We start from the raw sequence: 55376 nt of genomic DNA on the forward strand, positions 1-55376 counted from the left end.
GTATTTTCCAGCATGCGGCGAATCGGCACGATCAGCACGATAAGCACGGCGGCGCAGATCAGCAACGCGACTGAGCAGCGGGCGAACAGATTCGGCAGCATATCCAGTTGGTCGGCCTTGACGTGACCGCCGATCAGACCGGCCGCCAGGTTGCCCAACGCACTGGCGCAGAACCACAGCCCCATCATCTGACCGCGCATTCTCTCCGGCGCCAGCAGCGTCATGGTGGCCAGCCCGATCGGGCTCAGGCACAGCTCACCCAGCGTCAGCATCAGGATACTGCCCACCAGCCACATCGGCGATACGCCGGCGCCGCCGTTGCTCAGCACATTCTGCGCGGCCAGCATCATCAGGCCAAAACCGCCGGCGGCGCACAGGATGCCGATCACGAACTTGGTGATGCTGCTCGGACGCACGTTATTGCGCGCCAGCGCAGGCCAGGCCCAGCTGAAGACCGGTGCCAGCAGGATGATGAACAGGGCGTTGATCGACTGGAACCATACCGCCGGGATCTCGAAGTCGCCGATCATGCGATTGGTGTAATCGTTGGCGAACAGGTTAAACGAGGTCGGTTTCTGTTCAAACGCTGACCAGAAGAACGCGGCGGAGATCAGCAGGATGAAGCACACCAGCAGGCGTGCGCGCTCTTTGCGGCTCAGGCCGGCAAAGGCGAACAGATAGATGAAGTACAACGTGACCGACGCGGCGATCACGTACACCAGCACGCTGGCCACCTCGACCGGATTGATGACGATAGTGCCTTGGGCGATCAGCACGATGACCGCCACCAGGATGGCCGCCAACGCCAGCAACCAGGCGCCGACGCCTTTTTTCTTCGCGACCGGGCTGTTCCAGGTGGAGTCCAGGCCCACTTCGCGGTCATAGCGTTTCATCGCCGGGACGGCGAACACCCGGAAGATCACCAACGCCACCAGCATCCCGATACCGCCGATGCCGAAGCCCCAGTGCCAGCCGTGTGACTTGATCAGCCAGCCGGAGATCAGCGGGGCGATGAACGAACCGATGTTGATGCCCATGTAGAACAGCGAGAAACCGCCGTCGCGACGCGCATCGCCTTTCTTGTACAGCGTACCGACCATCACCGAGATACAGGTCTTGAACAGGCCGGAACCGAGCACGATGAACATCAGACCGATGAAGAACAGGTTGGTGCCCATCACTGCGGACAGCGCGATCGACAGGTGGCCGAGCGCGATCAGAATCGAACCGTACCAGACGGCCTTGCGTTGGCCGAGCCAGTTGTCCGCCAACCAGCCGCCCGGCAGCGCCGCCAGGTACATGCTGCCGGCGAAGATGCCGACGATCGCCGACGCGTTCTCGCGCGCCAGGCCCAGGCCGCCGTCGTACACCGTGGCGGCCATAAACAGGATCAGCAGCGGACGGATGCCGTAGAACGAGAAGCGCTCCCACATTTCGGTGAAGAACAGAGAACCCAGCGGATAGGGATGGCCGAAGAAGGTCCGGCTTTCTGACTTATTGACAGAGGATTGCATAACGATTTCCCAATAAAAGGCGCTGCAAGGCTGCAGCCCGTACTGTGGTATGTATGTGTATTTAATGAAGGCGATCCGCCCAATGCGGATTACCCGACAAAACCGCGGCTGCAACGCTGATAAACCGTGGAAAGCGTGCTGACCTTTTCTTCACTTGGCCGATGGTTCACATCTGGCGTGATATTATTTAACCATTTGATAACTGGTCGTTGGTTTTGTCTAGTACCTGTATCCCATTTTTTAGACGAAAAGTCGACAAGCATCTCCTTTTCTGGTTTTTCTGTTGGTTGTGACAGGAATATGATTGACAGCGGGTTTTATGCGCTGAAAGTTAATTATTTGTTGATAAACAAGATGTTGTATTAAGAAAGTTCTGAGTTAGGTGAAAATTCACCGGCGGCGAGAAAGCATTATTAAAAATAGGGGAAACGCGCCGTTGATCCGGCCAATGGCGAAAGCTGGCGATAAATGCAGCTATTGCTCTTCCTGCAGCGTATCTTCCCGCATATAGCCCGGCCGTCGTCGCAGACACCACCAGGAATAGCCGGCGTTGAACAGCACCACCAGCGCGGTGACGCCGAAGACCGCGCGAAAACCGTAACCGGCGGAGACTGCGGCGCCGAGCAGCGGGCCGCTGACGTTGCCGACGTCGCGGAACGACTGGTTATAGCTGAAAATACGGCCGGCCACCTGATTGGTGCAGTTATAAATCAACAGCGTCTGTACCGCTGGCAGCAACGCGCCGTCGGCCGCCCCCAGCAGAAAACGCAGCACCCCGAGTTGCCACGGTGTTTGCACGAACGCCATCGGGATCAGCAGCAGCACCGAAACGATCAGCATGAACACCAGTATGCGTTCCGGGCCGATGCGATCGCCCAGCTTGCCCAGCCGCGGGGCGCTCATCAATGCCGCGACACCGGGCACCGAGGCGATCAGCCCGCTGATAAACGCCAGATTGTGGGTGGCGCCGGCCAAATCGCGCACATACAGCGTCAGGATCGGCGCGATCGAGCCGGTGGCGATCTGGATGATCATGGTGGTGACGAACAGGCTGAGCACCAGCTTCGGGTTTTTCAGCGAAGCGAACACCTGTTTTGCGTGCAGCATGTCGCGCTTTTGCACCGGGGTGAATTGTTCTTTGACATACAGCAGCGTCAGCACGAAGCAGGCGAACAGCACCGCGGCGGTGATATAAAACACCGGGCGCAGGCCGTATAAATCGGCCAGCAGCCCCCCGATCAGCGGGCCGACCAGCGCACCGCCGACGCCGCCGGTGGACAGGGTGCCGAGCGCCCAGCCGCTGCGGTTGCGCGGCACCTGGGTGGCGATCAGCGCGTTGGCGTTGGGAATGAACCCGCCGAGCAGCCCCAGCACCGCACGCAGCGCGAGAAACTGCCAGACCGTTTGCGCCATGCCCATCAGCGCCATGACGATCGCCATACCGAGCGCCGAACGCAGCAGCATCAGTTTGCGGCCGCGTCGATCGGCCAGGGCGCCCCAGAACGGCGCGGCGATAGCGGAAAACAGGAAGGTGATGCTGAACAGCAGACCGGACCACATGTTGAGCGCCTGATGGCCGGTAACGCCCAGCGTCTCTACGTACAGCGGCAGAAACGGCATCACCAGGCTGAAGGCGGCGCCGGTGAGAAAACATCCCAGCCAGGCGACGAAAAGATTGCGTTTCCAGTTAACGGGTTCTGCTGCCGAAGCCATAAATGTCCACTGCCGAAAGGTGACGCGTTTTGCCGGTGGCGAGATGATGGGGCAAAACGTGAAAGTTAGCGTGGTAAGTATGCGCCGCAGGCGCGGCGACGGCAAACGAGGGGACGCAGATAGGGCAAAAAATGAAATAAAGTTTTAAAAATGGCGTTTAAACCTTATTCCGCGCTTGGCGCGCGGAATTTACAGCGTTTTATAGTCCGGCCAGCGCCTCGAAACCGGCAGCGGTGGTGGTGGCGCTAAAGTCGGTGACCTCGTAGTGGGCCACGGCGTTGAACGGATCTTCGGCCAGGATGGCGTCCAGCCGAGCACGCTCAATGCCTTTGGCCAGGATCACGCCGCCGGTGCGGGGATTCTTGCGGCCGGAGGCGACGAAGGTGCCGTCCTGAAAATATTTCTTAAGCCAGGCGATATGGCCTTCAAGGTGGCTGTCGACGTCGGCGATCGGGCGATGGTAGGTCAGGCTGACAATGTACATGGCGGCTCCAAGGGTGGCGGCAAAAGCATTACCATCCCACCCTCGCCGGCGATTCTCAAGGGGCGCGCAATAAAAAACCCGCCGGCGGCGGGTTTGCGTGATCAGTACAGCGAAGGCTCGCCTTCCGGGCGGGTCTTGAAGCGGCGGTGCAGCCACATGTATTGGTCCGGCGCCATCAGGATCTCTTTTTCCACCACTTTATTCATAAAGGCGGCGGCGTCGAGTTCGTTGTCCAGCGGGAAGTCTTCCACCGCCGGCTGCATGATCAGCTCATAGCCTTTGCCGTCCGGCAGGCGACGCGGGGTGAACGGAATGATCGCCGGTTTGCCCATCCGCACCAGCACGTAGCTGCCGGTGGTGGTGGCGGCTTTATCCACCGCGAACAGCGGCACGAAAACGCTGCTGCGCGGGCCGTAGTCGTGATCCGGCGCATACCAGATGATATCGCCCTGTTTCAGGGCGCGGATCATGCCTTTGACGTCTTTACGATCCAACATCGATTTGTTGGAACGCATCCGGCCCCAGGTTTGCAGCCAGTCCATCAGCTTGTTGTCGTGCGGGCGGTAAACGCCGATGCCCGGGTTGTGAATGCCGAAGATGCGCGCGCCCAGCTCCAGCGTCAAAAAGTGCAGGCCAATCAGCAACACGCCCTGATGGTTGTCGCGCGCTTTTTGAATGTGCTCCAGGCCGCTGACCTTGAACCAGCGCTCGATGCGCCAGTTCGGCCAGAACCACGCCATGCCGGTTTCAAATAACCCCATGCCGACCGATTCGAAATTCTTTACCACCAGCGCATCGCGTTCAGCCTGCGGCATGTCGGGAAAACAGAGTTCGAGGTTACGTTGGGCGATAACGACGCGTCGCTTGAGAAAGCGCATGGAAAATCGCCCGATCGAGGTGCCGAGCCAGTAGATGACGGGATAAGGCAGCAACACCAGCAGATACAGCAAGCCGATGCCTACCCAGGTCAGCCAGTAGCGCGGGTGCAGTAAGGAGCGATTGAAAGTAGGAACTTGAGTCATGGGTTCTCTGTTTTAATACGGTTGTTTAAGTGTAATGACAGAGTCATAGCATGGTCTGACGGCCGGGTGGGCTCGGTCGCTAGGTTCGTTTCTGCCGATTGTTTGCGACTATTGTGGCATTTTTCTGACGATCCGGGAAAACACAACGCATTAAAATCCCCTTTTGGGCGTTAAATATGCATCGAATGCCGAATTTTTCCACAATGTTTCCTGCCAAAAGCCCATGGCGATATCATTATCAGGAAGGTCAATACGGTGGCATCCGGGATGAGTGCGCGATGCAGGTATGCGCACGCGAGCGCCAGGGCTGCGCGGCGGCGGTTTTTCGGGTATGATGTGCGCCGCGCGCGGGCCGGCTGGCTGCGCGCGGTAATCAGTCACCTCCCGAAAGACAGGAAAGTACACCATGCCAGTGTTACATAACCGAATTTCTAATGAGGAACTGAAGGCGCGCATGCTGGCGGAAACCGAGCCGCGCACCACAGTTTCTTTTTACAAATACTTTTCCATCGACGATCCCAAGGCGTTTCGCGACAGCCTGTACGTTCAGTTCGAAAAACTGAAGGTGTTCGGCCGCATCTACGTGGCGAAAGAGGGCATCAACGCGCAGATCAGCGTGCCACAGCATAACTTCGACGCGTTCAAAGCCGCGCTGTTCGCCTCGCACCCGGCGTTGGATCAGGTCCGCCTGAATATCGCGCTGGAAGACGACGGCAAATCCTTCTGGGTGCTGCGCCTCAAGGTACGCGAGCGCATCGTGGCTGACGGCATCGATGACGAGAGCTTCGATCCGAGCAACGTCGGTGAGTATCTGCAGGCCGATCGCGTCAATCAGATGATCGACGATCCGAATACGGTATTCGTCGATATGCGCAACCACTATGAGTACGAAGTCGGCCATTTCGAAAACGCCATCGAGGTGCCGTCGGATACCTTCCGCGATCAGCTGCCGATGGCGGTGGAGATGTTGCAGGACAGCAAAGACAAGAATATCGTCATGTACTGCACCGGCGGCATTCGCTGTGAAAAAGCCAGCGCCTATATGCTGCACAACGGCTTTAAAAACATCTATCACGTGGAAGGCGGGATTATCGAGTACACCCGCAAAGCGAAAGAACAGGGGTTGCCGCTGAAGTTTATCGGCAAAAACTTCGTGTTCGATGAGCGTATGGGTGAGCGCATCTCCGACGATGTGATCGCCAACTGCCACCAGTGCGGCGCGCCGTGCGATACCCATACCAACTGCAAGAACGACGGCTGCCATCTGCTGTTCATTCAGTGCCCGAGCTGCGCCGCCAAGTTTGAAGGATGCTGCAGCGAGATTTGCCGCGAAGAGCTGAAGCTGCCGCGCGAAGAGCAACGCGCGCGCCGCGCCGGCCGCGAAAACGGCGTCAAGATTTTCAATAAATCGAAAGGATTGTTGCAGACCACGATGCACATTCCGGCACCGGAAGAAGAAGGCCCAGCCCGCTGAGCCTGAGGAACCGACAAGCCCGGCCGCCAAGCCGGGCTTTTTTTTATTTCTCGCGCACGCCTTCTACGGAGATGATCAGCTCAACGTCTTGCGACGCCGGGCCAAGATCGGTGGTGATGCCGAAATCTTTCAGCTTGATCTTGCCGTTGGCTTCAAAACCGGCGCGGTAGCCGCCCCACGGATCGTTGCCCTGGCCAATCAGTTTGGCATCGAGCGTAACCGGTTTGGTGACGCCGTTCAGCGTCAGGTTGCCGACCACCGCGTAACCGTCGCCGCTTTTCTTCACTTCGGTGGATTCAAACTTGGCTTGCTTGTTCTTCTCCACGTTGAGGAACTCGGCGCTGCGCAGGTGCTTGTCGCGCTCGGCGTGGTTGGTGTCGACGCTGGCGGTATTGATGGTCACGTTGACCTTGTCCTTGGACGGATCTTTCTCGTCGAAAGTGAAGCCGCCGTCGAAGTCTTTAAAGCTGCCGTACAGCCAGCTGTAGCCCAGGTGCTGGATGCGGAATTCGATAAAGGCGTGTTGGCCTTGTTTGTCGATCTTGTAGTCTGCCGCCAGTGCGGAACCGGCGCTCAGCAGCAGGGCGCCTGCGGTCAGGCCCAATACGGTCTTTTTCAACATAGCAATCTCCATAAATCCAAAGGTTAATCGGCGCTGCTACCCAGCATCCGTTTCAAAGTGACATCACGATCGATAAAGTGATGTTTAAGCGCGGCCAGCCCGTGCAGTACCGAGAGCACTACCACGGCCCAGGCCAGGTAAAGGTGTATGGCGCCGGCGGTGTCGGCCTGTTCCGCCATGCCGGTCACGGTGGCGGGCACGTTGAACCAGCCGAACACGCTGATCGGTTGGCCGTCTGCGGTGGAGATCAGATAGCCGCTGATCAGAATGCCGAACAACACGGCGTACAGCGCCAGATGCGCGAGGATGGCGCTGACGCGAGTGAGGCGGCCATAGCTGGCCAGCGGTTTGGGCGGCGGTGAGACAAAGCGCCAGACCACGCGGATCACCATCACGATGAACAGCAGCGTGCCGATGCTTTTGTGGATCTCCGGCGCCTGATGGTACCAGACGTCGTAATAGCCCAGCGTGACCATCCACAGGCCGAGTGCGAACATGCCGTACACCGTCAGCGCCACCAGCCAGTGGATCAACACTGACACATGGCCGAAACGATCGGCGGTATTTTTCCAGAGCATCCTGTTTCCTTCGATTACCGATTGGCTGGCTGCAATAATTAAACTTTAGGAAACATAAAATCAATAATAAATTTAACTATGTTACTACTTTGAAATATTAGTCAGTGAATTTGTTCGAGATGTTCGGAGTTAATCAGATAAATCGTTGGAGATAATATTATTTCGCTCACGAGAGTTTCATGCTAATCATTGAAAAATGGGGCTATTATCTATTAATGTCAGCTTTTGTCATTTTACGTAAACCCCTCGTGAGTTGCCCGGCGAGATTATTTGTTGGCAAAGGTTATGCCTATTTATTGCGGCGCAGGGCAGGGCGGAAAGATTAACTTTGTCGAACGGTTGCGCTAAATCCCCTGCGGTGCAGCGGCGGATTTTGCTACCATTAGCGCCAAGAGCCGGCGCCCTGGCGCCGGTTAACCCAGTGAAATAACAAGGAAACGTCATGGGCCGAACCCGTGTGACCGACAGCAGCCTGCGACTGGCCGTCCTGCTGGCGATGTTGGTGATCATTTTGGCCGGGGTGAAAGCCGCCGCCGACATTGTGGTGCCGTTTTTGCTGGCGGTATTTCTCGCCATGGTGCTGAATCCGCTGGTGGCGATGCTGGAGCGTAAACGGGTGCCGCGTATCGTCGGGGTGACGCTGCTGGTGACGGCGGTGATCGTGGTCGTGATGCTGTTTATCGGCATGCTGGGGGCTTCGCTGAACGAGTTCGCCCGTTCGCTGCCGCAGTACCGCGGCATGATGATCGAGAAGCTGCGCGAGCTGCAGCATTACGCCGGCCGTTTCAATATCAGCCTTTCCAGCGAAGCGATGCTGCAGTATGTCGATCCCAGCGCGGCGATGAATCTGGTCACCCGCATGCTGGGGCACCTGTCTGGCGCGATGACCAACGTCTTCCTGCTGCTGATGACCGTGGTGTTTATGCTGTTCGAAGTGCAGTTGCTGCCTTACAAGCTGCAGCAGGCGCTGGATAAACCGAACGAGGGGCTCGCCGCGATGCGGCGGGCGCTGGATGGCGTGACGCGCTATCTGGTGATTAAAACCATCATCAGCCTGGCCACGGGGGTAATCGTCTGGATCTTCCTGGCGGCGGTCGGCGTGCGTTTTGCCTTTATCTGGGGGCTGCTGGCATTTCTGCTTAACTACATTCCCAACATTGGCTCGGTATTGGCCGCCATTCCGCCGCTGATTCAGGCGCTGTTGTTCAACGGATTAGGAGATGCGCTGGTGGTGGCGGGCGGCTTTATCGCTGTCAACATGGTGATCGGCAATATCCTCGAGCCGCGCGTGATGGGGCGCGGGCTGGGGCTGTCGACGCTGGTGGTGTTCCTGTCGCTGATCTTTTGGGGCTGGCTGCTTGGCCCGGTGGGCATGTTGCTGTCGGTGCCGCTGACGATCGTGGCGCGCATCGCGCTGGAGACTACCGAGGGCGGCTATCGGCTGGCGGTTATCCTGGGGGACGGCCGCCCGCCGCGCCAGCCTCCGGCGGCGCCGGAGTGAGGTAATTTCTTGTGGCCACGTTGAGCCGTGCGTTATTAATGAATTTTGAATAAGCCATCCAACGGTGGCTTAACGCTTCTACTGCTAATGCATACTGTGAACATTGGCCATTCAGTAAATACTACAGCCACTTAGACCACCTTACATAGGCGACACAAACGACAATGGCCCAGATGAGGGTGAGATAAAAACCAGTCTTTGGAAACACTGAAACGAGAATAACCCCGCCGACAATAATGAGTACGATAGGGATTAGGTAAGCGAACGAGTTACCCAGCCATTCAATCAACCACTTCATTTTGTGAGGATCTTGTTCATCAGGAAAATGATTTCCTCTTCATTATTAGATCCTGAATTAGTTAGGTAGATGATTTTTTTCATTTCTGGCTCGATCATAAAGTACAGCAATTCTAGGTTTTCTTTGTAGAGAGCAGAGTAATAGTTAGGATCTGAAAATTGAAGTTTTCTTGCAGAAATGGCGGCTGTTTGCATTTTTCCATAGAAACTTAAAACGCTTACGGCAACTAAACTACTTTTATTGATGATGTTAATATGTGATTCTTTGAAGTCGTGGGATTCAGTAATTAGTTTTGCGATCGTATACGCAACTGACAATTTAGAAAACTTTTCTGATGCATGGTTAGCAAGTTTTTCAGTGATAGCTTGCATAATTTTATGCTGACCTGGGGCACTGATCCTACTAAGCTTAATATTAAAATAGATTTCCACCATATCCAGTACTACGTCTTTTCGCTGGTACACCTGCCGAATTGATAACAACATGCGGGTATCTTCTTGCCTCAACTGCTTACATACGTCTTTGTAGTCATCAAACAGACAGGAACCATACCAACTTGCTCGCTCGGCACCAGACCTAAAACTCTGTACAGTACTGGTAGTGTCTTTCTTGAGTTGTCCAAGGGACCTCTCAATACTTAGGGCAATGGCTCGGTCTGCCTGCATCTTTAACTTGAGATAGGACATGCGTTATCATTTCCTTTGATGTAGAATCCATTAGGCGATTATATATTGAACAGTAAATAATGCAAGGATGACCAATGAAGAGAGTAATTGCATATATCGTATTGACTCTGATCTACTTTGTCGTACTGGCTGAAGTGGTTTTCAGGCGTCTATCAGAGGATACGTACTTAAAGGTGGCGAAGATCTCAAACCCACTAGGTTTAATGAGCTCATCGTTTGACTCTCTAATTGTTATGCTCATTTTATTATCGATCGTTATTTCTTGGGTAACGATGCGTCTTATCTCAAAGTGTAGAGATTGATAGCTTAATAATGTCCGGCGCCCTAATAAAAGGGTATCTCAGGACTAATGAATTAGTATTACCGGAAAAATTACCTTTTCCTCCATTGCATTTTATTTATTGGGAACCCCGTTGAATAATAGTTCATCCACCGCAATCGTCTCCGATGTCGTCGGCGTAAGGAATATTTTGCAATTCACGCCGGGCTGGGCGGCGTGGTGCAGCGCCGCTGCGTACTGACGCAAAGGATAAATCGCGGCGGGCGGGCGCAGCGCCAGCTGGCCGCGTCGCAGCAGCAGGAATAACTGATAAAACGCCGTCTGCCATTGCGCCGGCGCTGCCTGTGCGTTCCATTTGCGCAAGTGGAACAGCGAAGCGCGCAGCTTTAACTCGTCCACCACGCGCCGCCAGTCTACCTGGCGGCCGCTCAGCAGGCCCAGCGCCACAAAATCGCCGCCGGTGCGAACCGCCCGCGCCAACTGCAATCCGTCTTCTCCGCCAATGCAGTCGATGGCCGCACGGGCGCCAAAATTCGTCATTTCCGCCAGCTGCGGCGCTTCGATAACGCGCCAGGTGCCGGCGGCCAGCAACGCCTGGCGATGAGCGGCGTTGCGCGCCACGACCGCCAGACGAATGCCGCGCAGCGCCGTCAGCTGCGCCAGCAGCAGGCTGACAGCGGAGCCGCCGCCGTTGAGCAGCAGTACGTCGCCGGCGCTGAGCGGCAGCCATTGGGTCAACAGCACCCAGCAGGTGAGCGGGTTGATATAGATTTGCGCTGCGCAGGCGTCGTCGATGTCGTCCGGCACCCAGACCACCCGATCTTCAGGCAGCGTGACGAACGTTTGCCAACTGCCGTTACCCGCTACCGCCAGCGCGCGTCGGCCCGTTGAATGCCCATTCTGCGGATTGACGACGACGCCCACGCCTTCATATCCCGGCACCTGAGGAAGGGCGATGCGGTGCGCGTATTGGCCGTGGATCGGGATCAGATCGGAAGGGTTGATCGGGGCATAGCGCATCTGCAATAACCGCTGTCCGGGGCGCAGCAACGGTCTGCTCGTCTGCTGCAATTCCAGCACCTGGGCGGGATCGCCGAAGCGGTTGAAGCTCAATCGGGGAAATAACGGCGGCATGGCTTACATGACGAAAAAGAAATAGACATCCAACGCCAGCAGCACCAGCCACAGACAAAGGTACAGCACCAGATGCTCACGCACATTGTTGACGATAGCCGCCAGTATTCGGTTTAACATTTCAGCCGCCTGAAGAGAAGGACCCTTGATTATAGTCCTTTTCTCGGCGTCATTTATAGCGCGCCGCGCGTGAGTGGCGGGAAAGTGGCGATAAAAAAAGCCTGCGTTATCGCAGGCTTGAGGTTACACGGCCAACAGCGCCAGCGGCGTTGAATTCGCCGGCGTGCTCGGCGGGTAGAAATAGCGCAGCACGTTATACAGCGAGTAAAACTCCAGCCGGTTGCGCGCGTTGATCTTTTCCGTGATGTGACGCTTGTGCACATAGACCGTATGGGAGCTGATCTGCAGTTTTTTCGCAATGCGGTAGTTAGGCATCTCTGCCATCCAATACTTCATTACCGTCAGCTCCTGCGGGCTGAACAGGGAACGCTCTTCGCCGTCATCGGCCAGCGCCAGCGGATTCTCGCGCAGCGTGCGTAAGGTGAGCGGCAGAATGCTTTTATTGAACAGAAAGGCGTTATCGGCGATGCGCATTGGCGCTTCGCTGTAAGGGTAAGGTGTATCGAGATAAATAAACAGCAAGGCGCACTGGCTGGCTTCCATAAAGGCCTGCAGTTGCGCGTCCGCTTCGTTATAGCGGCATTGGTTGCTGAGGTTCACCAGAATGTGGCTCGGCTGAAAGCTGGCCAACAGCGATGTAGCGTATTCAATGCTGTGGCAGCACTTGATCGTCGTGATCCCACTATCAGCAAAGTAGCTGGCTATACCGACCCGGGTGAAGCAGCATTCGTCCACGACAAGTAGTTTCATGGTGACGTCCTTGTTGAAAGCCGATGGAGCATATCTTCTGTAAAATAGGACTTACACTGCAAGTGTTCAATTCGGAAATTCAACTGCTGAATATAAGAAATTTCCGTTATCAGGATTTTTACTTGGTATTTAAAAGAGTTAGCAGGTTAACAAATTGTAACCGCCAAATTTCGCTGTCCAGTGCCTGAGGGGGACTTGGACAGCGAAATCCTTCGCTCAGCTAAATCGTTTCAGACCAAAGCTTGAGACGTCAACCGGCGGCGCTTTGTCCTGCGCGAACAGCGCGGCGATCTCGCCCAGAGCGCTGGCGAACTTGAAGCCGTGGCCGCTCAATCCGCTGATGACCATCAGGCGATCGCAATCCGGCAGGGTATCGATAATAAAGTCTTCGTCGGGGCTCATATCATAGCTGCAGGCTTCACCGTGTAAACATACGCCTACACCCGGCAAAAATTGCCGCAGGAAGGAGAAAACTTCCGTGCCGTCGCTGGCGTAGCTGCCGAAGGGTTTGCGCTGCTCGGGGGCATCCATCGGCTGGCCGCCGTCATGTTTGCCCACTTTCAGGCCGTCGTTATCCGCCGGAAAACCGTAATAGTGCGTGCCGTCTTGCGCTTCGACGGTAAAGGCCGGGAAACGATTGTTCACGCTGTAGCGGCCATCTGCCTGATGCCAGGAGAAGACTTTGCGCAGTGGCGCGATCGGCAGTTGCGGCAACAGCGCTTTGACCCAGGTGCCGGCGGTGATCACCGCTTTTCGCGCCGTGAAACGCCCTTCGCCGGTGATGACCTCAACGCCGCCATCGATGGGTTCTACCGCGTTGACCGGGCAGTTGAACAGCTGGCTGCAGCCGGCTTCTTTCGCCAGCTTGATCAGGCTGGTTATCGCCAGCTCGGTACGCAGGAACCCCGCGTCTGGCTCGAATACGCCGACATAACCTTCCGGTGCTCGGAATTCTGGCCAGCGCTGATTGATCTGTTCGGCGCTGAGGGTTTGCGCGTTCAGGCGGAATTTTTGCGCGCTGAGCTGCGCATTGCGAATGAATTCGGAGTGCTGTGGCCCCAGGTTGAGCACGCCGCACGACTGGAACAGTTCCTCGCCGGATTGTTGAATCAGCGCATTCCACAGCGCCTGCGCGCGCAGCACCAGCGGCACGTACTTTTCGCCTTCGCCGTATGCGTGACGGATAATGCGGGTATCGCCGTGATGGCTGCCGTTTCGGTGCGGAGGGATAGCGCTGTCGATCATCAGCACTTTCAAGCCGGCCCGCGTGGCATAATAGCCTGCCGCCGCGCCGACGGAACCGCTGCCCACCACAATCAAATCATATTCCACGTGCCAACCCTCTCTGATAGCGATTTCTTATGCCCCCATGATAAAAGGTTGGCGGACGCAATGCACTGATTGAACGGCGAAAGGCGAAGAAAAGGCGCCGGGAAAGGTCGCGGCGCCTTAGGGGGTAGGAGACGATGAATCAATGTTTTCTGCGATCAAGATCCTGGTAATCCGTAGCTTCAATCTTGGCGATGCCGGCCTCTAAGATATTGATTAATTGACGGGCGACATCTGTGGTCAGCCAAAGCGTTCGGTCTACTTGGGCTTCTTCGGGCGTTTGGTCTAGTGAAGACAGGTAATGAAGGCGTATCATCATGGCGTCGTAAACGTCGACAGTACTGATATCCCAACCGACAAGCGGGTGCGTCTGAATTACTTCATCATTTCTGTCCATAAAGACCCCTTATTGAGTAGTAACTACCGTGAGTGACTAACGAGGATCAATGCGGCTCATCATCATGAGAGCAATTACAGTATACGCATCCGCTTTCATCGGTGGAGGGGTTGTCACCTAAAATTGCAAAATAAATATTTATTTGAACAATTATTCTACAAATTCGGGTGCGAACGCGCGATGAGTAAAGCCTGTGGCGTTATTCCGCGCCGCCGGTGGGTGGGGCGGAGCCGTGCAGACATTTTTCCAGTTCTTCTGCCAAGTGCGCGAAATGTTTCTGCGTTTCGGTGTCGCGATTCTGGCTTTGCGATTCCAGCCTCAGGCTGTGGATCAGCCGTTGGTTGGCTTTGTCATCCAGGCTGAAGGCCAGGTAAGAGAAGGCCACTTCCAGTACGTTCAAGCGTCTTTTCTGATCGGCAATCAGCGCCAGCAATTCGCCAAACGTCATTGCGTCTTCGGATTTCACCTTGTCCGGGGCCATGCTTACTCCTTTGCGTTAAATACAGCGCTGAGGCGGATTTGGTTCCAGAGTAAGGGTAAGCGATGAATGGGCAGGGCGCCAGAAACAAAAAAGCCGGAGAGCGACCCCCGGCAAAAACAGCATTGCAGTGTTATTCTGCGCTGAACCATTCGTCCGCGCTTTCCCAGGTTTCCTGAAGGATTTCCTCAATCAGATCCCGGTCGGTTTTGGCGCCCCCCAGCACAGAGAGCCCGTTGGCGCCGGCATAACGGACGTGCACGACGGCGCCTGGAAACTGGCGATTGACCCGTTTGCCCAGCTCGCCGGTCAGCGCCTCAATGGCGCCCGACGGCAGCGGCCGGGTTTTATCTATAGTGACTTCAACACGCATAATTGCCCCCGAAGCGATTTACTGTTTATTTATACAGTTAACCGTAAGCGAGGGCAAGAGGGCGAAGCAAAAATATCAGCCTTTCAGCGACCAGTTCAGGGTTTCGCCGGCCAGGAATGGGATCACGGATTCATTGCCCAGGGCGATCTCTTCCGGCTGGGTGGTCGGCACGCGCTGCAGTTCGATGAAATCTTCGTTGATCGGCAGGCCGTAGAAACGTGGGCCGTTGAGCGAGCAGAAGGCCTCGAAGTGCTCCAGCGCGCCAAGCTGTTCGAAGACGGCAGCGTAAGCCGGGATCGCATTCGGCGCATTGAAGCAGCCGGCGCAGCCGCAGCTGGACTCTTTGCGATGCTTGAGGTGCGGCGCGGAGTCGGTGCCGAGGAAGAAACGGTCCGAGCCGCTGGCAACCGCCTGACGCAGCGCTTCCTGATGGACGTTGCGCTTGAGGATCGGCAGGCAGAACAGGTGTGGGCGAATGCCGCCGACCAGCATGTGGTTGCGGTTGAACATCAGGTGCTGCGGGGTGATGGTGGCGCCGAGGAAACGGTTGCCTGCCTGCACGTACTGCGCCGCTTCTTTGGTGGTGATGTGTTCGAAGACGATTTTCAGTTCCGGGAAGTGACGGCGGATAGGCTCCATCACCTGTTCGATAAAGCGCGCCTCGCGGTCGAAAATATCGACGGCAGGATCGGTCACTTCACCGTGGATCAGCAGCGGCATGCCGATTTTTTGCATTTGCTCGAACAGCGGGTAAATGCCGGTCACGTCGCTGACGCCGTGGCTGGAGTTGGTGGTGGCGTTGGCCGGATACAGCTTGGCGGCGGTAAACACCCCTTGCTCGAAACCGCTGACCAGTTCACTGGCCGCCAGAGAGTTGGTCAGGTAACAGGTCATCAGCGGAGTGAAGTTGTGACCCTGCGGCACCGCCGCCAGAATCCGATCGCGGTAGACGCGCGCGGCGGCCACGGTCGTCACGGGCGGAACCAGGTTCGGCATCACGATCGCCCGGCCAAATACCTGGCTGGTATAGGGCACCACCGTTTTCAGCATCTCATCGTCACGCAGGTGGATATGCCAGTCGTCTGGGCGGCGGATTTTCAGAACTTGAGGTTGTGCGGTCATCTAGCTAGGCTCCGGCGGTCAAATACGTCTAATGAAAAGCGAATAATGGGTTTATTCACGCCGGGGTGTAAGGATAAGCGGAAAGTGCCGCAGATGCATCTGTTTGTTGGCGACAAGTTGAAATCAACGGCGCAGCAGGCGCATAGTGGCAAGGAATTCAACGATGCCGACGCCAATAGCGTCGACTTTCATCAAGTGGAAAGGGAGAAAACAATGGAAGTACGCGTTATCGCCACCCTGCAAGCGAAAGCGGGATTTGAGGCCGCAGTCAGTGAAGCGGTGCACGCCATTCTCGAGCCGAGCCGCCAGGAGCTGGGTAACCTGCAATATGATTTGCATCGCGATCTGGAAAAACCGGGCACCTTCGTGTTCTTTGAGCGTTGGGCCAGCAGCGAAGTGCTGGATAAGCATAATGAGACGGCGCATTTTCAGCAGTTCGTCAGTCGACTTGACGGCAAGTTGGATGTTCTGGACATCAAAAAACTGAAAAAGATCGCCTGAGCTTTTTGCAGGCAAGAAAAAACCCGCCGTCGGCGGGTTTTTTTAGGTGTGCAGATTAACTTATTCGTTAACCGGCTGCGGCTTGGTGGCCGGCGCGGTGGCCTGGCTCACTGCCGAGTGACCACCGGCTGAACCTTTGCCTTCAAAGTTGAAGGAAGGGCGCTGCCAGTCGCTGTGCTTGCGTTCTTCCGGCACGTAGGCCGGCGCAGGCGCTTTGGTCATCGGCGCAGTGGCGATGTGTTTGTACAGCGCGTCCTGCACGGCTTTCACCGGTGCCGGCTGCTGAGCAACCGCAGGCGCAGGCTCGGCGGCCGTTGGTTCCGGCGCTTTTTCTACCGGAGCGGCTGCCGCTGCAGGTGCGGCTTCTACCACTGACGCTTCTTCCGCCGGCGCGGCTTCTACCGGTGCAGTTTCGACCACAGGCTCGTCTTCCGCTGGCTTAGCTTCAACCACTGGCTCTGCCGCTACGGTTTCAGCTACCGGCTGAGCTTCCACTGCAGGGGCAGTCTCTTCCGCTTTCGGTTCTTCAACCGCAACCGTTGCCGGGGCGGTTTCCACCGGCGCCGGGGTTTCCTCGGCCGGGGTGGCAACAACCGGTGCTACGACTGCCGCTTCTTCCGTTACGGTGACGGCGGCAGTTTCAACGGCGGCTTCTGGTGCCGGTTCGTTGACGCTGGCCGCGGCCTGAGTTTCTTCCACGGCAACGCTGTGCTGTTCAACCGCTGCGGCGACAACCTGCGCCTGCTCTACGGCTTCGGTTTGCACTTCGGCTTCTTCAACCTGAGCGACCGGGTAGCTTACCCAGACTTTGCCTGATGCCATTTCCGGAGAAGCGAACGCGCCCACCAACGGCATTGGGGATTGCAGCGGGTAACGCTCGTCGCGGTAACGACGGCGACGCTGGCCGCTGACGCGCAGGTGACGCGGTGAACGACGGGAACGACGCGGCATGCCTTCGCCGTTACCGCGGTTTTCGCCCTGGGCATCGTCTTCCGCCTGAGCGGCAACGGTTTCCGGCAGCAGCTTCACGCTGTCGTCGGCGGTTGGCTGCGCATCTTCGGCTTTCGCTACCGGCGCTTTCGGCGCCAACAGCTCTTCCGCTGCGCGCTGCAGCTCTTCTTCCGCGGACAGGATGCGCACTTTCTGCGTCAGAGGGCGGCGCTGACGGCGCTGCATGTTCTGCTGCTGGCGTTCTTCCTGCTCTTCGTCGGTGCTCTCGACCGCGTCAACGCTTTCCAGCGCTTTCACTTCCTGCTGAGCCTGACGTTTCTCTTCCTGACGACGACGCTGGCGTTCAGCACGCTGTTCACGGCGCTGCTGCTGATCTTCGCGCGGCGCTTTAGCGCTTTCTTCCGAGGCAGTTTCCTCCGCTACCGGCGCGTTCTGCTGCTGGTTGCGGCGGTTACGGCGCTGCTCATCGCGGGATTCACGCGATTCACGGCCTTCACGGTTCTCACGCGGTTCACGGTTGTCACGTTCGCGATTGTCACGGCCTTCACCGCGCTCTTTACGTTCGCCGCGTTCCGGACGATCCCCACGGTCGCTACGCTCACCGCGCTCTTTACGGCCGGTGCCTTGACGGCGCTGACCGCGACGATCCTGACGACGGTTTTCACCGTTGCCTTCCGCCTTCGGCGTTTCGGCCGGTTTGGCTTCTTCGACGGCAGGTTGTTCTTCACCGGCGAACAGGCTCTTCAAACCACCGAACAGGCGGCCCAGGAAGCCCGGCTTGGCGGTGGCCGGCGCTGCGGCTTTAGCCTTGGCGGCTGCAGCGACAGGTTTGGCAACGGCGACGGGTTCTTCAGCCGGCGGCGGCACATCGGCGGACAGGGAGAAGGAAGCCAGGGCCGGTTGCTCCGGACGCTTGCGTTCCATCGGCGCATCTTCCAGCGGACGCTCCATGTCTTCTTCGTGCAGTTTCGGCAGCAGGTAGCTGAGGGTAGAGGTTTCCTCGCCCTTGCGTACGCGCAGCACTGAGTAGTGCGGGGTTTGCATTTCATCGTTCGGCACGATGACGGCTTTCACGCCACCCTGACGTTTTTCGATCGCGCTGACGGATTCACGCTTTTCGTTCAGCAGGTACGAAGCGACCTGAACCGGTACGATAGCGTGAACTTCTTTGGTGTTTTCCTTCAGCGCTTCTTCTTCGATCAGGCGCAGGATGGACAGTGCCAGCGATTCGTTGTCGCGGATGGTGCCGGTGCCGTTACAGCGTGGGCACACGTGGTGGCTGGATTCACCCAGCGACGGGCTGAGGCGCTGACGCGACATTTCCAGCAGGCCGAAACGGGAGATGCGGCCGATTTGGATGCGCGCGCGGTCTTGACGCACGGCGTCGCGCAAGCGGTTTTCCACTTCGCGCTGGTGGCGTACCGGCGTCATGTCGATGAAGTCGATGACGATCAGGCCGCCGAGGTCGCGCAGGCGCAGCTGGCGAGCGATTTCGTCCGCCGCTTCCAGGTTGGTGTTGAACGCCGTCTCTTCGATGTCGCCGCCGCGGGTTGCGCGTGCGGAGTTGATGTCGATGGCGGTCAGCGCTTCGGTGCTGTCGATGACGATCGAGCCGCCGGACGGCAGGCGCACTTCGCGCTGGAAGGCGGATTCGATCTGCGATTCGATCTGATAGTGGCTGAACAGAGGAATTTCACCGCTGTACAGTTTGATTTTGCTGCTGAAATCCGGGCGGCCCAGCGCGGCGATGTGCTCTTTGGCCAGATCGAGAATTTTCGGGTTGTCGATCAGGATTTCGCCGATGTCCGGGCGCAGGTAATCGCGGAAGGCGCGCACGATAACGTTGCTTTCCTGGTGGATCAGGAACGGCGCAGGGCGGCCTTCGGCGGCTTTTTTGATCGCTTCCCAGTGCTTCAGGCGGAAGGAGAGATCCCACTGCAGCGCGTCGGCGGATTTGCCTACGCCCGCGGTGCGAACGATCAGGCCCATGCCGTCCGGCAGTTGCAGCGAAGAGAGCGCTTCTTTCAGCTCGGTGCGATCGTCACCCTCGATGCGGCGAGAAATACCGCCGGCGCGCGGGTTGTTCGGCATCAGCACCAGATAGCTGCCCGCCAGGCTGATGAAGGTGGTCAAGGCGGCGCCTTTGTTGCCACGTTCTTCTTTGTCTACCTGAACGATGACTTCCTGGCCTTCGCGCAGCACATCTTTGATGTTCGGGCGGCCATGGGAAGAGTAATTGCTAGGGAAGTATTCGCGGGCGATTTCTTTAAGAGGGAGGAAACCATGTCGTTCTGCGCCGTAGTCCACGAACGCTGCTTCAAGACTTGGTTCAATGCGGGTGATTTTGCCTTTGTAAATATTCGCTTTTTTCTGCTCATGACCCGGACTTTCGATATCCAAATCATACAGCCGCTGTCCATCTACGAGGGCAACACGCAACTCTTCCTGCTGAGTTGCGTTAATCAACATTCTTTTCATCTTAACTTACTCGTTATTTTTACATTATCGACAAAGCTGCGGGCAAAATAACCTCATGGCCGGAGTTAAACCGAAAGCCCCGTGTCTTCTCGCAAAGCCGTCAACCTCACGGTTGTCGCCTGCATAGGGGCGCATTATCTCGGTAAGCCTGCTTTTCTTTGTGAAAGACAGCACTTTTACTAGGGGAATAGCCTCTGATTTACGTCGACAGATCTGATTCCATTTGCCGGCCAAGCTGCAACCCGCAGCCCGCTAATTGTTTGATTTCGCATTACGTCTTACGCCATTGCTGCGTTTTTGCGCGATCAGACAAATTTTATAATTCCACCGTTTTCCCTGTTTAACGAGAATCAACGCGGAAAGTGACTGCATTATTCCACTGCTGATGCCGTTATAGCAAGGTGACTTTTCCTTAACTGCGGAAGAAATCGCAAACGTTCAAATCGGCTTGCTGCCTTATTGTCCGCTGGGGTTTCGCCCGCCGTCAGAGAGACAGTTAAGCACAGAAAAAGATGTGGCGCTATTCACGCGCTCTATTTAGAATCCCGCACCATGAAAACGAACAATCCAGCAGTACAATTCATCACGATTTCCGACGACGAAGCCGGTCAGAGAATCGACAACTTTCTGCTCGCTCGCCTGAAAGGCGTGCCGAAGAGCATGATTTATCGCATCGTGCGCAAAGGCGAGGTGCGGGTTAATAAAGGGCGCATCAAGGTCGAATACAAATTGGCGGCCGGCGACGTGGTGCGCGTGCCGCCGGTGCGCGTGGCCGAGCGCGAAGAGGCGCCGGTGTCGGCGAAGCTGGATAAGGTGGCGGCGCTGGCCGACTGCATTCTGTATGAAGATGACCACCTGCTGATCCTCAACAAGCCTTCCGGCACCGCGGTGCACGGCGGCAGCGGCCTGAGCTTCGGCGTGATTGAAGGGCTGCGGGCGCTGCGCCCTGAGGCCCGTTTCCTGGAGCTGGTGCATCGGCTCGATCGCGATACCTCCGGCGTGCTGTTGGTTGCCAAGAAGCGTTCCGCGCTGCGTTCGCTGCATGAGCAACTGCGGCTGAAGGGCATGCAGAAGGATTATCTGGCGCTGGTGCGCGGCCAGTGGCAGTCCCACTGCAAGGCCGTACAGGCGCCGCTGCTGAAAAACATTCTGCAAAGCGGCGAACGTATCGTGCGCGTCAACAGCGAAGGCAAGCCTTCGGAAACCCGCTTCAAGGTGGAGGAGCGTTACGAATTCGCCACCCTGGTGAAGGCCAGCCCAATCACCGGGCGTACCCACCAGATCCGCGTGCACACCCTGCATGTCGGGCATCCGATCGCCTTTGACGATCGCTATGGCGACCGCGAGTTCGATCGTCAACTGGCAGGTACCGGCCTGAAGCGTCTGTTCCTGCACGCCGCGGCGCTGCGCTTCGAGCATCCGGCCACCGGCGAAACGATGCGTATCGAAGCGCCGATGGACGAAGAGCTGCGTCACTGCCTGCAAGTGCTGCGCCGACAGGCCGCCAAATAATCCGCGTCACACCAGCGGGTTGATGCCTTCAGCCCGCAACATCTCCAACAGCGCAATCAACGGCAGGCCGATCAGGGCGTTCGGATCCCGGCCTTCCAGCCTGTCGAACAACGCGATCCCCAACCCCTCGCTCTTGAAACTGCCCGCGCAGTTCAGCGGTTGCTCCAGACGCACATAGGCGGCGATCTCCGCTTCGTTCAGCGCGCGAAAATGCACGTGGAAAGGCTCGCATAGGGCCTGCAACTGTTTGCTGCGGCCGTTGTACAGCGCCAGGCCGGTATAGAAGGTCACGGCCTGGCCGCTTGCCTGGCGCAGCTGCGCGCGGGCGTTTTCCTCGGTATGGGGCTTGCCGGTGATGCTGCCATCGATCACGCAGACCTGATCGGAACCGATGATCAGATGCTCGGGGTAGGCGAGGGCCAGCGCCTGGGCCTTCGCTGCCGCCAGGCGCAGCACCAGCGCTTCCGCGCCTTCGCCCGGCAGCGGGGTTTCATCCACCTCCGGCGCGGCGCAGTCGAACGGCAGCTGCAGTTTCTCCAGCAGCATCTTTCGATAGGGGGAGGTGGAGGCTAAAAGCAATCTCTGCATAATTTTTTTCGCAAACCGTAGCGTAAATGGGTACGGCATTTTAAACTGTCGGCCGCTGTGGAAGCGAATATTGGTGAAAGGAGCCGTTTTACGGCCTTTTTCTTTGACTCTATGTCGTTACAAAGTTAATATGCGCGCCCTATGCAAAAGGTAAAATTACCCTTGACCATTGATGCGGTACGTACCGCTCAGAAACGCCTGGACTATGCTGGTGTCTATGCGCCTGAGCAGGTTACTCGTGTTGCCGACTCCGTGGTCAGTGTGGACAGTGATGTTGAGGTGTCGTTGTCGTTTAATATCGACAATCAACGCCTCGCGGTGATAACAGGGCATGCGGACGTCACGGTAACGTTGATGTGCCAACGCTGTGGAGTCCCGTTCGAACATCAGGTTCACACAACATATTGTTTTAGCCCGGTCGTCAATGATGAGCAGGCTGAGGCATTACCGGAAGCGTACGAACCGATCGAAGTTGACGAGTTTGGCGAAGTCGATCTGTTGGCAATGATTGAAGACGAAATTATTCTTTCACTGCCTGTCGTTCCGGTACATGAATCTGAACACTGTGAAGTGTCCGAAGCGGACATGGTATTTGGCCAACTGCCTCCCGAGGCGGAGAAACCGAATCCGTTTGCCGTATTAGCCAGTTTAAAGCGTAAGTAATTGAGGAGTAAGGTCCATGGCCGTACAACAGAATAAACCAACCCGTTCCAAGCGTGGCATGCGTCGTTCTCACGATGCTCTGACCACGACTACTCTGTCTGTAGACAAAGTATCCGGTGAAACTCACCGTCGTCACCACATCACTGCCGACGGTTTCTACCGCGGTCGCAAGGTTATCGGCTAAGTAGCGATACCTTGACTCGTCTAACCCTGGCGTTAGATGCAATGGGCGGGGACTTCGGTCCCTGCGTCACAGTGCCTGCTTCGTTGCAGGCACTGGCCTCTAATTTACAGCTTCATCTCTTGCTGGTCGGTAATCCCGACGCCATCTCCCCTTTGCTTGCCCACGCCGATCCGGTTCTTCTGGAGCGTCTGCAAGTCGTGCCCGCCGAGTCTGTGATCGCCGGCGACGCCAAACCTTCACAAGCGATACGCGCCAGCCGCGGCACGTCGATGCGCATTGCGCTCGAACAGCTCAGCAGCGGCAACGCGCAGGGCTGCGTCAGCGCCGGCAATACCGGCGCACTGATGGGATTGGCGAAGCTATTGGTCAAGCCATTGGAGGGCATTGAGCGCCCGGCGCTGATGACGGTGATCCCGAACCAGCAGCGCAGCAAAACCGTGGTGCTGGATCTGGGCGCTAACGTCGAGTGCGACAGCACCATGCTGGTGCAGTTTGCCGTGATGGGCGCGGTGATGGCGGAAGAGGTGATCGGCATTGCGCAACCGCGGGTGGCGCTGCTGAATATCGGCGAAGAAGAGACCAAAGGCCTGGATAATATCCGGGAAGCGGCCGCTGTGCTAAAAAATACTCCGGCAATCAACTATATTGGTTACCTGGAAGGAAACGAACTGCTCACCGGTAAGACCGATGTGTTGGTCTGCGACGGCTTCGTGGGCAACGTCACGCTGAAAACCATGGAAGGGGTGGTCAGGGTGTTCTTATCGCTGCTGAAATCGTCCGGCGATGGAAACAAGCGAGCCTGGTGGCTGAAATTGTTGGGCCGTTGGTTGCAAAAACGGGTGGTCAAGCGGTTCGGCCACCTGAACCCCGACCAGTATAATGGCGCATGTCTGTTAGGATTGCGCAGCACCGTAGTCAAGAGCCACGGCGCTGCGAACCCTCACGCGTTTGCAGTCGCAATCGAACAGGCTGTGCAGGCGGTGCAGCGGCAAGTCCCGGAAAGGATTGCTGCGCGCCTTGAGGCTGTATTACCTAAGAGTGACTGATCGTACATGTATACAAAGATTCTCGGTACGGGGAGTTATTTGCCCGTACAAGTGCGCACCAATGCTGATTTGGAAAAAATGGTGGATACCTCTGACGAGTGGATCGTCACGCGTACCGGTATTCGCGAACGCCGCATCGCCGCTGCGGATGAAACCGTCGCGACGATGAGCTTCCAGGCCGCTGAGAAAGCGCTGGAAATGGCAGGTGTGGCTAAAGAAGACATTGGGCTTATCGTCGTGGCGACCACCACGACGACTCACGCGTTCCCGAGTGCGGCGTGCCTGGTGCAGCAAATGTTGGGCATCAAAGACTGCGCGGCGTTCGATCTGGCTGCGGCCTGCGCCGGCTTTACTTATGCGCTCAGCGTGGCCGATCAGTACGTGAAAAACGGCGCGGTCAAACATGCGCTGGTTATCGGCGCGGACGTCTTGTCGCGCACGCTGGATCCTGAAGATCGCGGCACCATCATTCTGTTTGGCGATGGCGCAGGGGCGGTGGTGCTGGGGGCTTCTGAAGAGCAGGGCATTCTGTCTACCCACCTGCATGCCGACGGCAGCTACGGCAGCCTGCTGACGCTGCCTTACAAGGATCGTCAGAATCAAGACAAGCCGGCCTATGTCACCATGGCGGGCAATGAAGTCTTCAAGGTTGCGGTCACCGAACTGGCGCGCATCGTCGATGAGACGTTGCAGGCCAACAACATGGACCGCAGCGAGCTGGATTGGCTGGTGCCGCACCAGGCCAACCTGCGTATCATCAGCGCAACGGCGAAAAAACTGGGCATGGGGATGGACAAAGTGGTGGTGACGCTCGATCGTCACGGCAACACCTCTGCCGCCTCGGTGCCTTCCGCACTGGACGAAGCCGTGCGAGACGGGCGAATTCAGCGTGGCCAGCTGGTGCTGCTGGAAGCCTTCGGCGGCGGCTTTACCTGGGGCTCGGCGCTGGTTCGTTTCTGATTTGAACAGGAATAAAAAATGACGCAATTTGCTTTTGTTTTCCCGGGCCAGGGGTCGCAGGCCGTTGGCATGCTGGCCGAATTGGCCGCACAGTTCCCGATCGTCGAAGAGACTTTCGGTGAGGCCTCTGCCGCGCTGGGTTACGATCTGTGGCAGCTGGTGCAGCAAGGCCCGGCGGAAGAGCTGAACAAGACCTGGCAGACCCAACCGGCTCTGCTGGCGGCTTCCGTAGCGATTTTCCGCGTGTGGCGGCAGCAGGGCGGTAAAGCGCCCGCATTGATGGCGGGCCACAGCCTGGGCGAATACTCGGCGCTGGTCTGCGCCGGCGTGCTGGACTTCAAGGCGGCGATCCGCCTGGTCGAGCTGCGCGGTAAGCTGATGCAGGAAGCGGTGCCGGAAGGCACAGGCGCTATGTACGCTATCATCGGCCTGGACAACGACGCGATCGCCAAGGCGTGCGAAGAGTCCGCGCAGGGACAGGTGGTTTCTCCGGTCAACTTCAACTCGCCGGGCCAGGTGGTTATCGCCGGCAATAAAGAAGCGGTTGAACGTGCAGGCGCCGCCTGTAAAGCGGCGGGCGCCAAACGTGCACTGCCGCTGCCGGTGAGCGTGCCTTCGCACTGCGCGCTGATGAAACCGGCCGCCGACAAGTTGGCCGTGGCGCTGAAGGACATCACCTTCAACGCGCCGCAGGTGCCGGTGGTGAACAACGTCGACGTACGCACCGAAAACGATCCTGAAGCGATCCGCAGTGCGCTGGTGCGTCAGCTGTACAGCCCGGTGCGTTGGACCGAGAGCGTAGAATTTATCGCAGCACAGGGAGTGACGTCGCTGCTGGAAGTGGGGCCGGGCAAAGTGCTGACCGGTCTCACTAAACGTATTGTTGACACCCTGACGGCTGCGGCGGTGAACGACACCGCCAGCCTGTCGGCGGCGCTTGAACAATAAAGAGGAAAATGATGAGCTTCGAAGGTAAAATCGTTCTGGTCACCGGCGCGAGCCGCGGTATTGGCCGAGCTATTGCAGAAACGTTTGTGGCCCGCGGCGCCAAAGTGATCGGCACTGCGACCAGCGAGAGCGGCGCTGAAGCGATCAGCGGCTACCTGGGCGCAAACGGCAAAGGGTTTATGTTGAACGTTGTTGATGCGCAATCTATCGACAGCGTGCTGGCATCGATTCGCGCCGAATTTGGCGAAATCGACATTTTAGTGAATAATGCCGGCATTACGCGTGATAACCTGCTGATGCGTATGAAGGATGATGAGTGGGAGGATATCCTCGACACTAACCTGACTTCCGTATTCCGCCTGTCAAAAGCGGTAATGCGCGCTATGATGAAAAAGCGGTTTGGCCGTATCATCACCATCGGTTCCGTTGTCGGCACCATGGGGAACGCAGGGCAGGCGAACTACGCGGCGGCTAAAGCCGGTCTGATTGGTTTTAGCAAATCTTTGGCACGTGAAGTTGCTTCTCGTGGCATTACGGTCAACGTCGTGGCACCTGGCTTTATTGAAACGGACATGACACGGGCGTTGACAGATGATCAACGCGCAGGCATTTTGTCATCAGTTCCAGCCAACCGGCTGGGCGATGCTAAAGAAATCGCCAGCGCTGTTGCATTTTTGGCCTCTGATGAGGCCGGCTATATCACCGGTGAAACGTTACATGTCAATGGCGGCATGTACATGATTTAAAAAATGTGAAAACCATTTGCGTTATTTGAGGCAAAAACCGCAAAATAGCGTAAAATCGTGGTTTGACCAGCCGGGATTTAGTTGCATCTTTTTCAGCATTTTATACACTACGAAAACCATCGCGAAAGCGAGTTTTGATAGGAAATTTAAGAGTATGAGCACTATCGAAGAACGCGTTAAGAAAATCATTGTTGAGCAACTGGGTGTTAAACAGGAAGAAGTTTTGAACAACGCTTCTTTCGTTGAAGATCTGGGCGCTGATTCTCTTGACACCGTTGAGCTGGTAATGGCACTGGAAGAAGAATTCGACACCGAGATTCCAGACGAAGAAGCTGAGAAGATCACTACTGTTCAGGCAGCTATTGATTTCATCAACGCTAGCCAGCAGTAAGAGAACATATCTAGGCGGTCGTTCGACCGCCTAAGTTTTTTCTATCCCTAGTGTCATATTTTTCCCTCCCTGGAGGACAAACGTGTCTAAGCGTCGAGTAGTTGTGACCGGACTGGGCATGTTGTCTCCTGTCGGCAATACGGTAGAGTCCACGTGGAACGCTCTTCTTGCCGGTCAGAGTGGCATCAGCCTGATCGACCATTTCGATACCACTGCCTATGCGACCAAGTTTGCTGGCCTGGTAAAGAATTTTAATTCTGAGGATTTCATCTCTCGCAAAGATGCGCGCAAGATGGACGCCTTTATCCAGTACGGTATCGCTGCCGGCATGCAAGCCATGCAGGATGCAGGTCTGGACATCACCGAGGCTAACGCCAGCCGCATTGGAGCCGCGATCGGTTCCGGCATCGGCGGCCTGGGTTTGATTGAAGAAAACCACAGTTCACTGGTTAACGGTGGCCCACGGAAAATCAGTCCGTTCTTCGTGCCTTCCACCATTGTGAATATGATTGCAGGTCACCTGACAATCATGTACGGCATGCGTGGCCCAAGCATTTCCATCGCCACCGCCTGTACTTCAGGTGTACACAACATCGGCCATGCCGCGCGTATCATTGCTTACAATGATGCGGATGTGATGCTGGCCGGTGGGGCAGAGAAAGCCAGCACCCCATTGGGCGTCGGCGGCTTTGGCGCAGCGCGCGCCCTGTCCACCCGTAATGACAACCCGCAGGCGGCGAGCCGTCCGTGGGATAAAGACCGCGACGGCTTCGTGCTGGGCGACGGCGCCGGCATGATGGTGCTGGAAGAGTACGAGCACGCGAAAAAACGCGGCGCGAAAATCTACGCCGAAGTGGTGGGCTTTGGGATGAGCAGCGATGCTTATCACATGACGTCGCCGCCGGAAAACGGCGCAGGCGCTGCGCTGGCGATGGAAAATGCCCTGCTTGACGCCGGTGTGACCCCGTCACAAATCGGCTACATCAATGCGCACGGCACCTCTACGCCGGCGGGTGACCAGGCGGAAGCGCAGGCGGTGAAATCCGTCTTCGGCGCTGATGCCCAGCGCGTGCTGGTGAGCTCGACCAAATCGATGACCGGCCACCTGTTGGGTGCGGCGGGCGCGATCGAGTCTATCTTCACCGTGCTGGCGCTGCGCGATCAGGCGGTACCGCCGACCATCAACCTGGATAACCCGGATGAAGGTTGCGATCTGGACTTCGTGCCTCACGAAGCGCGCCAGGTCAGCGATATGGAGTACACCTTGTGTAACTCCTTCGGCTTTGGCGGCACCAACGGCTCGCTGATCTTCCGCCGAGTGTAACTCGCGTGGTTGTTCGCTGATGAAAGCCCGGTTTTTAACCGGGCTTTTTTACGCCTGGCGTCCGGCCGTCAGCAGGGCTGCGTATTGCCTCGCCGCCTGCTATTCTGCGAGCGTAATGAAATCACCCGGCAACAGGAGGAAGCATGTACTGGATTAACGGACAACGCCACGATGCGCTGGCGCCGAGCGATCGTGGCCTGCAGTTCGGCGACGGCTGCTTTACTACCGCCCGGGTTATCGACGGTAAAATCGAGCTGCTGCCCTGGCATCTGGAGCGGCTGCAGCAGGCGGCCCAACGGCTGATGCTGCCCGCCACCGATTGGCCGGCTTTCGAGCGCGAGATGGCGCAGGCGGCAGAATCAATTTCGCTCGGCGTGGTCAAAGCGATACTGACGCGCGGCAGCGGTGGACGAGGCTACAGCCCGACGGGGTGCGAAAACCCGACGCGCATCGTCGCCCGCAGCAGCTACCCTGCGCACTATTTGCAGTGGCGCGAGCAGGGCATCACGCTTGCGCTCAGCCCGGTGGCGCTGGCGCGCAATCCGCTGCTGGCGGGGTTGAAGCATTTGAACCGCCTGGAGCAGGTGCTGATCCGCGCGCATCTTGACCAGACGGCCGCCGACGAGGCGCTGGTGCTTGACACTGCCGGTATGCTGGTGGAATGCTGTGCGGCTAATTTGTTCTGGCGTAAGGGAAAAGCGGTGTTTACCCCGGATCTGAGCCAGGCGGGCGTCGCGGGCCTGATGCGGCGACGGGTGATCGCACTGCTGGCGGGATCGGAATACCGTCTGCACTGCGTCAGCGAGCCGCTGGAGACGCTGGCCGATGCCGACGAAGTCCTGGTGAGCAACGCGCTGATGCCGCTGCTGCCGGTAAACGTTGCTCAATCATGGCGTTATCATTCGCGCCAGCTGTATGATTTTTTGCGTCCACACTGTTAACCATGGCTGATTGATGAAGAAAAGAAAGCTGAAGGTCCTGTCTGTTATTGTTGTTCTGGCATTGGCGCTGCTGTTTTGGGGCTACCAGAAGATCGAACGCTTTGCCGATACGCCGCTGGCTATCCAGCAAGAGACTATCTTCAAACTGCCTGCCGGCACCGGCCGGGTGGCGCTGGAAGGGTTACTGGTACGCGATAAACTGGTGCGCAGCGGCCGCTGGTTCCAGTGGCTGCTGAAACTGGAACCGGAGCTGGCGGAGTTCAAGGCCGGAACCTACCGGTTCACGCCGGGCATGACGGTGCGCCAGATGCTGAAACTGTTGGCCAGCGGTAAAGAGGCGCAGTTCACCGCGCGCTTTATCGAAGGCTCACGCCTGCGTGACTGGCAGCAGGTGCTCCAGCAGTCCAAATACCTGAAACACACCCTGGCGGGCAAAAGTGACGCGGAGATCGCCGCCGCGCTCGGCATTGCTGCAGGAGAAACCCCGGAAGGGCGGCTGTACCCGGATACCTACCAGTATACCGCCGGCATGAGCGACATCGCGCTGCTCAAACGTGCCCACGTCCGCATGAACAAAGCGCTGCAGGCCGCCTGGGACGGCCGCGACACCAGTCTGCCGTACAAAACGCCGGAAGAGCTGCTGACCATGGCATCGATCGTCGAGAAAGAGACCGCCGTGCCGGAAGAGCGCAGCAAGGTGGCGTCGGTGTTCGTCAACCGTTTGCGTCTCGGCATGCGTCTGCAGACCGATCCGACGGTGATCTACGGCATGGGCGAGAGCTATAATGGCAACATCACGCGCAAGGATCTGGAGACGCCGACGCCTTACAACACCTATGTGATCGCCGGCCTGCCGCCAACGCCGATCGCCATGCCGGGCGAGGCCTCGCTGCGAGCGGCCGCCAATCCGGCCAAAACGCCATATCTCTATTTTGTCGCCGACGGCAAGGGTGGGCATACCTTCACCACCAATCTGGCGAGCCATAACCAAGCGGTGCGCGTGTACCGCCAGGCGTTAAAGGAAAAGAATGAAAAGTAAATTCGTTGTAATCGAAGGGCTGGAAGGCGCGGGCAAAACCACCGCGCGCGACACGGTAGTCAATGTGCTGCGTGAACATGGCATCAACGACATCGTCTTCACCCGTGAACCCGGCGGCACGCCGTTGGCGGAGAAGCTGCGCGACCTGTTCAAGCGCGGCATCGACGGCGAATTGCCGACCATCAAGGCCGAAGTCTTGATGCTGTACGCTGCGCGCGTGCAGTTGGTGGAAACCGTGATCAAACCCGCCCTGGCGCGTGGCTCCTGGGTGGTGGGCGATCGCCACGATCTCTCTTCACAAGCCTATCAGGGCGGCGGCCGTGGCGTGGATCCGCAGCTGATGACCTCGCTGCGCGACACCGTGCTGGGGGATTTTCGCCCGGATCTGACGGTCTATCTCGATCTGCCTCCGCTGGTCGGCCTGCAACGCGCGCAGGCGCGCGGTCAGCTGGATCGCATCGAGCAGGAGGCGCTGCCGTTCTTCGAACGCACCCGCGCTCGCTATCTCGAACTGGCGGCGCAGGACGAAACGATCGTCACCGTCGACGCCGCCCAGCCGCTGGAGCAGGTGACTGCGGCGATCCGCGACTGCGTCAGCCACTGGCTGCGGCAGCAGGAAGGCGCATAATGAACTGGTATCCGTGGCTGAATGGCCCTTATCGCCAGCTGATTGGGCAGTACGCCGACGGCCGTGGCCATCATGCGCTGCTGCTGCATGCGGCGGCGGGCAATGGTGACGATGCGTTGGCCTACGGCCTGAGCCGTTGGTTGATCTGCCAACAGCGCAACGGCGAAAAAAGCTGCGGCGAGTGCCATAGCTGCCGGTTGATGCTGGCGGGCAATCACCCGGATTATCACGTGTTGGCGCCGGAAAAGGGCAAGAGCAGCCTGGGCATCGAACCCATCCGCCAGGTGATTGAAACGCTGTACGCCCACGCGCAACAGGGCGGCGCCAAGGTGATTTGGCTGCCGCAGGCGGAACAGCTGACCGAGGCGGCGGCCAACGCGCTGTTGAAAACGCTGGAAGAGCCGCCGGAGAAAACCTATTTTCTGTTGGGTTGCCGTGAGCCATCGCGGCTGATGGCAACGCTGCGCAGCCGCTGCCTGTACTGGCATTTGGCCAGCCCGGATGAGCAGCTCAGCCTGCAGTGGTTGGGCCGGCAGGCGGCGGGCTCTCAGACAGACCGAGTCACGGCGCTGCGCCTGCACGACGGCGCGCCCCTGGCCGCCGAACAGCTGTTGCAACCGCAGCAGTGGCAACAGCGCGGCGCCCTGTGCGCCGCATTGAGCGCCGCGCTGCCGCAACGCGATATGCTGTCGCTGTTGCCGGTGCTAAACCATGAAGACGTCGCCGAACGCCTGCATTGGCTGTGCGCGTTATTGGTGGACGCAATGAAGTGGCAACAGGGCGCGCATCACTATGTATTGAATCAGGATCAGCAGCCGCTGGTGCATCAGCTGGCCAGCCTGCTGAGCAGCGCTTCGCTGCAACAGATTGTGCAGCAGTGGCTGAACTGCCGTCACCAGCTGCTCAGCGTAGTGGGCGTCAACCGCGAGCTGCTGCTGACCGAACAGTTACTTCGCTGGGAACAGATGCTTGGCGCCGCCGGCTATTCCCAACCTCATTCGCTGTAAAGTAAAAGAGTTAAAAATTATGTTGTTAGTCGATTCTCATTGCCACCTTGACGGCCTGGATTACCAAACGCTGCACCAGAATGTAGACGACGCGCTGGCCAAGGCCAAGGCGCGCGACGTCGGCTATGTGCTGGCGGTCGCCACCACGTTGCCGGGTTACCGTTCCATGACCGAACTGATCGGCGAGCGCAACGATGTGGCTTTCTCCTGCGGGGTGCATCCGCTTAATCTGGAAGAGGGCTATGATTACGCCGAGCTGCGTCGCCTGGCGGCGGCGGAGCAGGTGGTGGCGCTGGGAGAGACCGGGCTCGATTACTTCTACCAGAAAGACAACCTTGAGCTGCAGCAGGACTCTTTCCGCGAACATATCCGCATTGGCCGTGATCTGAACAAGCCGGTGATCGTCCACACCCGCGAGGCGCGCGCGGACACGCTGGCGATCCTGCGTGAAGAGAACGCGCAAGACTGCGGCGGCGTGCTGCACTGCTTCACCGAAGATCTGGCCACGGCCGAAGCCTTGCTGGATCTGGGTTTCTACATCTCCTTCTCCGGCATCGTCACCTTCCGTAATGCCGAACAGCTGCGCGAAGTGGCACGTTACGTGCCGCTGGATCGCATGCTGGTGGAAACCGACTCGCCTTATCTGGCGCCGGTGCCGCATCGCGGCAAAGAAAACCAACCCGCCTATGTGCGTGATGTGGCTGAATACATGGCGGTATTGAAGGGCGTCAGCCTGGAACAGCTGGCCGAAGCGACCACCGCCAACTTTTCACGCTTATTTCACCTCGAACTGTGATCTTTGGCCTAGGCTATAGCGGTAGGTCATTGTCTGCGTTAATTTTTTTTAAGCTCGTAATTAATCACTGAAACGGGTAAGGTTCGCTCCCGTTTCAGGGTGATTGGTGCGCGTTTTTTGCTCTGTTTTGCCAAAAAAACGCCGGTTTATGCAAAGTTGCCGCGGCTCGATCATCGAAACGTGATTGTCATCAAACATTGCGCAGACTATTTATTTTACTCTGCGTAATAAATTCAAGGGGTGCTCAGACACCCTGAATTGCAGGGGTTTTTCTCCCCCCCTTGCAGCGCGACCAATCGCGACAAGAAGTAGCAAAGCATTATTACTCAGGAGCACACTCAACTATGTTCAAGAACGCATTTGCAAACCTGCAAAAAGTAGGTAAATCGCTAATGCTGCCGGTGTCCGTGTTGCCTATCGCAGGTATCCTGCTGGGCGTCGGTTCCGCCAACTTTAGCTGGCTACCTGCGGTAGTCTCCCACGTGATGGCGGAAGCGGGCGGTTCGGTCTTCGCCAACATGCCGCTGATTTTCGCCATCGGCGTCGCCTTGGGCTTTACTAACAACGACGGCGTTTCCGCGCTGGCGGCGGTGGTGGCTTACGGCATCATGGTGAAAACCATGGCGGTGGTTGCGCCGCTGGTGCTGCACTTGCCGGCTGAAGAAATTGCGGCCAAACACCTGGCGGATACCGGTGTGCTCGGGGGGATTATCTCCGGAGCCATCGCGGCCTATATGTTTAACCGCTTCTTCCGCATTCAACTGCCGGAATACCTGGGCTTCTTTGCCGGTAAGCGTTTCGTGCCGATCATTTCCGGTCTGGCGGCGATCGTTCTGGGCGTAGTGCTGTCCTTCATCTGGCCGCCGATCGGTACGGCTATCCAGACCTTCTCGCAGTGGGCGGCTTATCAGAACCCGGTCGTGGCCTTCGGCATCTACGGCGTGGTTGAGCGTGCACTGGTGCCGTTCGGTCTGCACCACATCTGGAACGTCCCGTTCCAAATGCAAATTGGTGAGTTCACCAACGCGGCGGGCCAGGTATTCCACGGTGATATCCCTCGCTATATGGCGGGCGACCCGACCGCGGGCAAACTGTCCGGCGGCTTCCTGTTCAAAATGTACGGTCTGCCTGCTGCGGCCATCGCCATCTGGCACTCGGCTAAGCCGGAAAACCGCGCGAAAGTCGGCGGCATCATGATCTCCGCCGCGCTGACCTCGTTCCTGACCGGTATCACCGAGCCGATCGAGTTCTCCTTCATGTTCGTTGCGCCGATCCTGTACGTGATCCACGCTATCCTGGCCGGCCTGGCGTTCCCAATCTGCATCCTGTTGGGCATGCGTGACGGCACCAGCTTCTCGCACGGCCTGATCGACTTTATCGTACTGAGCGGCAACAGCAGCAAAATCTGGCTGTTCCCAATCGTCGGCATCATCTACGGTCTGGTGTACTACACCATCTTCCGCGTGCTGATCGCCAAGCTGGATCTGAAAACGCCGGGCCGTGAAGACACCGCTGCCGAGCAGACTGCGCAGGGCGGTTCCGAAATGTCCGCCGCGCTGGTTCAGGCCTTCGGCGGCAAAGAAAACATCACTAACCTGGATGCTTGCATCACCCGTCTGCGCGTCAGCGTGGCCGACGTGTCCAAAGTTGACCAGGCGGGCCTGAAGAAACTGGGCGCAGCCGGCGTAGTCGTCGCTGGCTCCGGCGTGCAGGCCATCTTCGGCACCAAGTCCGACAACCTGAAAACCGATATGGACGAATACATCCGTAATCACTGATTCAGGCAGGGGAGTTATCAAGGGAGGCGAAAGCCTCCCTTTTTATTGCCTGTCGTCAGGCGCTAAGGCGCTGTTCGAGTTCGGCGAGAGAAGGAAGGAACCAGACCTGTTCGCCGCGGTTGGCTTCGCGCACGAAATCTTGCAGCGCGTTGCTTTTCGCCAGCCAGGGGGGGATATCGCCTAGCAGCGCCACGCGCAGGCGGTAGTTGATAAATTTCTGCAATACGGCGCCGGCAATGCCGCTTCTGAGCTGGAAAAAGGTGGCGTCCAGGCGGTTGACGGGGAGGGCAATCATCCCGGCATCGTGTTCAAAGGCGGGCGCGATAAACAGGCTGACGTCGTTTTCGTCTTTCAACATCGGCCCGGCTTCGGCGAAAACCACCAGGCGCAGATCATGGATTTGCTGCACGGCGTAGCTCATCGGTGCTCCGGGAGTCAGGGTTTGGCATGTTTTTGCAGGTAATGCTCGAACACCGCCAGCGTTTCGTCCGAGATATGGTGTTCAATCCCTTCGCTGTCCAGCTCGGCGGTTTCGCTCGGCACCCCGACGCACATCAGCAGATCGACCACGATGCGGTGACGGCGGCGCACCTTCTGCGCCAGCTGCTCGCCTTCTTCCGTTAAAAACACCCCGCGATAAGGGCGCGATTCCACCAGCCCAGCGCTTTTGAGCCGCGCGATATTTTTGATCGCCGTCGGGTGAGACACGCCGAAGCGGCGCGCGATGTCGGTGGTTCTGGCTTCGCGGGTGCTTTGCAGCAAATCGGCGATCAGCTCAACGTAATCTTCGATCAGCGCATTGGACTGCGCTTCGCGGGCGCGGCTAAAACGCAGGGCGTGCTCGGCCTCGTCCGGCATGTCGGTCTGGGCGTGGCGGTCGGCGTTATCTGGCGCGCGGGTAACCATAGCGTGGGGCGTCCTGTAAGCATAAAAATGGCATCTCCCGGCAATACGGGGAGGGTTGCCCTAAGTTAGTCCAAATAGCACACATTATCAATTCGATGCCACGCATTGTGGTAGTTAGAAATATCTCTACACAAAGCCCATTAATTTCGCCTGTTGCATAAAGTGTAGCCGATGCTACATTGTCAGCATGATCGGTGGAAAAATAACCAGCAAAAGATTAAGGGTACTTCATGCGAGACGCGGCAACCCCCTCATCGTTAACCGAACGGACCAACATCGCGATTGGCGCCGCCCTTGCCGGACGCAAGCGCGGCGCCTTTACGCCGTTGCTGTTCGCCGGCCCGGCGGTGATTGCCTCTATTGCCTATATGGACCCCGGTAACTTCGCCACCAACATTCAGGCCGGGGCGAAATACGGCTACAGCCTGCTGTGGGTGGTGGTGATGGCCAACCTGATCGCCATGCTGTTCCAGGCGCTGTCGGCCAAGCTCGGCATCGTCACCAACCGCAATCTGGCGGAGATGTGCCGCGACCAGTTTTCACGGCCGGTGGTGATCGGCATGTGGCTGCTCAGCGAAGTGGCGGCGATGGCCACCGATCTGGCGGAGTTTCTCGGCGGGGCGATCGCGCTGGCGCTGCTGTTCCATATGCCGCTGCTGGCGGGCATGGGGGTGACGGCGGTGATCACCTATGCGCTGCTGATGGTGGAGAAAAAAGGTTTCCGTCCGGTTGAGCTGATGATCGGCGGCCTGGTGGGCATCATCGCGCTGTGCTACCTGGTGGAAATGTTCATCGTGCCGGTGGATTGGCAGGCGGCCGGCATCGGTATGGTGACGCCGCAGTTGCCGGATGCGCAGGCGCTGACCATCGCCGTCGGCATTATCGGCGCCACCGTAATGCCGCACGCCATTTTCCTGCACTCGGGGCTGACCCAGCACCGCAGCCCGGCCAGCGACAACGGCGAGCGGCGCAAGCTGCTGCGCTTTTCCAATATTGAAGTGGTGATCGCGCTGGCCCTTGCCGGGCTGGTGAATATTGCGATGGTGATCATGGCCTCGAGCGCCTTCCACGCTGGTAACAGCGACGTGGCGGAAATCGGCACCGCCTACCATACGCTGACGCCGCTGTTCGGCGCGGCGGCGGCCGGCATCTTCCTGGCTTCGCTGATCGCCTCCGGCATTTCCAGCTCGGTGGTGGGCACCATGGCCGGGCAAATGATCATGCAGGGCTTCGTCGGTTTCCGTATCCCGGTGTGGGTGCGCCGTCTGGTCACCATGGTGCCGGCGTTCATCGTGGTGGCGATGGGCGTCAACGCCACCGACGCGCTGGTCTACAGCCAGGTGGTGCTGAGCCTGGCGCTGCCGGCGCCGATGATTGCGCTGGTAATGTTCACCCGTCGCCGCGACATCATGGGCGAGTTCGCCAACGGTCGCTGGACCAGCCTGGCTGCGGTGGTCGGCACGGTAGTGATTGTGCTGCTCAACGTGGTGTTGCTGCTGCAGACTTTCGGCGTCGATATCCCCGGGTTGGGATGAGCTACGCGATCAGTGCCCGGCGGATTTACCGGCGAACAGTTCGCTGATGAAGTCGACGAAAACCCGAATTTTATGGCTGCGATCCCGCAGGCGCGGATAGAGAATATTGATCGGCGCCCCAGGGGGCGCCCACTCCTGCAGTATCGGTTCCAGTTCGCCCGCCTTCAGATAGTTTTCCAGCGTGCAGTCCAGCAAGTAAACCAGGCCGAGATGGTTCCTGGCCACCTCACACAGCGATTGTGAATGGTTGAAGCTCAACAGCGGGCTGGGCGCCAGACGGTAGCGCTCGTCACCACGAATGAACTGCCAGTCGTCCGCCGCCGCCGCGCCTGAACGGATAAATCCCAGCCGCTGATGGCGTTGCAACTGCTCCGGGTGTTCCGGCCGGCCGTGGCGCGCAAAATAATCGGGAGACGCACAGCACAGATAACGGGGTTGCAGCAATGGGCGGCTGACCATCTCGGGGATGTTGCCGGCGCCGATGCGAATAAACACGTCGGCGCGATCTTCCGCCGGATTGACCAAGCGATCGCTGACCGACACGCTGAGCTGCAACTCTGTGTATTGCGCCAAAAAAGCCGGGAGCACCGGGGCGATATGCATGCTGCTGAGCATCGAGGCTATCTCGACCCGCAGCGGTCCTCGTGGTTGTTCAAAATCGCACGACATGTCGTTTTTCAGCCGGTCAAACTGCTGCAAAATTTCTTGCGCGGTGCGATAGCAACGCTCCCCGGCGCTGGTCAGCGAGAAGCGCCGGGTTGAACGCTTGAACAGGCGTTGCCCGAACTGTTTTTCAAGCTGATTGATGCTGTATGTGACGCTGGCCGGAGAGAGCCCCATTTTTGGTTGCCGCTTGGCTGAACCCCTCCATTTCCACCACCTGGCAGAATACGCGCAGCGCGTGCAGTTCATTCATGTTAACGGCTTCCATTATTTAAATTATTAAAAGAGTATTTTTAAATATGTCGGCTGTCAATTTAACGCGGTATTGGATAATTTATTTCCAGCGTTTTTATTTATCTGAAATCGCATCCTGTATTGCCATTATGAAATAACGCCTGAGAGGATATTTATATGAAAAAATTAACTGCCGTATTGTTATTGGCGGGCGTGGGCTTGTGCGGCCAAAGTTATGCCGCAAGCAGCGAGGCCGCATCGCAAAGTTACAGGGTTTCCGCTGAGGCGGGCGTCGCGGCCGAGCAGAAGGCGGTGTATAACCTGATAAGCCGCTACCAGGCAGCGCTTAACGCCGGCGATACGCAAACAATTTTGTCACTTTTTGCCCCGGAAAGTTACTCGCAATGGAACGAAAAACCGACGGCGGACAGCAATGAAAAACGCCGACAACAGTATGACAATTTATTTAAAAACGAGAAATTTGAAACCGAGTTTGCTTATGACAGCATCAGTGTGAACGGGAATATGGCCTATGTGCGCACGCACCATCATCGCGGCGCGACGGTAACCCGAATAAGCGACGGAGCCACCTTGATCGATTTAAACCGTGAAGTATTTGTATTGGAGAAACAGCAGGGCCAGTGGAAGATCGTGGTCTACACCTTTAATACCAACCCGATTCAAGGGGTGAGTTGAGTGACACTGACAAAGGCCGCGCAAGCGGCCTTAGTGTGTCGCGCGACGGCTAAAGATTCCCCACGCCGCCGTCCATCTGCAGCTCCGCGCCGACCATAAAGGCCGACTCATCCGCCGCCAGAAACACCGCCGCTTTGGCCAGCTCCAACGCGCTGCCCATGCGGCCGATCGGCACCAGCGCGCGGATATCGTCGCGCAAGGCCCGCTCATCCGCTTCCGCCAGCCCCAGTTTTCCCAGCGCCGGGGTTTCGGTCGGGCCGGGGCTGAGGCCGTTGACGCGAATGCCGCGCACGTGCAGCTCGCCGGAGAGCGTTCTGGCCAAAGACAACAAACCGGCTTTGCTGGCGGCGTAGGCGCTGCTCTGCGGCAGGCCGATATGGGCGCTGACCGAACCGCACAGGATCACCGAAGAAGGGTTGGCCAGCAGCGGCAGCAGCGCCTGGATCAGAAAGAACGGCCCCTTCAGGTTGATGTCCATCAGCCGCTGGTAGCTCTGCTCATCCCACTCCTGCAGCGGGCGATGCGTGACGTCGCCGGCGTTAACGTACAGCACGTCCAGCCGCGGCCACCGTTGCTCCAACTGCTGCGCCAGCGCGCGCTGCTGTGGGATGTCGCCGGCGTTGCTCAGCAGCAGCAGCGCGTTGCCCGCCAATGCCTGGCCCGCCGCGTCCAGGGCGCGTTGGCTGCGGCCGGTGATCGCCACCGTTGCGCCCTCGGCGATGAACTGGCGGGCGGTTTCCAGCCCGATGCCGCTGGTGCCGCCGGTAATCAATGCGTATTTGCCTTGCAGTCGTGACATAACCGATTCCTCTTTAGCGTCTGTTGCGGCATTATTTGCGCTATAGTTCCTTTTGCATAGTAGGCACCTTTTGGATACTAAAGGACGAGGAGGGATGAAATGACGACGCAAGCACTGTTAACGGCGGAAAATAATTTGTCGGCACTGCCGACGGCGGGCGAACCCTGCCCGATGGTGGACTTCGTCAATCTGGTGTCGGGCAAATGGGCGATACCCATCCTGTACCGGCTGATCATAATCGATGGCCCGGTGCGATTCAGCGAGCTGCAGCGGGCGGTGGCGCCCATCGCGCAAAAAGAGCTGACGCGCCAGCTGCGGCTGTTCGAACAACGCGGTCTGGTGACGCGGCAGGTGTATCCCGAAGTGCCGCCGCGGGTGGAGTATCAGGTCACCGCGCTGGGCAAATCGCTGCGGCCGACGCTGGACTCGCTGGCCGAGTGGATGCGTCGGCATGCGCCGCAGCTGATCGGCGGCTAGTCGCCGATGCCCGGCGGGTTGATGGTTGAACGCTCGACCTTTTCGTCGCCTTCGCCCCAGCGTTCCAGCACCTGCGCGTATTCGCCGCTGACGATCGCGCCATTGATCGCGGCGTTGACGGCGTTCACCAATCCGTTGCCTTTTTTGGTGGTGACCGCGACGTAGGCCACGCTGGGGCCGATGCCGACCATTTTGGTTTTGCCGGTCAGCGCCGCCTTGTAGGCGCCAGTGGAGTGGGGGCCGAAGAACGCATCGGCGCGCCCGGACTGAATGCTGAGGTTGGTGGCGGCGTCGTCGGTCACGTAGATCGGCTGTACCGGCGGCAGCCCGGCGGCGCGATTCTGCTTATCCCATCCCAGCAGAATGTTTTCCTGATTGGTGCCGGATCCGACGATGATCCGCAGCCCGGCCACGTCCTGCGGGCGGTTGATCGCGGTGATGTGGCTGGTGGATTTGACGTAAAAGCCCAGCGTGTCCACCCGGTAGGTGGCGAAATCGAATTTGGTTTTACGCTGTTTGGTGACGGCGATGTTGAAGATCGCCGCATCGTATTTGCCCGCGCTGATGCCCAGCGGCCAATCTTCCCAAGAGGTGGGCACCAGATTCAGCTCCAGCCCGAGGCTGTCGGCCACCAGGCGGGCGATGTCCGGATCGCTGCCGATCAGCGTTTTATTGTCTTCGGCGAACAGCGCCAGCGGCGGGGAGTTCTCGAATGCTACCGCCACCGTCAGCTTGCCGGGCACCGCGAAGTGAAAGTTCGCCGGGATCAGCGCGATAGCGGCGGGATTTTTCTCTGTGTGTATCGGCTCTCGGTTAGCCTGCAGGTCGATACCGCCCGTCGTGGCCGCCTGCACGGCGGTGCTCAGCAACAGCGCGCACAGCGCCGAAATTCTCGGTAACATAACGCCCTCTATCCTTTGTTAATCATGGGGTTACTATTGGCGGCGGCGTGGGGCAAGTAAAGCAACAATAGTGAATAACCAAAGTGAAAAGATGCACAAGCGGGGCGACGGCCTGCGCGAATCTGCAGCACTCGACGTGGAAAGTGCGCAATCAGGTTGAAAGCAGTAGAATTTGTCACTCATACTGCGTACAGCTAATTGTGTAAAACAAGGAACGCCAGATGGCCGAAGAAACGATTTTCAGTAAAATTATCCGCCGCGAAATCCCTGCTGATGTGGTTTACCAGGATGAACTGGTCACCGCTTTCCGTGACATCTCCCCCCAGGCGCCCACCCATGTGCTGATCGTTCCCAACGTGCTGATCCCAACCGTCAACGACGTGACCGTTGAGCATGAGGCCGCGTTGGGCCGCATGATCACCGCCGCGGCAAAAATCGCCGAACAGGAAGGCATCGCCGAGGACGGCTACCGCCTGATCGTCAACTGCAACCGCCACGCCGGTCAGGAGGTCTATCATATTCATATGCACCTGGTCGGTGGCCGCTCGCTGGGGCCGCTGCTGTCACGTTAAGCGAGGAAATCATGCGCGGTAAAAAAACTCTGCGTTGTCTGATGGCGTTGGCGCTGCCCGCCGCGTTGCTGATGGGGTGCAGTTCGCCATCCGGCATTGCGGTTAACCGGGGGCAAACGGTGGTGATGGATCCTTCGGTGCTGACCGCCGGCATTTTTGCCGATACGCCCTCTGTCTCGAACGCTTCCGGGCGGGTGATGGCGACTTCGGTGCTCAATAACAGCCAACCGACGCCGGTCACCGTGCATTATCGTTTCTATTGGTACGACGCGCAGGGGCTGGATATTCGCCCCTTCGAGAAACCGCGTGAGATCGTCGTGGCGCCTAACTCGGACGCCAAAATCTACTCGATTAACGGTAATCTGGAAGCTAAAAGCGCGCGTCTGTATCTGTACCTGTAAGCGCTTGCCAGGTTTGGAGAAAAAGCATGAAAAAGTACGTCTTAGTGGCGCTGGCCGCATTCACCCTGAGCGGCTGTCTGTCGCGCCCGCCTGAGCCGGATCAGCCGTTGCCGCCGGTCACCGCCGAACCGGAACAGCCAACGTCGCCGGTCGAGCAGCCGCAGCCGCCAACCACCGAGCCGGTGCCGCAGCCGCCGAAAATCCAGCAGCTTGACTGGCTGGGCAGCGTTCAGCCGCTGGTGAATCAGATGCTGAAGGCCGATGGCGTCACGGCCGGCAGCGTGCTGCTGCTGGACAGCGTCAAGAACAACACTAACGGCTCGCTGCAGATGGGCAAAGCCACCGCGGCGCTGTATAAGGCGCTGGCATCGAACTCCACCTTCAGCGTGGTGCCGGAAGCGAAGCTGACGAGCGCCAGACAAACGCTGGGCCTGTCGGCGGATGACAGCTTCGGCTCGCGCAGCAAGGCGATTGGCCTGGCTCGCATCGTCGGCGCGCAGTACGTGTTGTACAGCGACGTCAGCGGAGACGTGAAGTCGCCGGCGTTGGATATGCAGCTGATGCTGGTGCAAACCGGCGAGATCGTCTGGTCGGGCAATGGCGCCGTTAAACGCTGAGGCCGCGCTGCGACAATTGATGGAAACCAGACTGCCGGCGGTGAATACCGCCGGTTGTCATTTCAGCCCGGTGCAGGGGCTGACCGGCGAGAGCTGGCGCATCGATGGATCGGGCATTACGCTGCTGGCGCGGCAAAACAGCGCGGAGAAACGCGCGCTGGGCGTGAGCAGACGGCGGGAAGCGCAGGTCTTGCGTCGCTGCGCGTCGGGGCTGGGGCCACGGGTTTTCGCGCAGAATAATCAGTGGCTTGTCCTCGAATGGCTCGAAGGTGACATCGTCACAGAAGCTGAGTTTGACATGCTGAATCAACGCGGCGAGCTGGCGGCGATGGCGACGACGCTGCATCGGCGGCCGCTCAGCGGTTACCGGCTGGATCTGCGGCGGCAGTTCCTCCGCTACTGGCAGCAGCTGGATACGCGGCGTTTAACCCCCGCCTGGCTGCGTTGGCAGCGTCATTTCTTACGCTGCGCGCCGCCGCGGCCATTACGCCTGGCGCCGCTGCACATGGACATCCACCCGGGCAATTTGCTCGCGACCGGCGAGGGGCTGCGGCTGATCGACTGGGAGTATGCCGCCGACGGCGATGTGGCGTTGGATATCGCCGCGCTGTTTCGCGGCAACGGCTGGACGGCTGAGCCGCAGCAGCGCTTTTTGCAGCACTATGCGCGTCAGGGCTATCACGATGTCGCCCGGCTGCAGGCGCAGGTGCAGCGCTGGCTGCCGTGGGTGGATTATCTGATGCTGCTGTGGTTTGAAGTGCGCTGGCAGCAGAGCGGCGACGTTGAATTTTTGCGCTGGGGCGCGGCGCTGCGCCGGCAATTCTGTTTATCATCATCCGAATTCTGAACGAACAATATGAAGTGAGGTGCCCGTGGGCCCAGTAATGCTAGATGTCGCCGGCTACGAGCTGGATGCAGAAGAACGCGAGATTTTGAAACACCCGCTGGTTGGCGGATTGATCCTGTTTACCCGCAATTTCCACGATGCGGAGCAGCTGCGTGAGCTGGTGCGCCAGATCCGCGCCGCTTCGCACGATCGGCTGGTGGTGGCCGTGGATCAGGAGGGCGGGCGCGTGCAGCGCTTCCGCGAAGGCTTCACCCGCTTGCCGGCGGCGCAATCGTTCGCCGCCTTGAACGATGCGCAAGAAGGTGGCCGCCTGGCGCAGGAGGCCGGCTGGCTGATGGCGGCGGAGATGATCGCGCAGGATATCGACATCAGCTTTGCGCCGGTGCTGGACATCGGCCATGCCAGCGCAGCGATCGGCGAGCGTTCGTTCCACAGCGATCCGCAGCAGGCGTTGGCGATGGCGGAGCGCTTTATCCTCGGCATGCACAGCGCCGGCATGAAAACCACCGGTAAGCACTTCCCGGGGCACGGCGCCGTCAGCGCCGATTCGCACAAGGAAACCCCGCGCGATCCGCGGCCGCTGGCGCAGATCCGCGAGCATGACATGGCGATCTTCCGCGAGCTGATCAATCGTCAGCTGCTGGACGCCGTCATGCCGGCTCACGTCATCTATACTGAAGCGGACCCGCGTCCGGCCAGCGGCTCGCCGTACTGGCTGCAGCAGATCCTGCGTCAGGAGCTGGGCTTCGACGGCGTGATTTTCTCCGACGATCTGTCGATGGAAGGCGCCGCCATCATGGGCAGCTATGCCGAACGCGGCCAGGCGGCGCTGGATGCCGGTTGCGACATGATCCTGGTGTGCAACCACCGCGAAGGCGCGGTCAGCGTGTTGGATAACCTGTCCCCGGTCAAAGCAGAGAAGGTGAAGCGGTTATATCATCGCGGTCAGTTCACCCGTCAGGAACTGCGCGACTCCGAGCGCTGGCAGCAGGCGCACAAGGCGCTCAGCGCGCTGAGCGAACGCTGGGAGGAGCACAAGCAGCGTTCGCAAGGGTGAATCCAGGCGCCGCATCGCGGCGCAGAGCGGAAATGATGAGGGCCGCGCCCGCGGCCCTTGGCTTGTTGCGAGGATCCACATGATTATCTATTTGCACGGCTTCGATTCCACCAGCCCCGGCAATCATGAAAAGGTGTTACAGCTGCAGTTTATCGATCCGGATGTGCGCTTTATCAGCTACAGCACGCTACACCCGCGTCACGACATGCAGCATCTGTTGAAAGAGGTGGACAAGGCGGTGCAGCAGGGCGGCGATGCGCACCCGTTGATCTGCGGGGTCGGCCTCGGCGGCTTCTGGGCGGAGCGCATCGGCTTCCTGTGCGGCATTCGCCAGGCGATGTTCAATCCCAACCTGTACCCGGAAGAGCACATGCACGGCAAGATAGACCGGCCGGAAGAGTATCGCGATATCGCCACCAAGTGCGTGGAGGATTTCCGCGAGAAAAACCGCGATCGCTGTCTGGTGGTGCTGTCGCGCCACGACGAGGTGCTGGATAACCCGCGCAGCGCCGAATTGCTGCATCACTACTACGAGATCGTGTGGGATGAACAGCAGACGCACAAGTTCAAAAACATCTCGCCGCATCTGCAGCGGCTCAAGGCGTTCAAGGCGCTGGGTTAACAGTTTCATAACGCTGCCGCGAGCCGCGCTCCCCGTTTTTCACCGACGGAAAGTGCGGCTTTTTTGTGCGCCAAAGCCAGATTTTGCGTGGCAATCGGCAAAATTTAAAACTGTGACTCAGCGCTAACTATTTGAATCGCAATCCCCAAAAAATGCCCTCGTCCAGCCTTTAACCAAAAAAAAATTGATGTACGTCAATTTTGGTATGACCAAATAACCTCACATGCTATTCTGGCTGCAGAGAGCCGATTTATTTTACGCGAACCCTATGTATTCTAAGGATATTATTTATTTACCCTGGGATAACAAATGGTTCACATTTAGGGGGTTATTTTGACAACGCCAAAGAAGAAAATCGTTATTGTCGGCGGCGGCGCCGGTGGTCTGGAGCTGGCGACCAGCCTGGGCCATAAACTTGGCCGTAAGAACAAAGCCGAGATCACGCTGGTGGATCGCAACCACAGCCATTTGTGGAAACCGCTGTTGCACGAAGTGGCGACCGGCTCCCTCGATGACGGCGTGGATGCGCTCAGCTACCTGGCGCACGCGCGCAATCACCATTTCAGTTTCCAGCTGGGGTCGTTGACCAACATCAACCGCGAGACGCAAACGCTGCAGCTGGCGCAGATCTGCGACGAGCAGGGCGGCGAGCTGGTGCCGGCGCGTGAACTGCCGTACGACATCCTGGTGATGGCGCTGGGGAGCACCTCAAACGATTTCGGTACGCCGGGCGTGAAAGAGCACTGCATCTTCCTGGATAACCCGCATCAGGCACGTCGTTTCCACAACGAAATGCTTAACCTGTTCCTGAAGTTCTCGGCGCAGCCGGGGCAAAAAGAGCGGGTCAACATCGCCATCGTCGGCGGCGGCGCCACCGGCGTTGAACTGTCCGCCGAACTGCACAACGCGGTGAAACAGCTGCACAGCTACGGTTTTGAAGGCCTGGACAACAGCGCGCTCAACGTGACGCTGGTCGAAGCCGGCGAGCGCATTCTGCCGGCGCTGCCGCCGCGCATTTCCGCTGCGGCGCACCAGGAGCTGATCAAGTTGGGCGTGCGCGTGCTGACCAACACCATGGTGACCAGCGCGGACGCCAAAGGCCTGAATACCAAGGGCGGCGAGTTCATCGACGCCGATCTGATGGTGTGGGCGGCGGGCATCAAGGCGCCGGACTTTATGAAGGACATCGGCGGCCTGGAAACCAACCGCATCAACCAGTTGGTGGTGGAGCCGACGCTGCAGACCACGCGCGATCCGAACATCTTCGCCATCGGCGACTGCGCCTCTTGCCCGAAAGAGGGCGGCGGTTTCGTGCCGCCGCGCGCCCAGTCGGCGCACCAGATGGCCTCACGCTGCGCCACCAATATCCTGGCGCTGATGAACGGCCAGACGCTGAAGCCTTACGTGTACAAAGACCACGGTTCGCTGGTGTCGCTGTCGCGCTTTAGCACCGTTGGCAGCCTGATGGGCAACCTGATGCGCGGCTCGATGATGGTGGAAGGGCGCATTGCGCGTTTCGTCTATATCTCGCTGTACCGCATGCACCAGGTGGCGCTGCACGGCTACATCAAAACCGGCCTGATGATGCTGGTGGGCGGCATTAACCGGGTGATCCGCCCGCGTCTGAAGATGCACTGATCCCGCCGTTGTCGATCAACCCGCGCCGGTTCGCCCGCGCGGGTTTTTTTATGGCGGGGCGAGGCTAACGGCGGCGGTTGCTTGATTCTTCAGCATAAGCTGTCGCCGACATGGGTAAAATTCTTAAGATTCCTCCTAAACAACGGCAAAACGGCCGTTTTCCCGCATTTTTGGTCCCCTTGTCTTATTGCGAGCCCTCAAATCATTGTGCAGACTTTACCTCGTTTACAGACGGCGCGTCGCGCACGCCGTAAACCGGGATACCGCAAGCCGCCCATGCGCAAAATAATAAGCGCGGTGCCATGCCGGTAACAGACCCGGAAAAAATGCGTGGTAACACTTTCAGGAGGTTTCCTGTGAACAAGTCAATGTTAGCCGGTGTTGGGATTGGCATCGCTGCCGCTCTGGGGATTGCCGCGGTAGCCAGCCTGGACGTCTTTTCTGCCGGTCCGCAATATGCGCAGGTGCTCGCCGCAACGCCGATTAAAGAAACCATCAAAACACCGCGTCAGGAATGCCGCAACGTCACCGTCACGCACCGTGCACCGGTGCAGGATGAAAACCGCATCGCTGGTTCTGTGCTGGGCGCAGTGGCGGGCGGCGTGATCGGCCACCAGTTCGGCGGCGGTCGCGGACGCGACGTGGCGACCGTGGTGGGCGCTCTGGGCGGCGGCTACGCCGGTAACCAGGTGCAAGGGGCGATGCAGAATAACGACGTCACCACCAGCGTTCAGCAGCGTTGCAAAACGGTCTACGACAAGTCTCAGAAAATGCTGGGCTATGACGTGACCTACAAGATCGGCAATCAGCAGGGCAAGATCCGCATGGATCACGATCCGGGCACCCAAATCCCGTTGGACAAAAACGGCCAGCTGGTGCTGAACAGAGCCTGATCGACGCATTCGAATTAAACCCGCGGGCAGTGTTAGTTCTGATCGTTTAACTCGGTTAAGCGAGCGGCGTTAACATTGACGCGGGTTTCTGCTTTTTGTCTGCCCGCGAATTCGACGATCGTTCTAATGTCTGCGTGCGATATCACTGGGCAAAACTTCAAAAAAGCCCCCGCGTTTGTTATATTATTGTGCGATTAAGCGGTGTGTTCGGCGCTAATCGCCGCACCGGCCAAACCCGAGTATTTCGTCTCGCAGAGATAACGACATGTTAGATTTTCGCTTTCCGACAGCGTTGCAAATGGTCCTTAGCGTCGCCGTAGCTGAGAAGCAGGGCATGCGTTCGACGAGCGCCACGCTCGCCGCCACTCTGGAAGCTAACCCGAGCTTTATCCGCAAACTGATGGTGCCGCTGACCAAAGACGGCATCATCGTTTCCACCCTGGGCCGAAACGGCTCTATCCACCTTGGCCGCCCGGCGGAAGAGATTACCCTGCGGGATATCTACCTGGCGGTGATCGACGACAAGCGCATCTGGGCCTCACGCCCTGAAGTGCCGGCCCGTTGCCTGGTGAGCGCCAACGCCTGTTGGTATTTTAAATCGGTGGTGAACGAGGCCGAGCAGGCTTCGCTCGCGGTGCTGGCGCGCCACACCGTGGCTGACTCGCTGGCCGAACTGGAGCGGGGCGACAAGCGCGCCTGTGCGGAATACGCCGCCGCGCAAGAGGCCGAAACCGCCGATAAATAATCGCGGTTCGCATGCATAAAAAAAGGTCGGGCAATGCCCGACCTTTTTGCATGTTAAGACGAGGATTACGCCGTCTGCGTCTGCGTTTTGCGTGCCACCAGGCGACGCAGGGTGACGTAGAACACCGGCGTCAGGAACAGCCCGAACAGCGTGACCCCCAGCATGCCGGAGAACACCGTGATGCCGGTGACGCCGCGCACTTCGGCGCCGGCGCCGTGGCCGAGGATCAGCGGGATGGTACCGGCGATGAAGGCGATGGAGGTCATCACAATCGGTCGCAACCGCAGGCGACAGGCTTCCAGCGCCGCCTCGACGATGCCTTTGCCCTGCATTTCCAGCTCGCGGGCGAACTCGACGATCAGAATAGCGTTCTTGCAGGCCAGCCCCATCAGAACGACCAATCCGACCTGCACGAACACGTTGTTGTCGCCGCCGGTCAGCCACACGCCGAACAGCGCCGACAGCATGGTCATCGGCACGATCAGGATCACCGCCAGCGGCAGCGTCCAGCTTTCATACAGCGCCGCCAGCGCGAGGAACGCCAGCAGCACCGCGACCGGGAACACCACCAGCGCGGCGTTGCCCTGGGTCGATTGCTGGTAGCTCAGATCGGTCCACTGGATGTTCATGCCGTTCGGCAACAGCTTGCCGGCCATCTGTGTCAGCGCGCTCATCGCCTGGGTAGAGGAGAGGACGCGCGGATCGGCGTCGCCGATCAGGTCCGCCGCCGGGAAACCGTTGTAGCGGATAACCGGATCCGGGCCGTAGGTGGTGCCGATGCTGACCATACTGCCGATCGGCACCATTTCGCCCTTGTCGTTGCGGGTGCGCAGGTTGGCGATGTCTTCCACGCTGTCGCGGAACTGGCCGTCGGCCTGCGCCATCACCTTCCAGGTGCGGCCGTAACGGTTAAAGTCGTTGATGTAAGACGAACCGAGGTAGGTCTGCAGCGTGCTGAACAGCGCATTGAGCGGCACCCCCTGGGCCTTGGCCTTGTCGCGATCGATTTTGGCGTCCAGCTGCGGCACGTTGGCCTGATAAGAGGAGATCGGGAACCCCATGCCCGGCGTTTGCATAATGGCGCCGGACATCGTGTTGATCGCGGTCTGCAGTGCGCCGTAACCCAGCCCGCCGCGATCCTGCACGTACAGCGAATAGCCGGAACCCTGACCGATGCCGAGGATCGGCGGCGGCATGATCGAGAAGGCGAAACCTTCCTGGATCTGCGAAATGCGCGCGTTGATCTCGGCGTTGATCTGCGCTGCGGTGCGGGTACGGGTGCTCAATGACTCCAGTGCGAAGAACACCGTGCCGGTATTGGGCGTATTGGTGAACTGCAGCGCGTTCAGGCCGGGGAAGGCCACCGCATCGGTGACGCCGTCCACGCTCAGGCCGATGGCGCTCATCTTGCGGATCACCGCATCGGTGCGCTCCAGCGAGGCGCCTTCCGGCATCTTCACGCCGCCAATCAGATACAGCTTGTCCTGCGTCGGGATAAAGCCGCCGGGCACGGTCTTGAACATCACCCCGGCGGCGACCAGCAGCAGCAGGTAGACGACGAACACTGCGCCGCGTCGGCCCAGCACGCGGGATACCCCGTGCTGATAACGCTGCGAGCCGCTGGCGAAGAAGCGGTTGAACGGCCGGAACAACCAGCCGAACAGCCGGTCGATCAGGCGCGACGGCAGATCTTTCGGCGCGCCGTGCGGCTTCAGCAAGCGCGCCGCCAACGCCGGCGACAGGGTCAGCGAGTTGATGGCGGAGATCACCGTCGAGATGGCGATGGTGACGGCGAACTGTTTGTAGAACTGGCCGGTAACGCCGGAGAGGAACGCCATCGGCACAAACACCGCGCACAGCACCACGGCGATGGCGATGATCGGGCCGGAGACCTCGCGCATCGCCTGGTGCGCCGCCGCCAGCGGCGACAGCCCCTCTTCGATGTTGCGCTCGACGTTCTCCACCACCACGATGGCGTCATCCACCACGATGCCGATCGCCAGCACCAGCCCGAACAGGCTAAGGGTGTTGAGCGAGAAGCCGAGCAGATACAGCGCGGCGAAGGTGCCGACCACGGAGATCGGCACCGCCAACAGGGGAATGATCGAGGCGCGCCAGGTCTGCAGGAACAGAATGACCACCAGCACTACCAGGATCACCGCTTCCAGCAGGGTGTCCACCACCGCGCGGATTGAATCGCGCACGAACACCGTCGGATCGTACGGCGATTTCCAGCTCATGCCGTCCGGGAAGCGCGTCGCCAGCTCGGCCATCTTGCCGCGCACCGCGTCCGACAGCTCGATGGCGTTGGCGCCCGGCGACTGGAAGATGCCGATGCCGACCGCATCCTTGTTATTGAGCTGGGCGCGCAGCGCGTAGCTGCCGGAACCCATTTCGATGCGCGCCACGTCGCGCAGCCGCACGATCTCGCCGTTATCGCCGCTCTTGAGAATGATGTTGCCGAACTCTTCTTCGGTTTGCAGGCGGCCCTGGGCGTTGATCGACAGCAGATAGTCGCTGCGCGTCGGCATCGGCTCCGCGCCGAGCTGGCCGGCGGAGACCTGCACGTTCTGCTCCTGCATGGCGCTCACCACGTCGGAGGCGGTCAGCCCGCGCGCGGCGACCTTGTTCGGATCGAGCCAGATGCGCATTGCGTATTCGCCGGCGCCGAAGATCTGCACCTGGCCGACGCCCGGCAGGCGAGCCAGTTCATCCTTGACCTTCAGGGTGGCGTAGTTGCGCAGGTACAGCGAGTCGTACTTGCCGGAAGGCGATACCAGATGCACCACCAGCGTCAGCGCCGGAGACTGTTTCTGGGTAGTGATGCCCTGGCGGCGCACATCCTCCGGCAGACGCGCTTCGGCCTGCGCCACGCGGTTTTGCACCTGCACCTGCGCCTGATCGGGATCGGTGCCCGGACGGAAGGTGACGGTGGTCACCAGCACGCCGTCGGAGCCGGCGACCGATTTCATGTACATCATGTTTTCGACACCGTTGATCGCTTCTTCCAGCGGCGTCGCCACCGTTTCAGCAATCTCTTTCGGGTTGGCGCCCGGGTATTCGGCGCGCACCTGCACACTGGGCGGCACCACGTCCGGGTACTCGCTGATCGGCAGCAGCGGAATGGCGATCACCCCGGCGACAAAAATCAGTATCGACAGCACTGCGGCGAAGATCGGCCGGTCGATGAAAAAACGGGAAAAGTCCATGGGTCAGAGTTCTCTGCTGGGAGCTTAGTTAAGGGCGGACGCGGTGGTGGTCATGGCGACGCTTTTCGCGTCGACCGGCATGCCCGGCATAAACACTTTCTGCATGCCGTCGACGATCACCCGATCGCCGTTCACCAGGCCTTTTTGCACAATGCGCAATCCTTCGGCCATCCGGCCCACGTCGATGTCGCGGCGCTGCGCCTTGCCGTCTTTATCGACGATGTAAACGAACTTGCGGTTCTGATCGGTCATCACCGCTTTGTCGTCGATCAGCATGGCGTTGAACTCGGCGCTGCCGGGCATCTGCACGCGGGCGAACAGCCCCGGCGTGAAGCGGCGATCGCGGTTGTCGAGTAGGGCGCGCATGCGGATGGTGCCGGTACCGGCGTTCAACTGGTTGTCGGTGAAGTCCACCAGCCCCTGATGCGGAGTGCCGTCTTCGCCCACCAGGCCCACCTTCACCGGCAGGCGCGCGTCGTGTCGGCCCTGCTGCTGATAGCGCAGGAAGGTCGCCTCATCCACGTCGAAATAGACGTAAACCTTATCGAGCGATACCAGCGTCGTCAGCACGCTGGCGCTGTCGCCGGCGGTGACCAGGTTGCCGGCGGTGATCATCGCGCGGCTGGCGCGCCCGTCGATCGGGGCGGTGACGTGGGTAAAGTCGAGATTAAGCTGCGCCATATCGAGCTGGGCCTGCGCCGCCAGCACGTTGCTTTGCGCCTGCGCGGCGGACGAACGGCGCTGTTCCCACACCTCTTGCGAGATGGCCTGAGTGCCGATCAGTTTCTCGGTTCGCGAAGATTCGCTGCGCGCGAGGGCTGCCTGATTGCGCGCCCGCACCAGCTCCGCCTGCGCCTGTTCGCGCGCGGCGCGGTAGGTGCGATCGTCAATGGTGAACAGCACCTGGCCTTTCTTCACCTCGTCGCCTTCGGTGTAGTTGACCCGCTCGATGTAGCCGGAAACCCGCGGGCGCAGCTGTACGCTTTGCACTGCTTCGACCCGGCCATTGAACGCATCCCACTGGCTGATCGGTTTGACCACCACGCTGGCGGCGCTGACCACCGGCGGCGGTGGCGGGGCGTTGTGCGCGACGCTGTTGTCACACCCGGCGAGCAGGGCGGCCAGCAGCGCCACCCCGGAGAGCCGCTGGCCCAGAGCGAAGGCGCGCGTGCGGCCGCCGGCGTTGAACGATGAGTTTGGTTGATTTGGCATTATTTTTATTCCGATAAGTAAGCGCTGTCTGGCCCCATACCCAGCCCTGTTTTCCGGGCTTTTCCCTTCATGCCGGCGTTCGGCGGAAGGGGCGCCGCGCCTTGTCATGGCGCAACGTTAGGTTTTGAAACATATTGGTGTCACATTAATGTATCAATATCGGTTACATTAATTGGGTGGAGTATAGAGGCGGCTTTCTGGTAAATGCAATAATAAAAATTGCATTTAAAGCGAAACTGTTGCAACGTATGCGCACTGGGCAGAGGGGGACCCTGCCGACATGATGGGAGCATCAGCATGAACACGACGGGTTTCATTACCGATTTGAAGACGTGGATCGACAACAATCTGGAAGAAAAACTGGATATCAACACCGTAGCGGACCGCGCGGGCTACTCCAAATGGCATCTGCAGCGCATGTTCAAGCGTCAGACCGGCTATGCGTTGGGGGAGTATATCCGCATGCAAAAACTGAAGGTGTCGGCGGAGCGCCTGGCCAACAGCGGCGAACCGATCGTCAGCGTGGCGATCTCGCTCGGCTTCGACTCACAGCAGTCGTTCAACCGCAGCTTCAAACGCCAGTTCGGCCAAACGCCGGGGGACTGGCGCCGCGCACTGGCGCAGCCGACGGCGGTGAGATGCACGCACCACTGAGCGGTTTGGCAGTGGGAATAAAAAAGCCTGAATTTGCGTTCGGGCTTTTTTTGTTAGCATCTAAATGACTTTTTGAGTAACTCGAAATTTTTACAGTTAAGTTTTGATATTAGTTTGTCTCGTTTTTCCAGTTTATATATTTACAGAGCCCTTCCAAATCAGGGAATAAGGTTCGGCTACTGACACCATGTCTGTCTAGAGATTTTAATAGTTTTCCCTGGTATCTTCTGGGATTTTTATTTCTTGAACTGACTCTGATATTTCATTGTTTTTTTCCAGGGGAACGAACTTCTTAGAGGATTTTGAGTACTTATGTGCAGTAAACCAACCATGCTGCGCGATAATTCTAGGGTTATTTAACTTTGGCCTTATAACCTGTGTTCTTCCTGTGTCAAATGGTCCTTTTTGCGGCTCTTTCAGATATCGATTTGCATCCAGTGCATAAACATAAACATCCCCTTTTTTCCAATCATTACATGCAAAGAATAAGGCTGCAAGTGGATTGCTAGTCCAATCTAATAACCGAGTCTTCATGCCGAAGTGTTGTGCTATTACTAAGAGATCCCAATCATCAAGATCATTTTTAGGTAGAATCGATGCGCCCATTCGCTTTAACTCTTTTATTAATTCTTGCTCAGCACTTGTTGAGTCGGTTTTTGGATTTTTTCGCGCTATACTTGGCAGTAAATTACCTTTTTCTGCTTGCCCCCTGAATAGCATCAGCTCCGAATCATTGCCAAGTCTCTCCACTATATCGACAAATTCAGAAAAATTTTTTGCTGTTTGTGATTTCATTTTTAACCTATTTTTATTTTTTGTTGAGTTGATAATGCATATATTTATCTAATCATCTAAGTAGAAAGATGCTAATGGGATAAATATATCTCTACATTTACTCTAAGTAAATACGTTTGACGTGATTGCCGAGACGTTCTCAAGAAAATAGAGTTTAATTTAAGTGGTTTTTAAATTAAACCCATCAGGAAAGTGATGGTAGGCTTCTTCGTAGAATATGGCGGTAAGGGAGGGATTGATTCGCTGCGCTCACCCTGCGGGCCGCCGTTGGCGGTCCAAAACGCGAGCGTTTTGTCGAACCCTGTCGAGGATTCTCACCCTCCCGCTCGGTGCACTATGCATACAAAAAAGCCTGAACGCGAGTTCAGGCTTCTTCGTAGAATATGGCGGTGAGGGAGGGATTCGAACCCTCGATACACTTTCGCGTATACACACTTTCCAGGCGTGCTCCTTCAGCCACTCGGACACCTCACCATATTTTTTTGTTGCGAAATCATCGCTGCAACGGGGCGCTACTATAGGGAGTGGGGCCGATCCGGTCAAGAATAATTTCTGTGTTTTTGCTTGTCCGCTCAAGCCGTGTTCACTTTGTTGAAAACTGCGGCGAACTACACGTCAGAAGTCATGAAAGGGCGAGAAAATCAGAGAGGCGGTTCGAGGAGAACCGAGAAAAAGGGGAACCTCGGCAGCGTAAGGCGGGAGGCGTTCGCGGCGGGCCGCCGTTGGCGGTCCAAAACGCGGGCGTTTTGTCGAACTCTGTCGGGGCTTCTCACCCCTCTCGGCGGTGCACCATGCAAAAAAAAAGCCTGGACGCGAATCCAGGCTTTCTCTTTGAATTTGGCGGTGAGAGAGGGCTTGATTCGCTGCGCTCACCCTACGGGCCGCCGTTGGCGGTCCAAAACGCGGGCGTTTTGTCGAACCCTGTCGAGGCTTCTCACCCCTCTCGGCGGTGCGCCATGCAAAAAAAAAGCCTGGACGCGAATCCAGGCTTTCTCTTTGAATTTGGCGGTGAGAGAGGGGTTCGAACCCTCGATACACTTTCGCGTATACACACTTTCCAGGCGTGCTCCTTCAGCCACTCAGACACCTCACCGTTTTGTTGCCGATAACGCCTTGCGCTGTCGACGGGCGCTAATGTAGGAGAATCTGATCTCAGCGTCAACCCTCTTATTTCATTCTCATGACTGTTTAGCCAAACTTGCAGCAATTTGCTGATTTACCGAACGATATCCTGACTCTCGGCCGCCGGCGGACAGGGCGGCAGCGAGCAAAATGCGTGAAAGCCGATTGTTTGACTTTTTTCTGTACAGATAGCTCAATATCTCGCCATTGAGGTTGGGTTGTTTGCTGTTATATGCATTAATACTGGATTATTAGTCAGATGTGTCGCTAAATGGAATCATGTCGGCGCGGCGTTTTTGGCAAGGAACATCACGTCGCCGCGCAGATTGCCGGTTGACAGGCCGGCGATACCGCAGACAGGGACAGACTCATTACATAATAATGCAGTAGAGGTTCGTTTTGACTCCTTCAGATGCCATGCCGG

At 58.2% G+C, this 55376-nt stretch carries 56 protein-coding genes, 2 tRNA genes, 1 other RNA gene and 1 pseudogene (2 of these 60 only partly in view); 32 read left to right on the plus strand and 28 right to left on the minus strand.

Annotated features, from left to right (window positions below; translation table 11 throughout):
• The 4 genes from SERRSCBI_RS08930 to SERRSCBI_RS08945 form a co-directional block, all read right to left on the minus strand.
• Positions 1–1514, minus strand: partial view of a peptide MFS transporter gene (locus SERRSCBI_RS08930; RefSeq protein ID WP_042784184.1) — the 5' portion only. The gene continues 40 nt to the left of window position 1, outside the view; the window shows 1514 of its 1554 coding nt (coding positions 1–1514); the start codon lies at positions 1512–1514; the stop codon falls past the left edge of the window.
• Positions 1515–1988: 474 nt separating this feature from the next.
• A complete protein-coding gene (mdtG, locus tag SERRSCBI_RS08935; protein WP_042784185.1) occupies positions 1989–3227 on the minus strand; it encodes a multidrug efflux MFS transporter MdtG in 1239 nt (412 codons plus the stop codon).
• Positions 3228–3426: 199 nt separating this feature from the next.
• On the minus strand, positions 3427–3711 hold the full coding sequence (locus SERRSCBI_RS08940) for a YciI family protein (protein WP_042784186.1): 285 nt from the start codon (positions 3709–3711) through the stop codon (positions 3427–3429).
• Between the two features lie 101 nt (positions 3712–3812).
• A complete protein-coding gene (locus SERRSCBI_RS08945; protein WP_033650733.1) occupies positions 3813–4733 on the minus strand; it encodes a Kdo(2)-lipid IV(A) acyltransferase in 921 nt (306 codons plus the stop codon).
• 406 nt (positions 4734–5139) lie between these two features.
• On the opposite strand from SERRSCBI_RS08945, the gene SERRSCBI_RS08950 reads away from it, so the two are divergent.
• Positions 5140–6207, plus strand: a complete 1068-nt coding sequence (locus tag SERRSCBI_RS08950) for a rhodanese-related sulfurtransferase (RefSeq protein WP_033638032.1) — start codon at positions 5140–5142, stop codon at positions 6205–6207.
• A gap of 43 nt (positions 6208–6250) precedes the next feature.
• On the opposite strand, the gene SERRSCBI_RS08955 is transcribed toward SERRSCBI_RS08950, so the two are convergent.
• Both SERRSCBI_RS08955 and SERRSCBI_RS08960 read right to left on the minus strand, forming a co-directional pair.
• Entirely contained in the window at positions 6251–6829 is a 579-nt protein-coding gene (locus tag SERRSCBI_RS08955) for a YceI family protein (protein WP_016928208.1), read from the minus strand.
• Positions 6830–6852: 23 nt separating this feature from the next.
• Positions 6853–7407, minus strand: a complete 555-nt coding sequence (locus tag SERRSCBI_RS08960) for a cytochrome b (RefSeq protein ID WP_033642671.1) — start codon at positions 7405–7407, stop codon at positions 6853–6855.
• 442 nt (positions 7408–7849) lie between these two features.
• On the opposite strand from SERRSCBI_RS08960, the gene SERRSCBI_RS08965 reads away from it, so the two are divergent.
• Complete coding sequence (locus SERRSCBI_RS08965; RefSeq protein ID WP_042784187.1) at positions 7850–8908, plus strand: AI-2E family transporter; 1059 nt, start codon at positions 7850–7852, stop codon at positions 8906–8908.
• A gap of 294 nt (positions 8909–9202) precedes the next feature.
• Here SERRSCBI_RS08965 and SERRSCBI_RS08970 read toward each other — a convergent pair whose 3' ends face one another.
• The 9 genes from SERRSCBI_RS08970 to pyrC form a co-directional block, all read right to left on the minus strand.
• Entirely contained in the window at positions 9203–9892 is a 690-nt protein-coding gene (locus SERRSCBI_RS08970) for a hypothetical protein (RefSeq protein WP_042784188.1), read from the minus strand.
• Between the two features lie 394 nt (positions 9893–10286).
• Complete coding sequence (locus SERRSCBI_RS08980; RefSeq protein ID WP_042784191.1) at positions 10287–11306, minus strand: zinc-dependent alcohol dehydrogenase family protein; 1020 nt, start codon at positions 11304–11306, stop codon at positions 10287–10289.
• Positions 11307–11309: 3 nt separating this feature from the next.
• Positions 11310–11426, minus strand: a complete 117-nt coding sequence (locus tag SERRSCBI_RS24035) for a DUF2770 family protein (RefSeq protein ID WP_004927822.1) — start codon at positions 11424–11426, stop codon at positions 11310–11312.
• A gap of 123 nt (positions 11427–11549) precedes the next feature.
• Positions 11550–12176, minus strand: coding sequence for a LuxR C-terminal-related transcriptional regulator (locus SERRSCBI_RS08990; RefSeq protein WP_042784193.1), 627 nt, complete (start codon positions 12174–12176; stop codon positions 11550–11552).
• 216 nt (positions 12177–12392) lie between these two features.
• Positions 12393–13508, minus strand: a complete 1116-nt coding sequence (gene solA / locus SERRSCBI_RS08995; protein ID WP_042784195.1) for an N-methyl-L-tryptophan oxidase — start codon at positions 13506–13508, stop codon at positions 12393–12395.
• 139 nt (positions 13509–13647) lie between these two features.
• The gene (bssS, locus tag SERRSCBI_RS09000) at positions 13648–13902 is read right to left on the minus strand and encodes a biofilm formation regulator BssS (protein ID WP_004927812.1); all 255 of its coding nucleotides are present in this window, start codon (positions 13900–13902) and stop codon (positions 13648–13650) included.
• A 199-nt stretch (positions 13903–14101) separates the two neighbouring features.
• Positions 14102–14383: a hypothetical protein gene (locus tag SERRSCBI_RS09005; RefSeq protein ID WP_033642676.1), complete on the minus strand. Its 282-nt coding sequence runs from the start codon at positions 14381–14383 to the stop codon at positions 14102–14104.
• A gap of 130 nt (positions 14384–14513) precedes the next feature.
• Positions 14514–14753, minus strand: coding sequence for a DNA damage-inducible protein I (dinI, locus tag SERRSCBI_RS09010; RefSeq protein WP_033650738.1), 240 nt, complete (start codon positions 14751–14753; stop codon positions 14514–14516).
• A 75-nt stretch (positions 14754–14828) separates the two neighbouring features.
• On the minus strand, positions 14829–15875 hold the full coding sequence (pyrC, locus tag SERRSCBI_RS09015; RefSeq protein ID WP_042784197.1) for a dihydroorotase: 1047 nt from the start codon (positions 15873–15875) through the stop codon (positions 14829–14831).
• Positions 15876–16088: 213 nt separating this feature from the next.
• On the opposite strand from pyrC, the gene SERRSCBI_RS09020 reads away from it, so the two are divergent.
• Positions 16089–16376 (plus strand): putative quinol monooxygenase, encoded by a 288-nt coding sequence (locus SERRSCBI_RS09020; protein ID WP_042785682.1) that lies wholly within the window; start codon positions 16089–16091, stop codon positions 16374–16376.
• Positions 16377–16436: 60 nt separating this feature from the next.
• Here the strand turns inward: SERRSCBI_RS09020 and rne are convergent, their stop codons facing one another.
• Entirely contained in the window at positions 16437–19805 is a 3369-nt protein-coding gene (gene rne / locus SERRSCBI_RS09025) for a ribonuclease E (RefSeq protein WP_042784199.1), read from the minus strand.
• 552 nt (positions 19806–20357) lie between these two features.
• On the opposite strand from rne, the gene rluC reads away from it, so the two are divergent.
• Positions 20358–21317, plus strand: a complete 960-nt coding sequence (rluC, locus tag SERRSCBI_RS09030; RefSeq protein ID WP_042784200.1) for a 23S rRNA pseudouridine(955/2504/2580) synthase RluC — start codon at positions 20358–20360, stop codon at positions 21315–21317.
• 6 nt (positions 21318–21323) lie between these two features.
• Here the strand turns inward: rluC and SERRSCBI_RS09035 are convergent, their stop codons facing one another.
• On the minus strand, positions 21324–21905 hold the full coding sequence (locus SERRSCBI_RS09035) for a nucleoside triphosphate pyrophosphatase (RefSeq protein WP_042784201.1): 582 nt from the start codon (positions 21903–21905) through the stop codon (positions 21324–21326).
• A gap of 141 nt (positions 21906–22046) precedes the next feature.
• Between SERRSCBI_RS09035 and yceD the strand changes: the two genes are divergently transcribed.
• The 14 genes from yceD to ptsG all read left to right on the plus strand — a co-directional run bounded on the left by yceD (position 22047) and on the right by ptsG (position 34356).
• On the plus strand, positions 22047–22568 hold the full coding sequence (gene yceD, locus SERRSCBI_RS09040; protein ID WP_004927780.1) for a 23S rRNA accumulation protein YceD: 522 nt from the start codon (positions 22047–22049) through the stop codon (positions 22566–22568).
• Positions 22569–22584: 16 nt separating this feature from the next.
• Entirely contained in the window at positions 22585–22752 is a 168-nt protein-coding gene (gene rpmF / locus SERRSCBI_RS24040; RefSeq protein ID WP_004927778.1) for a 50S ribosomal protein L32, read from the plus strand.
• 11 nt (positions 22753–22763) lie between these two features.
• Positions 22764–23798 (plus strand): phosphate acyltransferase PlsX, encoded by a 1035-nt coding sequence (plsX, locus tag SERRSCBI_RS09045; RefSeq protein ID WP_071841648.1) that lies wholly within the window; start codon positions 22764–22766, stop codon positions 23796–23798.
• 6 nt (positions 23799–23804) lie between these two features.
• Complete coding sequence (locus tag SERRSCBI_RS09050) at positions 23805–24758, plus strand: beta-ketoacyl-ACP synthase III (RefSeq protein WP_033642683.1); 954 nt, start codon at positions 23805–23807, stop codon at positions 24756–24758.
• Between the two features lie 18 nt (positions 24759–24776).
• Positions 24777–25706: an ACP S-malonyltransferase gene (fabD, locus tag SERRSCBI_RS09055; RefSeq protein WP_042784202.1), complete on the plus strand. Its 930-nt coding sequence runs from the start codon at positions 24777–24779 to the stop codon at positions 25704–25706.
• An 11-nt stretch (positions 25707–25717) separates the two neighbouring features.
• Complete coding sequence (gene fabG, locus SERRSCBI_RS09060; protein WP_004928729.1) at positions 25718–26452, plus strand: 3-oxoacyl-ACP reductase FabG; 735 nt, start codon at positions 25718–25720, stop codon at positions 26450–26452.
• A 154-nt stretch (positions 26453–26606) separates the two neighbouring features.
• Positions 26607–26843 (plus strand): acyl carrier protein, encoded by a 237-nt coding sequence (acpP, locus tag SERRSCBI_RS09065; protein WP_004719003.1) that lies wholly within the window; start codon positions 26607–26609, stop codon positions 26841–26843.
• Between the two features lie 82 nt (positions 26844–26925).
• Positions 26926–28167 (plus strand): beta-ketoacyl-ACP synthase II, encoded by a 1242-nt coding sequence (gene fabF, locus SERRSCBI_RS09070; protein ID WP_033642685.1) that lies wholly within the window; start codon positions 26926–26928, stop codon positions 28165–28167.
• 143 nt (positions 28168–28310) lie between these two features.
• The gene (gene pabC, locus SERRSCBI_RS09075; RefSeq protein ID WP_033642686.1) at positions 28311–29108 is read left to right on the plus strand and encodes an aminodeoxychorismate lyase; all 798 of its coding nucleotides are present in this window, start codon (positions 28311–28313) and stop codon (positions 29106–29108) included.
• A gap of 13 nt (positions 29109–29121) precedes the next feature.
• On the plus strand, positions 29122–30147 hold the full coding sequence (gene mltG / locus SERRSCBI_RS09080) for an endolytic transglycosylase MltG (RefSeq protein ID WP_042784205.1): 1026 nt from the start codon (positions 29122–29124) through the stop codon (positions 30145–30147).
• On the plus strand, positions 30137–30775 hold the full coding sequence (gene tmk / locus SERRSCBI_RS09085) for a dTMP kinase (protein ID WP_042784206.1): 639 nt from the start codon (positions 30137–30139) through the stop codon (positions 30773–30775). The genes mltG and tmk overlap by 11 nt, the downstream gene beginning before the upstream one ends.
• Positions 30775–31782: a DNA polymerase III subunit delta' gene (gene holB, locus SERRSCBI_RS09090; protein WP_033650744.1), complete on the plus strand. Its 1008-nt coding sequence runs from the start codon at positions 30775–30777 to the stop codon at positions 31780–31782. Before tmk ends, holB begins: the two co-directional genes overlap by 1 nt.
• Before the next feature lie 19 nt (positions 31783–31801).
• Positions 31802–32578, plus strand: a complete 777-nt coding sequence (locus SERRSCBI_RS09095) for a metal-dependent hydrolase (protein ID WP_042784208.1) — start codon at positions 31802–31804, stop codon at positions 32576–32578.
• Positions 32579–32922: 344 nt separating this feature from the next.
• Positions 32923–34356, plus strand: coding sequence for a PTS glucose transporter subunit IIBC (ptsG, locus tag SERRSCBI_RS09100; RefSeq protein ID WP_019455831.1), 1434 nt, complete (start codon positions 32923–32925; stop codon positions 34354–34356).
• Positions 34357–34411: 55 nt separating this feature from the next.
• Here the strand turns inward: ptsG and SERRSCBI_RS09105 are convergent, their stop codons facing one another.
• Together SERRSCBI_RS09105 and mntR are read right to left on the minus strand one after the other, a co-directional pair.
• Positions 34412–34777 carry a DUF4180 domain-containing protein gene (locus SERRSCBI_RS09105; protein ID WP_042784209.1) on the minus strand — a complete coding sequence of 122 codons (366 nt, stop codon included), beginning with the start codon at positions 34775–34777 and terminating at the stop codon, positions 34412–34414.
• Between the two features lie 14 nt (positions 34778–34791).
• Positions 34792–35262 carry a manganese-binding transcriptional regulator MntR gene (mntR, locus tag SERRSCBI_RS09110; protein WP_038875534.1) on the minus strand — a complete coding sequence of 157 codons (471 nt, stop codon included), beginning with the start codon at positions 35260–35262 and terminating at the stop codon, positions 34792–34794.
• A gap of 230 nt (positions 35263–35492) precedes the next feature.
• Here mntR and SERRSCBI_RS09115 point away from each other — a divergent pair, with 230 nt between their 5' ends.
• Complete coding sequence (locus SERRSCBI_RS09115) at positions 35493–36797, plus strand: Nramp family divalent metal transporter (protein WP_033642695.1); 1305 nt, start codon at positions 35493–35495, stop codon at positions 36795–36797.
• A 9-nt stretch (positions 36798–36806) separates the two neighbouring features.
• Here the strand turns inward: SERRSCBI_RS09115 and SERRSCBI_RS09120 are convergent, their stop codons facing one another.
• Positions 36807–37637: a LysR family transcriptional regulator gene (locus tag SERRSCBI_RS09120; RefSeq protein ID WP_232230757.1), complete on the minus strand. Its 831-nt coding sequence runs from the start codon at positions 37635–37637 to the stop codon at positions 36807–36809.
• 234 nt (positions 37638–37871) lie between these two features.
• Between SERRSCBI_RS09120 and SERRSCBI_RS09125 the strand changes: the two genes are divergently transcribed.
• Positions 37872–38390, plus strand: coding sequence for a DUF4440 domain-containing protein (locus SERRSCBI_RS09125; protein WP_042784212.1), 519 nt, complete (start codon positions 37872–37874; stop codon positions 38388–38390).
• Positions 38391–38439: 49 nt separating this feature from the next.
• Here SERRSCBI_RS09125 and SERRSCBI_RS09130 read toward each other — a convergent pair whose 3' ends face one another.
• Positions 38440–39189, minus strand: a complete 750-nt coding sequence (locus tag SERRSCBI_RS09130; protein WP_042784213.1) for an SDR family oxidoreductase — start codon at positions 39187–39189, stop codon at positions 38440–38442.
• 99 nt (positions 39190–39288) lie between these two features.
• On the opposite strand from SERRSCBI_RS09130, the gene SERRSCBI_RS09135 reads away from it, so the two are divergent.
• Positions 39289–39666, plus strand: a complete 378-nt coding sequence (locus tag SERRSCBI_RS09135) for a helix-turn-helix domain-containing protein (protein WP_080376433.1) — start codon at positions 39289–39291, stop codon at positions 39664–39666.
• Here SERRSCBI_RS09135 and SERRSCBI_RS09140 read toward each other — a convergent pair.
• Positions 39663–40568, minus strand: coding sequence for an ABC transporter substrate-binding protein (locus SERRSCBI_RS09140; RefSeq protein WP_042784214.1), 906 nt, complete (start codon positions 40566–40568; stop codon positions 39663–39665). The genes SERRSCBI_RS09135 and SERRSCBI_RS09140 overlap by 4 nt on opposite strands.
• A gap of 221 nt (positions 40569–40789) precedes the next feature.
• Here SERRSCBI_RS09140 and hinT point away from each other — a divergent pair, with 221 nt between their 5' ends.
• From hinT to SERRSCBI_RS09185, 9 genes are all read left to right on the plus strand, one after another.
• Positions 40790–41140 (plus strand): purine nucleoside phosphoramidase, encoded by a 351-nt coding sequence (gene hinT / locus SERRSCBI_RS09145; RefSeq protein WP_004928776.1) that lies wholly within the window; start codon positions 40790–40792, stop codon positions 41138–41140.
• Between the two features lie 11 nt (positions 41141–41151).
• Positions 41152–41541 carry a YcfL family protein gene (locus SERRSCBI_RS09150; RefSeq protein ID WP_025302428.1) on the plus strand — a complete coding sequence of 130 codons (390 nt, stop codon included), beginning with the start codon at positions 41152–41154 and terminating at the stop codon, positions 41539–41541.
• Positions 41542–41567: 26 nt separating this feature from the next.
• Entirely contained in the window at positions 41568–42158 is a 591-nt protein-coding gene (gene lpoB, locus SERRSCBI_RS09155; RefSeq protein ID WP_042784215.1) for a penicillin-binding protein activator LpoB, read from the plus strand.
• A complete protein-coding gene (thiK, locus tag SERRSCBI_RS09160) occupies positions 42139–43005 on the plus strand; it encodes a thiamine kinase (RefSeq protein ID WP_042784217.1) in 867 nt (288 codons plus the stop codon). Before lpoB ends, thiK begins: the two co-directional genes overlap by 20 nt.
• 37 nt (positions 43006–43042) lie before the next feature.
• Positions 43043–44062, plus strand: coding sequence for a beta-N-acetylhexosaminidase (gene nagZ, locus SERRSCBI_RS09165; protein WP_033650752.1), 1020 nt, complete (start codon positions 43043–43045; stop codon positions 44060–44062).
• A 79-nt stretch (positions 44063–44141) separates the two neighbouring features.
• Positions 44142–44684, plus strand: coding sequence for an alpha/beta hydrolase YcfP (ycfP, locus tag SERRSCBI_RS09170; RefSeq protein WP_042784218.1), 543 nt, complete (start codon positions 44142–44144; stop codon positions 44682–44684).
• 333 nt (positions 44685–45017) lie between these two features.
• Positions 45018–46322, plus strand: a complete 1305-nt coding sequence (locus SERRSCBI_RS09175; RefSeq protein WP_004928794.1) for an NAD(P)/FAD-dependent oxidoreductase — start codon at positions 45018–45020, stop codon at positions 46320–46322.
• Between the two features lie 356 nt (positions 46323–46678).
• Entirely contained in the window at positions 46679–47215 is a 537-nt protein-coding gene (locus tag SERRSCBI_RS09180; RefSeq protein WP_004928798.1) for a glycine zipper 2TM domain-containing protein, read from the plus strand.
• Between the two features lie 265 nt (positions 47216–47480).
• A complete protein-coding gene (locus SERRSCBI_RS09185; RefSeq protein ID WP_033642703.1) occupies positions 47481–47960 on the plus strand; it encodes an Rrf2 family transcriptional regulator in 480 nt (159 codons plus the stop codon).
• Positions 47961–48025: 65 nt separating this feature from the next.
• Here the strand turns inward: SERRSCBI_RS09185 and sdeB are convergent, their stop codons facing one another.
• Together sdeB and sdeA are read right to left on the minus strand one after the other, a co-directional pair.
• Positions 48026–51169, minus strand: coding sequence for a multidrug efflux RND transporter permease subunit SdeB (gene sdeB, locus SERRSCBI_RS09190; protein WP_042784219.1), 3144 nt, complete (start codon positions 51167–51169; stop codon positions 48026–48028).
• 24 nt (positions 51170–51193) lie between these two features.
• On the minus strand, positions 51194–52381 hold the full coding sequence (gene sdeA / locus SERRSCBI_RS09195) for a multidrug efflux RND transporter periplasmic adaptor subunit SdeA (protein ID WP_042784221.1): 1188 nt from the start codon (positions 52379–52381) through the stop codon (positions 51194–51196).
• Positions 52382–52678: 297 nt separating this feature from the next.
• Here sdeA and SERRSCBI_RS09200 point away from each other — a divergent pair, with 297 nt between their 5' ends.
• The gene (locus tag SERRSCBI_RS09200) at positions 52679–53035 is read left to right on the plus strand and encodes a helix-turn-helix domain-containing protein (RefSeq protein ID WP_033642706.1); all 357 of its coding nucleotides are present in this window, start codon (positions 52679–52681) and stop codon (positions 53033–53035) included.
• A gap of 204 nt (positions 53036–53239) precedes the next feature.
• Here the strand turns inward: SERRSCBI_RS09200 and SERRSCBI_RS24045 are convergent, their stop codons facing one another.
• From SERRSCBI_RS24045 to SERRSCBI_RS09210, 4 genes are all read right to left on the minus strand, one after another.
• Entirely contained in the window at positions 53240–53830 is a 591-nt protein-coding gene (locus SERRSCBI_RS24045) for an FRG domain-containing protein (protein WP_084587957.1), read from the minus strand.
• 218 nt (positions 53831–54048) lie between these two features.
• Positions 54049–54168, minus strand: a non-coding RNA gene (locus SERRSCBI_RS24050) — RtT sRNA.
• Between the two features lie 46 nt (positions 54169–54214).
• Positions 54215–54304, minus strand: a tRNA-Ser gene (locus SERRSCBI_RS09205).
• 529 nt (positions 54305–54833) lie between these two features.
• Positions 54834–54923 (minus strand) — tRNA-Ser (locus SERRSCBI_RS09210).
• A 446-nt stretch (positions 54924–55369) separates the two neighbouring features.
• Between SERRSCBI_RS09210 and SERRSCBI_RS09215 the strand changes: the two are divergent.
• Positions 55370–55376: pseudogene (locus tag SERRSCBI_RS09215) on the plus strand (peptide MFS transporter) (it continues 1458 nt past the right edge of the window).

The organism is Serratia sp. SCBI (assembly GCF_000747565.1).
Lineage (GTDB): Bacteria > Pseudomonadota > Gammaproteobacteria > Enterobacterales > Enterobacteriaceae > Serratia > Serratia ureilytica.

What these genes read in the sequence shown, in the direction of transcription:
- SERRSCBI_RS09120 (WP_232230757.1), bottom strand. Translation starts at nt 37,637, where the DNA reads ATGGGGCTCTCTCCGGCCAGCGTCACATACAGCATCAATCAGCTTGAA.
- SERRSCBI_RS09105 (WP_042784209.1), bottom strand. Translation starts at nt 34,777, where the DNA reads ATGAGCTACGCCGTGCAGCAAATCCATGATCTGCGCCTGGTGGTTTTC.
- rluC (WP_042784200.1), top strand. Translation starts at nt 20,358, where the DNA reads ATGAAAACGAACAATCCAGCAGTACAATTCATCACGATTTCCGACGAC.
- SERRSCBI_RS09200 (WP_033642706.1), top strand. Translation starts at nt 52,679, where the DNA reads ATGAACACGACGGGTTTCATTACCGATTTGAAGACGTGGATCGACAAC.
- SERRSCBI_RS08940 (WP_042784186.1), bottom strand. Translation starts at nt 3,711, where the DNA reads ATGTACATTGTCAGCCTGACCTACCATCGCCCGATCGCCGACGTCGAC.
- SERRSCBI_RS08955 (WP_016928208.1), bottom strand. Translation starts at nt 6,829, where the DNA reads ATGTTGAAAAAGACCGTATTGGGCCTGACCGCAGGCGCCCTGCTGCTG.
- SERRSCBI_RS09140 (WP_042784214.1), bottom strand. Translation starts at nt 40,568, where the DNA reads ATGTTACCGAGAATTTCGGCGCTGTGCGCGCTGTTGCTGAGCACCGCC.
- fabD (WP_042784202.1), top strand. Translation starts at nt 24,777, where the DNA reads ATGACGCAATTTGCTTTTGTTTTCCCGGGCCAGGGGTCGCAGGCCGTT.
- SERRSCBI_RS09115 (WP_033642695.1), top strand. Translation starts at nt 35,493, where the DNA reads ATGCGAGACGCGGCAACCCCCTCATCGTTAACCGAACGGACCAACATC.
- sdeB (WP_042784219.1), bottom strand. Translation starts at nt 51,169, where the DNA reads ATGGACTTTTCCCGTTTTTTCATCGACCGGCCGATCTTCGCCGCAGTG.
- rne (WP_042784199.1), bottom strand. Translation starts at nt 19,805, where the DNA reads ATGAAAAGAATGTTGATTAACGCAACTCAGCAGGAAGAGTTGCGTGTT.
- SERRSCBI_RS09035 (WP_042784201.1), bottom strand. Translation starts at nt 21,905, where the DNA reads ATGCAGAGATTGCTTTTAGCCTCCACCTCCCCCTATCGAAAGATGCTG.
- dinI (WP_033650738.1), bottom strand. Translation starts at nt 14,753, where the DNA reads ATGCGTGTTGAAGTCACTATAGATAAAACCCGGCCGCTGCCGTCGGGC.
- hinT (WP_004928776.1), top strand. Translation starts at nt 40,790, where the DNA reads ATGGCCGAAGAAACGATTTTCAGTAAAATTATCCGCCGCGAAATCCCT.
- SERRSCBI_RS08945 (WP_033650733.1), bottom strand. Translation starts at nt 4,733, where the DNA reads ATGACTCAAGTTCCTACTTTCAATCGCTCCTTACTGCACCCGCGCTAC.
- mdtG (WP_042784185.1), bottom strand. Translation starts at nt 3,227, where the DNA reads ATGGCTTCGGCAGCAGAACCCGTTAACTGGAAACGCAATCTTTTCGTC.
- SERRSCBI_RS08965 (WP_042784187.1), top strand. Translation starts at nt 7,850, where the DNA reads ATGGGCCGAACCCGTGTGACCGACAGCAGCCTGCGACTGGCCGTCCTG.
- SERRSCBI_RS09095 (WP_042784208.1), top strand. Translation starts at nt 31,802, where the DNA reads ATGTTGTTAGTCGATTCTCATTGCCACCTTGACGGCCTGGATTACCAA.
- SERRSCBI_RS09130 (WP_042784213.1), bottom strand. Translation starts at nt 39,189, where the DNA reads ATGTCACGACTGCAAGGCAAATACGCATTGATTACCGGCGGCACCAGC.
- holB (WP_033650744.1), top strand. Translation starts at nt 30,775, where the DNA reads ATGAACTGGTATCCGTGGCTGAATGGCCCTTATCGCCAGCTGATTGGG.
- SERRSCBI_RS09005 (WP_033642676.1), bottom strand. Translation starts at nt 14,383, where the DNA reads ATGGCCCCGGACAAGGTGAAATCCGAAGACGCAATGACGTTTGGCGAA.
- nagZ (WP_033650752.1), top strand. Translation starts at nt 43,043, where the DNA reads ATGCTAGATGTCGCCGGCTACGAGCTGGATGCAGAAGAACGCGAGATT.
- SERRSCBI_RS08960 (WP_033642671.1), bottom strand. Translation starts at nt 7,407, where the DNA reads ATGCTCTGGAAAAATACCGCCGATCGTTTCGGCCATGTGTCAGTGTTG.
- lpoB (WP_042784215.1), top strand. Translation starts at nt 41,568, where the DNA reads ATGAAAAAGTACGTCTTAGTGGCGCTGGCCGCATTCACCCTGAGCGGC.
- mltG (WP_042784205.1), top strand. Translation starts at nt 29,122, where the DNA reads ATGAAGAAAAGAAAGCTGAAGGTCCTGTCTGTTATTGTTGTTCTGGCA.
- sdeA (WP_042784221.1), bottom strand. Translation starts at nt 52,381, where the DNA reads ATGCCAAATCAACCAAACTCATCGTTCAACGCCGGCGGCCGCACGCGC.
- SERRSCBI_RS09185 (WP_033642703.1), top strand. Translation starts at nt 47,481, where the DNA reads ATGTTAGATTTTCGCTTTCCGACAGCGTTGCAAATGGTCCTTAGCGTC.
- mntR (WP_038875534.1), bottom strand. Translation starts at nt 35,262, where the DNA reads ATGGTTACCCGCGCGCCAGATAACGCCGACCGCCACGCCCAGACCGAC.
- pyrC (WP_042784197.1), bottom strand. Translation starts at nt 15,875, where the DNA reads ATGACCGCACAACCTCAAGTTCTGAAAATCCGCCGCCCAGACGACTGG.
- pabC (WP_033642686.1), top strand. Translation starts at nt 28,311, where the DNA reads ATGTACTGGATTAACGGACAACGCCACGATGCGCTGGCGCCGAGCGAT.
- rpmF (WP_004927778.1), top strand. Translation starts at nt 22,585, where the DNA reads ATGGCCGTACAACAGAATAAACCAACCCGTTCCAAGCGTGGCATGCGT.
- SERRSCBI_RS08980 (WP_042784191.1), bottom strand. Translation starts at nt 11,306, where the DNA reads ATGCCGCCGTTATTTCCCCGATTGAGCTTCAACCGCTTCGGCGATCCC.
- thiK (WP_042784217.1), top strand. Translation starts at nt 42,139, where the DNA reads ATGGCGCCGTTAAACGCTGAGGCCGCGCTGCGACAATTGATGGAAACC.
- acpP (WP_004719003.1), top strand. Translation starts at nt 26,607, where the DNA reads ATGAGCACTATCGAAGAACGCGTTAAGAAAATCATTGTTGAGCAACTG.
- tmk (WP_042784206.1), top strand. Translation starts at nt 30,137, where the DNA reads ATGAAAAGTAAATTCGTTGTAATCGAAGGGCTGGAAGGCGCGGGCAAA.
- SERRSCBI_RS24035 (WP_004927822.1), bottom strand. Translation starts at nt 11,426, where the DNA reads ATGTTAAACCGAATACTGGCGGCTATCGTCAACAATGTGCGTGAGCAT.
- SERRSCBI_RS09020 (WP_042785682.1), top strand. Translation starts at nt 16,089, where the DNA reads ATGGAAGTACGCGTTATCGCCACCCTGCAAGCGAAAGCGGGATTTGAG.
- SERRSCBI_RS08990 (WP_042784193.1), bottom strand. Translation starts at nt 12,176, where the DNA reads ATGAAACTACTTGTCGTGGACGAATGCTGCTTCACCCGGGTCGGTATA.
- SERRSCBI_RS09050 (WP_033642683.1), top strand. Translation starts at nt 23,805, where the DNA reads ATGTATACAAAGATTCTCGGTACGGGGAGTTATTTGCCCGTACAAGTG.
- fabG (WP_004928729.1), top strand. Translation starts at nt 25,718, where the DNA reads ATGAGCTTCGAAGGTAAAATCGTTCTGGTCACCGGCGCGAGCCGCGGT.
- SERRSCBI_RS08970 (WP_042784188.1), bottom strand. Translation starts at nt 9,892, where the DNA reads ATGTCCTATCTCAAGTTAAAGATGCAGGCAGACCGAGCCATTGCCCTA.
- bssS (WP_004927812.1), bottom strand. Translation starts at nt 13,902, where the DNA reads ATGGACAGAAATGATGAAGTAATTCAGACGCACCCGCTTGTCGGTTGG.
- SERRSCBI_RS08950 (WP_033638032.1), top strand. Translation starts at nt 5,140, where the DNA reads ATGCCAGTGTTACATAACCGAATTTCTAATGAGGAACTGAAGGCGCGC.
- SERRSCBI_RS24045 (WP_084587957.1), bottom strand. Translation starts at nt 53,830, where the DNA reads ATGAAATCACAAACAGCAAAAAATTTTTCTGAATTTGTCGATATAGTG.
- yceD (WP_004927780.1), top strand. Translation starts at nt 22,047, where the DNA reads ATGCAAAAGGTAAAATTACCCTTGACCATTGATGCGGTACGTACCGCT.
- ptsG (WP_019455831.1), top strand. Translation starts at nt 32,923, where the DNA reads ATGTTCAAGAACGCATTTGCAAACCTGCAAAAAGTAGGTAAATCGCTA.
- ycfP (WP_042784218.1), top strand. Translation starts at nt 44,142, where the DNA reads ATGATTATCTATTTGCACGGCTTCGATTCCACCAGCCCCGGCAATCAT.
- SERRSCBI_RS09135 (WP_080376433.1), top strand. Translation starts at nt 39,289, where the DNA reads ATGACGACGCAAGCACTGTTAACGGCGGAAAATAATTTGTCGGCACTG.
- SERRSCBI_RS09125 (WP_042784212.1), top strand. Translation starts at nt 37,872, where the DNA reads ATGAAAAAATTAACTGCCGTATTGTTATTGGCGGGCGTGGGCTTGTGC.
- SERRSCBI_RS09150 (WP_025302428.1), top strand. Translation starts at nt 41,152, where the DNA reads ATGCGCGGTAAAAAAACTCTGCGTTGTCTGATGGCGTTGGCGCTGCCC.